The following is a 45,929-nucleotide window of genomic DNA, read 5'->3' on the forward strand; positions in this document are numbered from 1 at the left end:
GTAATATCGATGATGTCATAATCACGGATCGTGGTGCCTGTTTCGTATTCCAAAGGCTCTAGTTCTGACATTACAAATACCCCCTAAGTTGGTTATATCGTTCATTAGCATTTCCAATACGGTAAGTATTCATCAAAAGATTCAAATGAGAATTACTGGCACGTACTTATCACAACGACTACCAACTAAAAAGGTTAAGACAACTATTTATCGGAAGTTTGATCAGCATTTTTTGCATCCGCTGCTCTTTTAGTCCCTTTGCTGACATATGGCTTGGCGTTTTTTGCTTTATTAGCGCTAGTTTGCCAACGGTTCCAGCCTTTCTTACCTGTCCCCCTACCTATTCCACTTTTCGCTTTTGCTTTCGCTTTACTCATCTAACCACTCCATTTTTTAAATAAAATTTATATATGTCGTTGGTTAGTTTAACACGATTTAGCGTGAATACATAATTACACCGTAATTAAAGGTTTTTCTTCAAAAAAGTCGAATAGTAGTATTGCATTATTTTCCCAATTGGAGGGATAGGATTGAATTTTGATAATAAAACTTTATATGTAATCGACAAAAAAGACGGCTTAGGTTTGGAATTTAGTAAATTGGTATCCATGATGAACTATACCAGGCAAACAACCTTAGATGCAGTAAAAGACTTAACCGTAGAAGAACTAGACTTTCTCTTTGATGAAGAAGCTAATTCCATTGGAATGCTATTAGCACACATGGCTTCGGTTGAAAAAACATACCAGATTGTAACGTTTGAAAACCGGGACCTAACAGATGAAGAAGAAAATGCTCTTAATCCTGCATTAGATTTAGGAAAAAATGCTAGAGAGCAGATTAAAGGGAACCCGCTTGAATACTACCTTGAAAAATTAGAACAGGTGAGAAACGAGACGATTGCAACATTTAAAACGTTACCAGGCGAATGGCTATTTGAACAAGCTCCGTTTTGGTGGGATCGTCCTGCTAATAATTACTTTAAGTGGTTTCATGTGTTTGAGGATGAACTGAGTCACAGAGGGCAAATACGCCTGATTAAAAAGATGCTTCGGAAGCGTAAGGAATCAATTAAATAGAAGTACAAAGTAATTTATATTTTAAAAAGGGCAGTGATAGTCCATGTGTTTAATATTATTAGCCTACAACGTTCATCCGCAATATCCATTGATTGTCGCAGCTAATCGAGATGAATTTTATCGGCGTCCTACTGCACCTATTCACTACTGGGAGGACGATCCTACCGTCCTTGCAGGACGTGATTTAGAGAAGATGGGCACGTGGATGGGAGTTACCACTTCAGGAAGATTTGCAGCGTTAACCAATTATCGCAATCAAAAGGAAGTAACCACTGGCAAACAATCACGCGGGGAGTTAGTGGCAGATGCTTTAAAATACGATGGTGACCTGAAGGAGTATATGCAGGGGTTAGCTAAACGTCAACAACAGTATCCAGGTTATAACTTATTAGCTGGTGATGCGAAAGAGCTCTATTATTATTCAAATATTGGGCAGGAGCTTCAAAAGCTGGAGCCTGGCATCTATGGTGTCAGTAATCATTTGTTAAATACGGAATGGCCGAAGGTGGAAAGAGGAAAGGAAGGTCTGTCCCAAATCATCACAGGGGCTCGAGAAAACCTGGTTGAGGAGCTGATGGTGCTTCTTCAACATGCTGATCCTGCCCAAGATGAGCTTCTTCCAAACACAGGCGTATCGTTAGAGTGGGAAAGGTTACTTTCTCCATTGTTTATTCAAAGCGAACACTATGGGACACGGAGTTCAACCGTTTTATTATTTTCGGTAAAAGAAATGGAATATGTGGAGCGGGTATTTTCTGATGGAGAGGTAAGTGAACGGAGCTATAAGGTGGACCTTTAAAAAACTAATCAAACGTTTGATTAAAAGTTGTCTATACAAGATGGCGGGTTTCGAAAAACTAATCAAACGTTTGATTAAAAGTTGCCTATACAAGATGGTGAGTTTAGAAAAACTAATCAAACGTTTGATTAAAAGTTGTCTATACAAGAAGGCGGGATTCGAAAAACTAATCAAACGTTTGATTAAAAGTTGTCTATACAAGAAGGCAGGCTTTCGAAAAACTAATCAAACGTTTGATTAATATTTAGCTCAAAACTCTTTTCTTCCTCCGAAAGGTAAAAAATAAAATAGCGCCAAGAAGGAGTACGAAGAGAACATAGAGACTATATCTAGATAGATAGGTTCCGACATGAATCCAATTCTCTCCTAACGCTTTTCCGAGCGTAATAAAAGTAAAACACCAGGTCATGGCACCCAAATAGGCAAATAAGGCAAACTTTTTATAAGAATAATTATTTATTCCAGCAAGATAGGCCGTCACATGCCTTACACCAGGAATAAAGTAACCGATGATTAGCAGAAAGGGCCCGAACTTCATAAATAATTTCCTTGTCTTGTTCACTCTTTCTTCTGTTATATGTAATTTTGGCCCAAACCTATGTAAGAATGGGAGACCTAATTTAATCCCTAAAAGATAACTTAGAGTAATTCCGCCGAATGCACCGATAAAAGCACATAAAAGGGAGGGGAAATAAGACATTTTCTCCTGAAAAATATTATAGCCGACGTAAGTAAGCAGAACTTCATCCGGTATGGGTAGTCCTACAATTCCACCAATTAAGGCAATAATGATACCAAAATATCCATAATGTTCAATGAGATGATTCAAAGATTGCACTATTACACATCCCTACTAATTGTCTGCCACAAAATATTTACATACTTATTAAAATACACTTTCCTATATTATTTTTCACCAATTATAAAAAATAATGTAAGAAAAGCTTATATGTTAACAATAACTCAATGAAGGAGAAGTAAGAAAAATATGCTAGAAAAATTTCATAGCAAACATTTTACGCTCGAAAAAGTCCGGAACGGAATATATGCGGCCATCGCAAAAGAAGGCGGTGGTGCAGTCGGAAACGCCGGGTTTGTGGATTTAGGGGGTCAGACCCTTGTGTTTGATACCTTTAACACCCAACAAGCAGCGGAAGACTTAAACAAGATGGCTATTCAAGTAACGAAGCGGCCTGTCACATGTGTGATTAATAGTCATTGGCATGGAGACCACATCCGAGGGAACCAGGTCTTCAAGGAAAGTACCATTATTTCGAGTCAAACCACCTATGAAAAAATGAAATACCTTCATCCTGCGAGAATTGATAAACAGAAAAGTGATATCGAGGGTCTTAAAAATTATATCCAGTCACTAAAGCTGAAATTAGGTGAGACATATGATGAAAAGTTACAGCAGCAGATTCATTTTTTAGGCGAAATGGAAGTGTCTTTACCCACATTGGAATTAGTGTTACCTCATCAGACATTTACAGATGAATTCACTTTTACAGGGACTGAAAGAAGCGCTCAATTATTTACATTGGGTGGCGGGCATTCCCACTGTGATGCCGTCCTTTATATTCCAGAGGAAAAAGTAGCATTCATGGGTGATTTGTTATTTGTGAATTCACAGCCCTCCTTGTTTGAGGAGTCAAATCCCGAGAACTGGATTCAGATTTTGAGGAAACTAGAAGAAATGGATATTGAAACAGCCATTCCTGGACATGGAACAGTTGGAACAAAAGGGGATTTTCAAAAGGTTATCGAATATATAGAGAATCGATAGTTATTAAGTTGGAGAAAGTGGAGATGTGAAAGCATGTTGGAATGGCTTAATACGAATCTAAGTATAGAAACGGTCATTTGGTTATTTCCGCTTACATTTTTATTACATGATTTTGAAGAAATCATTTTTGTAGAAGCTTGGTTTCAGAAAAATTATGCAAAGGTAATCAAACGGGTACCTTTAAGGGCAAGAGGCTTATTTGAGGGAATGTCACACACAACGGCAGCTAGATTTTCCATCCCTGTTGTATTGCAACTTGTCATGTATATAATTGCAGCTTATTTGGCAGTGGAGCAGCAATTATTTGGGTTAGTGGTCGGATTTAATGTTCTCTTGTTTCTTCATGTATTCACACATATTGGGCAGTCTCTCTTTTTTCGAACATATGCATTAGGTGTGGGGACGGCCATTTTGATCACCATACCTTACTCACTATATCTATTTTACCGGCTTCTTCAGGATGAGATTATTAATTTTAGGGATATCGTTTTAAATGCTCCTTACGGTTTAATCACGATTTTAATTGTATTAATTGGGCACAGAATAGCTCAGAAATTACTTCCTTCTGTAAAAAGATGAATTTAATAGTTTTATAGGTAGTAGTATCTTCTATGGACAAATTGTTAAGGGGTGGAGAGAGTTGAATTTATACGTAATCCGGCATGGGGAGTCTGAACATAATATCGATCGAACAGTGATGGCGCATACCCATGATTCACAGCATTCGTTGACGGATCTAGGGTTTCATCAAGTTCGAAAAACGGCTGAATTTATGAAAGCCCTACTAAATGAAAAGACAGTGGTATACAGTTCTCCTTACTTACGGACGATTCAAACAGCGCAAGCAGTTCATTATCACTTGCCAGAACAGGTTCCTTTTTTCGAGAATCCTTTAATAAGAGAGTGGGAATTAGGGAATCTTTATGACTTTAACAATCGCCCACCAGAGAAAAAGAAGGAATTCAAAGCAGCAGGCCAATTTTATTTTCGCTATGAAAATGGGGAGTCATTGGCCGATGTGTACTTACGGGCAACGATGTTCATGCACACCGTCATAGAGCGTGTAAAACGGCAGCAACGGTATGAAAATGTGGTTATTGTTACCCATGCAGCCTTTATTCAAATGCTGTTAACCTTCCTGATGAATTGGCCAATAGACGAACTTACTGGCTTTAAGCCCGTAGAAAATGCGTCGGTTATCAAAATAAACGAAACCAATGGCGACTACGAGTATGAAAAGATTTTTGTGCCTTCAGTGAATTAATGGAAAATGGTGCCTGACACCACAAGAGGGCACCTTCAGACAGAAGGGGCCCATCATTTTTATTTAACGGCAAGCACTTCCTCTAAAAGTCCAAGTTGGATCAATCCATGGAGGATGCCATCATTACAATTCGAGGTTGTCACTAAATTCGCAACTGCTTTTGCCTCAGGAACAGCATTCCCCATAGCAACTCCGGTTCCAACAGTAGAGAGCATCTCCAAATCGTTCAATCCATCTCCAAAGGCATAGCTATGCTCAATTTTCATCTCTAATGCCTCAAGCATCTTCTGAATACCAACGGCCTTGGAAGCTCCTTTTGGCAGGATGTCGTACGCATACTCATGCCATTTGACGAAACTAAATTCCGGGAAACGTTCTGCATATATTTGTTCATATTGGGCTTCACAGTATAAATGTCCTTGAAAAATAGACCACCCTTTAAAATACTCTGGGTCCACTTCAGGGTAAGCCATCATCAAAGAATCAAAACTAGACTCAATATACGGATGGTTTCTTTCACTCACCTTGTAATCGAGATGGCTACAGTAGGCTAGGGCATGCCCATTGCTTGCGGTCATAGTGGATAGAGATTGCAGGACTTCAGAATCAATTGGATTGGAGTATATTTCCTGTCCCTCAAACACCACATACTGTCCATTCATCGATACATATGAGTTAATATTTAATTCCTTCAGAATCCAATAAAACATTTTGGGAACCCGCCCAGTAGCAATCGCCGTATGAATTCCTTTTTCCTGAAGCAGACGAATGGCAGTCTTCGTGGACTCTGGAATCACTTTATCTTCATTTAAAATCGTTCCATCAATATCGAAAAATACAATTGGTTTTTGCATAGTAACACCTCCGAGTTTACCACAGCACCAGTCCTAACGCTCGGTTGCCCGATCACGCGGACCAGGTGCTGAAGCCTTTGCAAAAACAGAATATTGTATGAAACGCGTTTCAGGTCAAGAGATTTTAGAAAAATAATTAAACGGTCTCCGTAAAAGGTGTCAGGCACCATTCGTGGACAATTGTCCTTGTGCAATAGACAGATACAAGAATAATTAGACGGTCTTCCGTTCAATTAAGGTAACGGATATTTCTTTATGAAAGACCTTGTTAGTATCATTAATACCTTGTAAAAAGAGTTTTTTACCTATATCCACAAGCGGAATTTCCATCGTGGTGATATTCATCATTTTGGCAATCGGTTGATTGTTGAAGCCGATAATAGCAAGGTCATCAGGGATAGATAACCCTCGGGTTTGGGCACAGGTAACAATTCCTGCTGCAACTTCATCACTGGTCACCAACAGTGCAGACGGTGGTTCCGACATGTCTGCTATCCGCTCAATGACCCGTTCTCCATCCTCAAAATGCAAACAGTGGTCAAAAATAGTAGCGGGATTAAAAGGCAAATCATGTTTGGTGACAAAATCTTTAAATGCCTTTTCTCGATAAAAGCTGTTCCTACCAGATTTACGTCCGATACAATAACCAAGGTTCCGATGCCCTTTGTCATATAAATATTCTAGTGCAGTCATAAAGCTTTTATAGTGGTCTACAAAGGTGGACGAAACGGGCCTCCCTCTCGTATCTTCACATAAAATTATCTGGCCAAAAGTCAGGTAGTCAGAAATCGTCGTCCACCTGGTTTTACGGGAACAAATAATCAGTGCATCTATTTGCTTTTGTTTTAGCATTTGTAAGGCTTCTAATTCTCTTGTTTCATCATAGTTGGTCTGAAAAAGAACTAGTTTGTAGTTGTGTTTCAATGCCTCACTTGCCATTCCCTTCAATAACAACGAAAAATAGGGATGGTCAATATAAGGAACAACGACACCAACAAGAAAGGTTTTCCCCATACTTAAATGGACAGCATTGATATTTTGCTGATAATTCGTTTGTTCGATTGCTTCCAGGACCGCTTTTCGCTTTTCTTCACTTACATAAGGGTGATGATTTAACACGCGAGACACGGTAGTCACAGAAACGCCAGCCATCTTGGCGAGATCCCTAATGTTTGTCATAAGCAACCAACTCCTATTCCTGGTGCTTTTCATCATTTTTGTTATTATAGCTAAGTTTACAGGAAAAGGGGAGGACGGCTCTATTTTCATTGATTTTTAATTGGACAAAAAACCATAAATGGTAGATTATGTTATTGTTAGTATCCATGATAGCTAGATTAAGGGGAATTGGTGGATATGAGATTAGACCACTTTGTTGTACATATTACGAAGGACGATGAAAAATTAGCTGGGTTAAAAGATGAATTGGCCAAAATAGCCATCCCGTTTGAACCGACTAAAGGAAAAGGGACGAAAGGATTTAAGGTGGCCAACATTTGGATTGGGGAACAATATCTTGAAATGCCCTGGATGCTCAATAAGGATGGGGGAGGCTGGAGACCTGAGTGGGTGGATAAATACCATTCTGGAAAAAGAGGAATCTTTGGCTTGTGTTTCATGGTAGATAATGTTGAAGAGATTAAAGCCGAACTAGAGACTCGGGGAGTTCAAGTGAGTGGTCCAGAACGGATTACGTTTACTATGCTCCGCTTTTTCAAAAAAAGCCTACCGTTTCGTACCCTTTATACCACAGAGATCCCAGGTACGGACCTACAGTTTATGTTTCTAGAAATGGATAGCCAGGAAAAATATGAGTTTACCAAAAAATACTTTATGCATCCTAATAGTGAGAAGAACCAAGTACATGCGATTAATCGAGCCGTCGTAGAAATACAGGAAAGCGAAGAGGTCAAAGCCTTTATTTCGAGCGTGTTCCCAGATTGTGTCGAAACAGAAACAGGAAGCTCGCTTATTATGAAAGATACAACACTGGAGTTTCATTTTAAAAAAGAGAAAGAATTGAAGGTTCATTTGTATGCCAAGACAACTAACTCTAATCTTCCATTAGGAACAATAATTGAAGTGGAGAACGTTACCCTACAATTAACACAGTAACAGCAAGGAATAGAGGCTCATTTGAATCCGTTTTTGTAGAGAAATAGCATTAATCGGTAAATCGATTCGCATTATGATTTGTTTTTTTTCCATTTACCGTTATATCCAAATACTCAAATACTAAAAAGGTGATGTATATGAAAAAAGTAACTATTTTTATGATTTGTGTTGTTGGGATTGTTGTAATGATTGTGAGTAGCAAGATTGCCGCAAATTATTTTTCTGTTCATGCAAATATTGACCCTTTCTCAAAGAGTGCTTCGCTACTAACTTTATTATTTATGTGCTTTTGCTTTCTTGGAGTATTTTTAACTGCTGCGATAGTATTAATATGGGAACACTTTTATAAGGTGAAATCGTAAATATAAATGTCAAATGGAATAAAACGCTCAGAGCGATAATTCTCTGAGCGTTTTCGTATGTTAATTGGTATGCGTTTTTTTAAAAACTTATTTATTTGCTTCCTTCATCACTTCTACATAAAACTTAATGGCGTTCATGTAGTTATCGATGCTGACATGTTCGTTTGTGCCATGCATCCGGTTGAGATCTTCAGAAGTAATTTGCACAGGCAAGAAACGATAAGTGTTTTTTGCGATAGGGTCGTATTGTCGTGCATCCGAGCCGGCAAACATGAGATAAGGAGCAACAACAGCATCCTGGTACACATTTCTTGCTGCCTGCTGGATCGACTTAAATTGCCAGCCGTTCACTGATGAAACTTTAGAGGCTTCAGTGCCTGTGATTGTCACATTAATGTCTTCATCGTCAATTGTATCTTCAATGAATTTTTTCACTTTCGATAAGGAATCACCAGGCATTACCCGAAGGTTAATAATGGCAGATGCTTTTTCCGGCAAAGCGTTATATTGTTCGCCCGCTTGAAAAATGGTGGGGGCGATGGTGGTTCGAATTAACGCAGCAGATGCAGGCTGTTGCAATAAGATTTTTTCAATCACCGGTTCAAAAATTCCTTTGTTAGCAAATACATATTTCATTCCAAGGCTCATTTCGGGTGCCACAAATTCAAACATGTCTTCTCCTGGACCCCTCAGGTCCCCTTTAAACTGGGTATCTTCCAATTTACTAATAGCACTGGCGATTCGGCCGATATTGGTGTGATCCTTCGGCTGCGACGAGTGTCCGCCACTGCCTTCAATGGTTAATTCTGCAGTGGCAGAGCCTTTTTCTGAGATGCCGACAACGCCGACTGGCTGCTTTACACCAGGCACCATGTTTTCGACAATCGCCCCACCTTCGTCTAACACATAGTCAAACGTAATTCCTCTCTCTTTTAAGGTGTTTACAATAGCATTGGCTCCTTCATCCCCGCCGATTTCCTCATCAAACCCAAACATGAAATACATGTCGCGGTCCGGCTTGAAGCCCTCTGCTAATAGATAATCGACTGCTTGTAAAATACCAATGACGCCAATCTTGTCATCCAATGTCCCCCGGCCCCAAATCTTTTCGTCGACCACCTTACCGCTAAAAGGGTCCTGCTCCCAATTGGCTTCGGTTCCTGTTAACACGGGGACCACATCATAATGGCTCGTTAATCCGATGGGAAGTTTGCTAGAATCACTGCCCTTCCATTTATAGACCAGGGCATAATCATTGACTCTTTCAAACTCTAGATTTTTATAGACGGTCGGAAAGCTCTCCTGTAAAAAATCAATAAACTTACTAAACTCACTGAAATCAAATTTACTGCGGTCTTGATAGGAAACTGTTTTGAACGTGATGGCTTTTGATAGATGCGCGACTGCTTCATCCTGGTTAATCGCGGTGTCGTCTGGCTTAGGTGAGGGTTGTTTTGATTTTAAAGTTAGTGCATTGAAACCGGTTACAATAATAAATAAAAGTAATAAACCAATAATTATAAGTGAAGCCAGCTTTCTCTTTTTCATAGAAACATCCCCCATCGACTCTAGTTATAATTTCATATTACAGTATTTCTTGGAATAGTATAAATAATTAGAAAAAACTTAAGGGTCAATAGGGACGTTTAATCTCCCGAAACCGTTGGAAAAACAGTTAACCGGTTGATAAGAGAGGTTCATACCTCCCGAAACCAATGGAAAAACAGTGAACCGGTCGATAAGAGAGGTTTATACCTCCCGAAACCAATGGAAAAACAGTGAACCGGTCGATAAGAAAGGTTTATAACCCCCGAAACCAATGGAAAAACAGTGAACCGGTCGATAAGAGAGGTTTATAACTCCCAAAGCCGATGGAAAAAGAGCTAGCCAGTCTGATTTAGAAGGGTTAATAAGCCCATGCTCTATGAATAAATCCATGACTTTTGCCGTATTCAAATATTTTGTTTTAAGATTTAAGATATGTGGATGTATTGTTTTAAAAAAGCTCTGTTAAAGAATAATGTTGATTTTTATACTCTGTTGATTGGAGCGGAAGGTGCGAAGACTCCTGTGGGAGTACGGTTCAGGGGAGACCCCGCAGGCGCAAGCGCCGAGGAGGCTCGCCGAAACGCCCACGGAAAGCGAAGCACCTGGAGCGGAAATCAACAGACAAGTTTAACAGAGCCTTTAAAAAAGTAATAAAAGAGAGGTATCTTTAAAATGTCTATGGATTCATTTGTACTGGCTTTTTCAATGTCGTCATTAGACTATGATATGTTAAAAAATTTAGGGATTTCTATTGTGATTTTGCTGTTGTTTATTCTTTTTAGAAACCTATTTACTAAGTATGTGTTTCAGTTGATTCTAAAGCTGTCTAGAAAAACACCAACTGATTTCTTTACACAAATCTTTTTAAGTTTCGAACGTCCGTTAGGATGGGCATTTATTATTGTAGGTTTGTATGTGTCAATGGATTACTTCCCGTTTGTCGAACAACATAATGCGTTATTTTTAAAATTTTTACGTTCGATGGTCATTGTGTTAATTACTTGGGGATTATTTAATTTGTCCTCTCCTACTTCGGGGATATTAATTAGTGTGAACCAGAAGATTAACAATAAAATTGATTTAATTCTCCTCCCGTTTATTTCAAGAACCATCCGTGTCATCCTGATTGCGATTAGTATCACGATTATTGGTCAGGAATTTAATTATGATGTAAATGGCTTGGTTGCAGGTCTTGGATTAGGGGGTCTGGCCTTTGCCTTAGCTGCAAAGGAAGCGGTAGGCAACCTAATTGGTGGAATCGTCATTGTCACAGAAAAACCTTTTTCAATTGGTGAATGGATTTTAACTCCTAGTGTGGAGGGGACAGTAGAGGATATTAACTTCCGAAGCACGAAGGTGAGAACATTTAGTCAGGCACTCGTTACCGTTCCCAATTCAACCTTGGCAAACGAACCGATTACCAACTGGAGCCGTATGGGCAAACGAAGGATCAATTTCCACTTAGGCATTAACTATAGAACCACTAAAGACCAAATTGTAAGAGTGGTTCAGCGAATCGAAGAGATGTTAAAGAAACATGGGGATATTCATCCAGATACGATTATGGTTGCATTCGATCATTATAATGAGAGTAGTCTCGATATTCTTATCTATTTCTTCACCAATACAATTGTTTGGGCAGAACATGTGAGAATCAAACATGATATCAACTTAGAAATCATGGGAATCCTAGAGGAAGAGGGAGTAGAAGTTGCCTTCCCAAGCCGCACAATCTACGTTACTCCCGAATCAAATGAATTATTGCAAACTGTGGGATCTTTAGAATAAAGGATAGTAGAAAGGGTGTCAGGCACCATGTGAAAATTTCACAATGGTGCCTGACACCCTTTTTATATTTCAATGATAATAGGCAGAATCATTGGTTTTCTCTTCGTTTGTGCAAATAGGTATTGGCCGACGGCTTTCTTTATGTTTTGTTTGATGATATTCCATTGTCGGACATTTTCCTCTTGTAGATCATTGACTGTTTTTCGAACGAGCTGGTTCACTTCCTTCATAAGATCCTCGGAATTTTTTACAAATACGAACCCACGAGTAATCGTATCAGGGCCAGAAATGATTTTTCTCTCGGCCTTACTTAATGTTAAAACAACGACTAGCATTCCATCCTCAGATAGCTGCTTTCGGTCGCGTAATACAATCGCTCCAACATCGCCGACGCTTATGCCGTCTACATACGTATCCCCTGATGGCACCTTTCGAGTCTGGCGTGCCGCTCCATTTTCGATATCGACCACATCGCCATTTTTAATAATAAAGGTATTGTTTTTCTCTACTCCAATCGATTCGGCTAGCAGGCGATGATGATGCAACATGCGATATTCACCGTGGATCGGAATAAAATACGTAGGCTGCATTAAGGTGAGCATCAGCTTCAAGTCTTCCTGATAGCCATGGCCGGACACATGCATGCCAGTGGTGCTGCCAGAGCCATAAATGACTTTCGCCCCAAGTTGAAACAGGTTGTCGATGATTCGTGATACATCCTTTTCATTACCTGGTATCGGAGAGGCAGCTAAAACGACCGTATCCCCAGGGTAAATGGCGACATCCCGGTAGTTTCCGCTAGAAAGTCGGGCGAGTGCAGCCATTGGTTCTCCTTGACTCCCTGTACAAAGTATCGCTACTTTTTCTGGAGCTAATCGGTCGACCTCACGCGGCTCAATCAGCATTCCCTCTGGAACCGTTAAATACCCCCGTTCAATCGCCACATCTACGACATTCACCATGCTCCTGCCGAGTAAGGCAAGCTTGCGGTTTGTCTTGATGGCCGAATCGACCACCTGCTGTACCCGATTCACATTTGAAGCAAACGTAGAAACAATAATTTTGCCTTCTGCCTTCATGAAAGCTTCGTCCATATGACTGCCTACCATTCGTTCGGAAGGAGTTAGTCCGGTCCGCTCAGCATTGGTGCTTTCTGAGATGAGAGCCAGGACACCCTGCCGGCCGATTTCAGCCATTTTATGAATATCCGCATATTGGTTATTAGCAGGTGTCAGGTCGAATTTAAAGTCACCGGTATGTACGACATTTCCTTCAGGTGTATGCAAAACAATTCCGAGACAGTCAGGAATACTGTGGCTCACTTTAAAAAAGGATACTTGGAGTTGCCCGAAATCAAGTTTTGAATCAGCATTAACAGGGATGAGCTTCGTATCCCTCATCAGCCGGTGCTCCTCTAACTTTAATTCGATTAACCCTAAGGTGAAATTGGTGGCATAGATCGGTACATTTAATTTTTTTAAAAAGTAAGGAACGCCGCCGATATGATCCTCGTGCCCATGGGTAACCACCAAGGCGCGAATCTTCTCTCTGTTTTCTTCTAAATAAGTAATATCGGGGATAATTAGGTCAATTCCTAATAGACTCTCATCGGGAAACTTACCACCGCAGTCGATAATGACAATATCATCTGCATATTGAACTACATACATGTTTTTTCCGATTTCATTGATTCCGCCTAAAGCGAAAATGGATAGGGTATTTTCTCTAGTCACTTTCTAATCCTCCCACATTTTAACTAAATAGGAGTAGTATTCCCTCGATAATTTAATTTATGTTGAAAAGAAGTAAACTTAGCATCGGTACATAAATTGCGGACTTTCCCCATTTTTTTGCGTGTGTCATAGATTCATCCTCGATTATAATGAGGATAAATAGGATGATATTGGAAAGTGTGCTGCGTTGAAAGGGGAAGTGGCGATGGGGAAAAATTCGAATTACAGTAGTAGTGATGATGTTCTAAGTGAGGGTTTAAAGTACAAGATTATCGCCGATAACATGACAGATGCGATCGTCATGGTTGATAATAAATCAATTGTCCGATATGTTTCGCCATCCTTCGAACCGTTAATAGGTTATACCATTGAACAATACGAAGGGATGGATGCATTTGATATCATTCATCCAGAAGACAGAGACTATGTTCGATCCAAACATCTTCAGGTGGTTGAAACAAAGAGGCAAGTCAGTTTGGAATATCGCGTAATCCATTCACAGGGATTCACACTCTATGCCGAAACAAAAGTCAAACCCGTACTAGATAGTTTTGGAAATGTAAAGTATGTGGTAGCTGTTGTAAGAGATATAACAGAACGCAAAATGACAGAGCAGTTACTGGAAAATATCCTGGAAAGTGTGAATGCAGCTGTTTGGTCAACAGATAAGGATTTTAGCTTTTTAACCTTTTGTTCGGAAAGTATTGAAAAAATATCAGGCATTCCAAGGCATGAACTCATGCATAAACCGATTCGCATGCATGACCATATCCATCCTGACGATAATCTTATGCTTATGGGGTCAGTAAAAGAAACGTTAGATCAGGGATTACCAGTGAACAAACTCATCCGTTTTATCCATAATGAGAATGAAACGAAATGGGGTCAGTTGATTATTCATCCGTACTTGGATAAGACAGGAGCAGTTGAACGACTTGACAGCATGATGTTAGATATCACGGAGAAAAAACGATCTGAGCTAGTGATTGAGGAGAGCGAACAAAGGTATAAGTCCTTATTTGAGAACAACTTAGATGGTGTATTTTCAATTGACTTACATGCCAACTTTGTCAATGCGAATCATGCCTTTGAGAAAATAACAGGTATTGAAATGGAGCAGTTGCCAGACCGTTGCTTTATCGGTTTAATTCATGATGAAGACCACCTTCCTGTATTCCAAGTTCTTTCTGAAGTCATCCAGAGGAAAGAATCAAGAGATGTGGAGTGTCGTATCGTTCGCTCTAGCATAGGGGAGCGAATTGTTCATATTACCTTCGTGCCGATTTTTCTATTTGGAGAATTAAATGGTGTACATGGAATTGTAAAGGATATTACGGATCGGAAACGGGAGGAGCGGGAACTCCTCTTAAGTGAAGAAAGGTACAAAACGCTCCAACAAAGTATTAATCGTTTTTCTAATGACCTTGCCAATGTCATGAAAGTATCTGAGTTAGAAAGTCGGCTAATCGATGAGGTTAAGAGTGTATTACCCGTGACGGATGCTTCCATTGAAGAAATACCACGGGGTCAGGAACCGAATGACGGGGTACGGAATGATAAGTGGATCAAAATTGGTGAGAAGGAGGAGCTCATATACTTACGGATTCGTTTCAGAAATGCCCTGCTTAAAATGGAAGAGGAGTGGCTGGAGACTGCTGTCCATTATGTCACCATTCTTTACGATAACCTTCAATTCATTGAAGACCTGATGAAGCGCATGGAAAACATGGCTGTTTACAATGAAACACCTAAATGGATGTTACGACTCTTATTCAGACTGTCAGAAAAAGAAAGAGCCGCCCTATCAAGCGACCTTCATGATACCGTTTTGCAGGATCTCATTATTTGGTATCGCAGGCTGGAATCACTTCGCTCCACGTCTTTATTTAATAAGGAGATAAAAGAGGAATTGGTGGAAATTGAGGAAGGTTTACTCGATGCTATCCACCAAATCCGCATTACCTGTAATGAATTGCGGCCGCCATTTCTTCTGAAAATGGGATTAGTAGAATCGTTAAAAAGCCTCTTTTCATACGCAAGAATGTTCTCTAATTACGAGATAGAATTTGATGCTGAAAACATGCAAACCCCTCTGAATGAAGATCAAATTTTAGGGATGTATCGAATCGTGCAAGAACTATTAAATAATGCAACGAAACACTCAAAGGCAATGAAAGTAACGATGAAACTGGCAAGTAATCAAGAACAGGTTTACTTTTCTTATAATGATAATGGGGTTGGAGTAGATTTATCTGGTATGGAAGGCTCATATAAACATATGGGTATTGCCGGTATTGAAAATAGAGTTCTAAGTTTAGAAGGAGAGGTAAAGGTACATTCCGCCATAAAGCAAGGTTTTCAGGTGAACATTACCCTGCCTACTACAACAAAGCAAAAAGGTGATTACTATGGAAATATTGTTGGTTGATGATCATCGATCAGTCGTAGAAGGTACAAAAATGCTGATAGAAGCTGAACCAGATATGAATGTCACGATTGAAACGGACGTATATTGTGTCCCTGACTTAGTTCGGCTGAAGACATTTGATGTGATTCTTTTTGACCTATACATGCCAAACATCAATGGAGCTGATTTGGCAAGGAAGGTGCTCGAGGATGTTCCTGATGCCGTAATTTTAATTTATTCCGGGTTTGATATTGCCCCTCATTTTAATTTGCTGATGGACTCAGGGGTTTCGGGTTTTGTCGCGAAAACGTCAACCCGTGAACAATTGGTTCAGGCGATTCGAAGTGCAGCGAGGAAAGAAGCGATTGTTCCTATGCACCTATTAAAGCAGCTTAGACGTCAGGAAATCGTAGTCCAAGGGGATAAGGCAAATGAAAAGACCACGATTGGAAAAAAAGAAGAAACACTTCTTCGTGAATTGGCAAAAGGGCACAGCAACAAAGAAATCTCTAAGACACTATTAATCAGTCAACGTTCATTAGAATACAGTCTAACGGAACTGTTCCAAAAACTAAACGTGAATTCCCGAGTAGAAGCCATCAAAAAATCCAAAAACCTGGGCATTTTACCAAATGAAGATTTATATTAACTTGAAGATAACCGGTAACCACCGGTTATTTTTTTGCGCAAAAATGAAGTGGAGTGTTCGGTGTCCCCACAATTTTTTGCGTGTTTGACATCATTGTTTGCGCGAAGCGATGGCTTCTCCTGGAATATGATTTTATTAAATCGTTAGAAACGAAAGGATGAAACATGATGAATATTGTGATACTGCAATGGGGGTTATTTTCCTTTATGATTGGGTTGGTATTGTCGCTGCCTTTAGCGGCTGTTCACTATCAAAAGAATCCATTAATGAGAAAAACGTTTACCAATCCTAAGAAACTAAAATCTGCGCACATTGATTACTTTATGCAAGCCTTGAGTGCGGGATTTGTCTATCTCATTGGGATGTGTATGGATATGGATTTTCCGAAGTATATCGCGATCCCGCTTATTTATGGAATCATTATGAACCCGACCATTTTATTATTGGAAGCCACACCCTTTATTCGATCTGGCTGGTCGAGATTTACTTATATGTTTCTTAGAGCAACCAGTCCGCTTTTGCTTTTGTTTGGTTGGTTTGCCATAGCGGTATTGTTTTTACCAACCTATTTAATAATCGTGTTAATTATCGTAATAATTGTTGGTGGCGCAGTGTTATGGTCTCAACAAGTTCAGAAGAAAAATACAGTCAATATGTAGAAACCTTAACCTGAAGAGTTAAGGTTTTTTTCGTTTTTCGAGAGTAATACCAATGAGTGCAAAAGGACATGCGGTGTTACCACAAAATTCTGCGGGGGGTCTCCTAAAGTCTGCGGTTTTGAGCCAATCGAAACTTCGTACAATGAAATCATCCAATACAACAGAAAAAACCTAGTCAGAATAACATTTTCAAAATAAAAATAGCGGAGGGAATCAAGATGAATACAAAGCAAAAAAAGAAGGGTAAGAAGAAGATCGTGATTTGGTCGATTGTAGGATTAATCGTTGCCTCATTGATTTCAGCATTGTTATTTACGCCGAAAGGATTAGGTAACGTTGAAAAAGAAAAAGCACAAACGGGGGACATTGCAACCTATTACAGCTTTTCCGGTGCAGTAGAAGCGAAAAACAGAAAGACAATTACGAGCGAAGAGGCCATTCAAATTAAAGAAATTAAGGTCAAATTAGGCGACCAAGTGAAAAACGGAGATGTCTTGATGGTAACGAAACAGGGGAACAAAATAAAGGCCACTTTAGACGGGGAGATTTCAAAAATTCATGTGGAGAAAAACGCGGAGCTAATGTCTGGAGCGCAGCTTATCGATATCGTTAACTATTCCGTGTTACAAACCACCGTAAAGGTAGACGAATATGACCTGAAATATTTAAAGGTAGGTCAAGAGGTCAATGTAACAATCAATGCACTTGAAAAAGAAATAAAAGGAACGGTTACTGAGATTTCTAAGGAAGCAACCAATGAAAACGGAGTGTCTTATTTTACCGCAACTATTGATCTGGTTAAAGATGAAGCAATCAAAGTGGGAATGAGTACAGAGGCTAAAATATTGAAGCAGCAGGCAAAGGGTGTAGTGACTTTATCCATGACAGCCATTCAGTTTGATAGCAAAAATAAACCTTATGTTTTGATTCCAACAGAAAAAGGGATGACAACCAAAAAATATATTCAACCAGGCATTAACGATGGAACGACGATTGAAATTAAAGACGGTGTGAGTGCTGGTGAAGAGGTCATCATCTCATCTGATAATAAAGAGGTTTCTCATGCAGATATGATGCAGGGAGGAACCAATAATGAGTGAGCAAATTCTCAGCATGAATCAAATAACCAAAACATATGTAATGGGCGAGGAAGAACAAGTCGTCTTAAACCATATCAATTTAACAGTGAATAGAGGAGACTTTGTCGCGATATTAGGACCTTCTGGTTCAGGCAAATCTACACTGATGAACCTGATTGGTTGTCTCGATTCACCGACAAACGGAGATTATTTTTTATCGAATCAAAAGGTTGATGAGCTTGATGAATCTGAGCTGGCAGCGATTCGAAACAAAGAGGTTGGATTTGTGTTTCAACAATTCCAACTCCTGCCTAGACTGAGTGCCATTCAAAATGTGGAACTGCCTCTTGTATATGCGGGGGTGGCTGAAAAGGAACGTAGACGGAGGGCTAGCGAAATGCTCATTAGAGTGGGGCTCGGTGAAAAATTACAAAACCGGCCGAATCAGCTTTCTGGAGGACAACAGCAGAGGGTAGCCATTGCGAGAGCGATGGTAACCGAGCCCACAATATTACTAGCAGATGAACCCACTGGGGCACTAGATCAAAAAACAGGTCAGCAAATTATGGAGCTTTTTCATGAGCTTCATCAAGAAGGAAAAACCATCATTATGATTACTCATGATATGGAGATTGCCAAAAATGCCAGCAGGATTGTTCACATTTTAGACGGCAAACTGAGAGAGGAGCCTGTATATGTTTAAGGAAAATCTTAAGATGTCCTGGATGAACCTCATCCATAATAAAATGCGCTCCTTCCTAACCATGCTAGGAATTGTGATTGGGGTCGCATCCATAATTGCATTGATTACCATAGTTAAAGCTGCAATGAATGGAATGACAAGTGAGTTTTCCTCCTTTGGTGCAGATAAAATATCCGTTCAAGCTATGGGAACACCACTGAAGCAGGGGTTAATTGATAGTGACATTCAAATGCTTGCCGAAATCGAGGATGTTGTTGGTGTTTCTCCCACTCTTTCAGGAAGCACTACGGTGGTTTATAACGGTAATGAAAAAACGGATGTCTCAGTTCAGGGAAAGAATGATGTGTATTTTTCAAAGAATAAGGATCTGGTTGAAACGGGAAGAGGACTAACGATTCTTGATATTGATAGTAAAAATAATGTGTGTTTAATTGGTGCTAATATAGCAGACGAATTGTTTTGGGGAGAAGATCCTGTGGGTAAAAAGCTGCTAATTTCTGGTGTCACTTATACGGTAATAGGAACACTTCAGGAATCTAATAGCTTTTCAGATTCCTCGAACAACGAGGCAGTAATCATACCTTACACCACCTCAATGAGAATTCTTGGTACAGGATATATTTCTAGTGTGGACGTTTATATGGGTAACTCCAATCATTCTGAAAAAATCACGGAAGATATCGAAGGAGTCTTAAAACAGGCGTTCAATTACAAAGATAATAGTTTTACCGTGATGAATATGCAGGATATGCTGGCATCATTTAATAAGATTACAACGATGTTATCTCTTATGCTTGGGGGGATCGCATCCATTTCACTTGTTGTCGGTGGGATTGGAATCATGAACATGATGTTGGTGTCTGTAACCGAAAGAACAACAGAAATTGGGCTAAGGAAGGCTCTCGGAGCAGAACCCAAACGGATTCAGCAGCAGTTTTTACTAGAAGCCGTATTCTTGTCACTCTTTGGTGGAGCAATCGGCTTTTTGTTAGGTGTGTTAATCGCCTTGGGAGTGTGTACATTAATTGGCGCGAATTTCGCACTCTCCACCTATACCGTATTGTTGGCACTAGGCTTCTCTGCAGGCATCGGAATTATTTTTGGTATTGCACCAGCTAGAAAAGCATCGAGATTGAATCCGATAGATGCATTAAGAAGTGTGTAAAAATGCGGGGCCTGTCCCCAAAAATAGGAGTGAGTGGCATGATTAAGTGGGCGTTAGCTGGGATTCTCTATGTGACGGTCGTAATCCTTAGATTTGAGGCATATGATAAATGGTTTGCTGAGGATGAAAATACAGCGGCTCAGACAGAGAACCACAGAATTGGAGAAATGAAAATGGAGGAAGGTCATGATGAATCAGGTGAAAATGGTGACGGCGGCGGCCATGCCCATGAAGCCTCTTCTGGAACCACCCATGATGGCAATGAAGTGAATGCATTTGTACAAAATGATAATAAGAACATAAAGATTTTCTTAAAAGATAAAGCGGGCAACCCGGTTGACGAGCTGGAACTCAATCATGAGAAGGAGCTGCATCTCATTATCGTAGATGAACAGTTGCAGAAATATTACCACATACACCCGGAGAGAACCGGTAAAGGTGAATATACGATTGAAAATAACTTACCAGAAGGGTTTTATAAAGCCTTTATTGATATAAAGCCGAAGAATTTTGCATATCAAGTAGAGCCTCTTTCTTTTATCGTGGGGAATCCAAGCTCTGCAACACACGGCCATGAGCTGATCCCGGATACTACCTTTAGTAAAAAGGTTGATGGAGAAACAGTCACATTAAAGGTTAGTACATTTAAGGCAGGAGAACCTGTAACGCTATCCTTCGATTTAGATCAAACGAATTTGACTCCCTATTTAGGGGCAATGGGGCATGTCGTCATTCTTGACGAATACGGGAAAGAGTTCCTCCATGTTCATCCGTCAAATGAGAAGGAACCAATCTTTGAGACCACCTTTGAAAAACCTGGTATCTACAAGATTTGGGCGGAGTTTAAACAAAATGGAACGGTAAGAGCGTTTCCGTTTGTAATCGAAATAAAAGAATAATCTAACCAATCAATAAGAGGAGAAATTCATGGTCCGGTTAACCACCTATCTTAAAGTCTATCATCCGATGGTCCACATAATCATAGTGGGTACAGTACTTATTAGTCTTTCAAACTCAATGAGTATGATTTACCTACCCATATATTTAATGAAATCTTCACAGATTGATCCGGTCACCGTTGGATTAATTGTTGGTGCAGGGGCTGTGACGGCTACTGCAGGCGGATTCTTCGGGGGAACTCTCTCTGATTTCATAGGGAGAAACCGCTTGCTTCTGTTCAGCCTAATCATGTTAGGTCTAGTGTTTCTAGGATTTTTATATATTAAGAGCTCGCCGTTTTTATTGCTATTAAATATCCTCCGCGGTTTGTTCTCTTCCTTTTTCTTAACGATATCTAAGGCATTGATGGCGGATTTGACGCCTAGAGAAGAGAGAGTGAGAGTTTTCTCCAATCGCTATCTAGCCGGTAATATAGGGTTTTCCATTGGTCCTATTGTTGGAACTTTGTTTGGAATAGCGGGGAATGCATCTGCCTTCCTTTTTACAGCCTTGGTGTATTTAGGGTATTTTCTGCTCATTACCGTATTTATTCGCTTCTATAAAGTCAAGGAAATTGAAGAAGTCTCTGATGAAAAGATAAGCTTGGTCCAGACCTGGAACGTTTTTAGAAAAGATAAGGTATTGTTTCTGTTTATTGTAGGAAGCGTCCTGCTTACAACCGTTCATGGGGAGATGTCTGTCACCCTATCGCAATACTTAGAAATGAATATTACGGAAGGAATTAAGCTGTTCGGTTATTTAATGAGTATAAATGGGATTACAGTGATTACCACCCAAATTTTTATAACGAGGTGGTCAGAGAGATTTGGGCTTTTTCAGCGAATATCCCTTGGGAGCCTATTATTTGGCGTAGGAGAAACCGGCTTTGCCTTTTCAACAGGGTGGACCGGTTTTATCCTATCCATGATCGTGTTCACCTTTGGTGAGATTTTAATCGTTCCGTCTGAATATGCCCAAATTGATGAGATCACTCCATCAGGAATGAGAGGCATGTATTATGGTGCTCAGGGATTCAGTGAAATTGGTAACTTTATTGGCCCATGGCTTGGTGGGGTGTTGCTAGTTTCATATGGAGGAAATACCATGTTTTTTACGTTTGCGGCACTTGCCTTAGCCGCTATCGTTTTCTATGGGTGGGGGCGAAAACTGCATGAAGCTAGTCTACGCAGGGCTTCAGTAATGGGGCAAAGGAGAGCCTAGGAATATATTGTTTTAAAAAAAAGGGAGTGGATTTAATGAAAAACCAATGGAATGTAGGAATTTTATTATTTGATCATGTGGATGTTTTAGACTATTCGGGACCATTTGAGGTGTTTTCGTTAACGACTAATTCAGCTAACGAAGTAACAGAATTGTTAACGAAGGGTATTCCAGTTGAAAGAAAGCCATTTAAGGTTTGGACGATATCTAAAAATGGAGGCACCGTTTCATCGAATAATGGGCTGAAGATTACTCCGGATTTTAGTTTTGAGAATATTAACCAAGATTTAGACATTGTCATCGTTCCAGGTGGGCCATCTCATGCTATACAAACCTGTATTCAAGATCGAGAATTTATGAATTGGATCACCACTTTCGGTCTATCAGAGAGAATCATCGCTTCCATCTGTTCTGGGTCCTTACTGTTAGCAGAGGCCGGACTTCTAGTTGATAAAAAAGCGACCACTCATCCTTTTGCTTATGATTATATGGAAAAAACCTATCGAAATATTGAAGTGGTGCGGGACGTACGGTTCGTAGATAATGGGCAGGTAATTACCTCTGGGGGAGTATCAGCCGGAATCGATATGTCGATCCATCTCGTAGGGAAGCTATTGGGTGAAGAAGCCGCAAGAACAACCGCTGATACGTTGGTATATCCATACGTAATGAATTCGAATTAAGATTTAAACTACTGGGAACAACCAGTAGTTTTTTATTGGTTGGAAAAAAATAGTATTATAGTATCATTAAACAATAACGGTATCCGAGATTACAAAAGGAGTGAAATAGATGATTTACGATGTAGTTGTGATCGGTGCAGGCCAGGCCGGATTATCGATGGGGTATTTTTTAAAACCAACCTCTTTATCTATTATTATATTGGATAAAAATAAAAGCGCAGGTGATGTCTGGCGGAACCGGTATGATTCACTTGTCTTGTTTACTCCACGGTCATTCAGTGCATTGCCCGGCTTGGCTTTAACTGGTGATCCAACAGGTTTTCCGACCAAGAATGAAATAGCCGATTACCTAGAGCGCTATGTACAAACATTTGATTTACCTACTCAATTTTCATGTCATGTGCAAAGGATACATAAAGAGAACGATACATTTATCATTTCGACTACTGACTCCTTTATTAAAACAAAGAAAATAGTCATAGCCACAGGTCCCTTTCACACCCCTAGAATTCCATCATTTGCACAAGAGCTTCCACAACAAGTGGTTCAACTTCATTCTTCTGAATATAAAAATCCAGCACAGCTAACCGAGGGTTCCGTGTTAGTGGTCGGTGGAGGCAATTCCGGCGCACAAATAGCAGTCGAACTATCAAACTATCACGAAACTTATTTATCGGTCGGGCAAAGAATACGATTCCTCCCTTTAAGCATAGCTGGTAAAAGTATCTTTTGGTGGTTTGACAAACTTGGTATTTTACAGGCGAATCGGGATTCCTTTATTGGAAAAAAAGTTCAAAGCCGACCAGATCCGATATTCGGTTTTGAGCTAAAAGAAAAATTAAAAGAAAAGAAAGTAACGCTTAAAGCACGAACCAAGAGCATCCAGCAAAATGAGATTCAATTTGAGGACCTTTCAACGATTAACGTGCAGAATGTTATTTGGGCAACTGGTTTCGTTGCTGATTACTCTTGGATAGATATACCAAACCTTTTAGATAATAGCGGCAAACCCAAACATAAGCGAGGAGTAACAGGAATTGAAGGACTGTACTTCCTTGGATTGCCGTGGCAGCACCGTAGAGGATCAGCTCTTCTTTTAGGGGTAGGACAGGATGCGGAATTTTTATATCAACAGATCAATTTGTAAAAGGAAAAGAGATTGACTCATTATGAGTCAGCCTCTTTCTTTTCCTTTTGTGGAAATCCAATCAATGATGTTGCATGTTGACAGCTTTCATTTGCTTAGCCTGCTTCATTCGTAGCATAGGTAACATGGCTACCGCTCCAATTAGGAATAAGCCTGCTGCGAATAAATAAAGGGTCGTTAATGGAAATTGTGCCTTAAGAACACCGACTAAACTCATATTTAACACCATTCCTCCCATGAAAAGAGGATTTAAGATACCGTTCACCCTACCCACGAAGGATTCCTCTGCATTCGTGAGAATGAGAGTATTACAGGAAATATGAATAAGGGGAGCCATCAGTCCAGCAATAAACTGGGTTAAAAGCGCAACCCATATGATGTTTACCGACCCCATAATCGCAACAGAAGTGGCACTTGTGACAAAGCCGATTAATAGCATAGTTTGTGGCGTAATTTTCTTTGCTAGAGCCATTGCCCCAACGCCCCCTAAAATCATACCGACACCATTAATAGCTGTAAACCATTGCAGGTTCTGGGCCGTTAAGCCAAGATGTTCTGTCACCAAAAAGATACCAAGGGGATTCACTAGTCCCATTCCCATACCGGCAGCTAAGAAGAAACCGCCCATGTAAAGAAAAAGCTTATTAGACATTACATAACGAAAGCCCATTTTCATTTCCTTAGACACATTTGGGGCTGTGGTCACTTCAACCTTTTTATCAGCAGGTAAGAAGGTAAGAACAAGAGCAGAGAGAAGGAAACATGTACCCATGACTGCAATGGCAACGTTGATGCCAAATCGGAAGTAAATCAACGTACCAATCATAGGACCTAGGATCATAAAGATAGCCTGAATCGTCTGGTTCATGGACATCCCCATCTGAATAAGTGATTCTGGAACGTGAAGCTTAAATAGCTTCATACTTGAAGGCTGAGAAAACTGAGACAAAATGGACGAAACAAGGGTTGCGAAGAAAATCGCTTTCCACCCTCCAAATACAAGAGCTAGTAAAACGGCAAACACCGATAAGGCACTCAGTAGGTCGCAAAGAACCATCGTGCGTTTGGGTCTCCATCTATCTGCAAATGTTCCTCCAATAAAGGAGAAAAGAAAAATTGGAGCAAATTCAGCTACTGAAATCATGGAAATGGCAAATGGATCTTTGTTGGTCTGTTCAGTTACAAATAGTAGGATCGCAAAATTACGTACCCAGATTCCCAGTTGTAGGAACAATCCGGATAGTAAAATGGCTTGAACGAAGCGGTTAGAAAATAAAGAACTCATGGTTGGAGCCTGTGCTTGTGTATGGTTATTCATGAATAACAACATCCTTTCATTTGGTATGAAATCATCTTACGACAGGGAAAGGATTGAAAAACCGCAAAGATGCAGCACAGACTCCGCCAAAATCTTGCGGTAAAGCTCGTAAACCATGCGGGGCTAATACCAAAGTTATGCGGTTTGTACGGAAACATCCGACCGTACAATGAAATCATAAAGCTAGTTAACTGTCGGATATAACAAGGTAACTGTCGTATGGCGAATTGCCCTCTAATTTGGCCAATGAAAGGAGTTTTATCGCATGAAAGATTTTAAGTTATTTTTACCCTATGTAAAACAAGTAAGCCGCTATTATCTCATTGGATTTGTGGGGAGTTTATTTCGGTTCCTGATTCCGCTGTTTGTTCCATTGATTTTAAAATACATTTTCGATCAGCTGCTTCAAAATGAATCCTTGTCGCGAGCGGAAATGCTAGAACAGCTTTTGTACATCGCTGCAGGTATGATTTTGGTATTCCTTCTTATCCGTACTCCCATGGAATATGTAAGGCAATTTTGCATTCAAAAAGCCAACAATAACATTATCAAACAGCTTCGCAAGGACGCTTTTCAAAAGGTACATTCATTGGATGCCAAATACTTTGTTGAGAACAAAAGCGGAGAAATAGGCACACGCTTTTTCGATGATATTGAAAAGGTCCGAGGCTTTCTAACCGCAGTTTTCGGAAACATTTGGATTGAAATGATTGTATTGTTGTTTGTCATCGTAGTGATGCTTGCCCTAAATGTGAAGTTAGCGATTCTGTCGGTGGTATTAGTGGGAGTCCAATTTATTCTGGCCCACTTTCTATCAAAAAGGTTTAAACAGTCCACCCGAAACATGATGAAGTATCGATCGGTGATGAGCGGATTTATTTTTGAAAAAATTCAAGGGGCTTTTCTTTCCAAATTGTTCGCAGCAGAAAAGCGAGACAAAGAAGAGCTAAATCAGCATTTACACCATTTTGATAGACTGACAGATAAGCATGCGAAGATAAATGCAGTTATGTTAGCTCTCATCAATGTGCTCAGTGATATGACTCCGTTTATCGTGGCGATTGTGGCGAGTCTTTTTGTCATAGATGGAAGTCTAACAGTTGGTAGCTTAATTGCCTTCTTTGCCTATGTGGATAAAATGAGAAGCCCAGTGGCAGCTTTAGTCAATGCCTACCCGGCCATTACAGAGGGCAGCGTTGCACTTGGCCGGATATTTGATTTCTTCCACACACCATCTACGATTATAGAAAAAGCAAACCCAGTTGAATTAAATCAGTTCACACAATCAATTAAGTTAAATAACGTAACTTTCTCGTATGACGGAAAAAACAACATCATTAAAAATGTGTCGTTGACTCTTGAAAAAGGGAAAACATATGCGTTTGTTGGTGAGAGCGGAGGGGGGAAAAGTACCATCCTTCAGCTGCTTCTGAGAATGTATGATGCTACAAAAGGTGAAGTATTAATCGATGGTGCCAACATTAAGGATTATTCCATCGCAAGTTTGAGAGAACAGATGGGGATTGTCACCCAGGATAACTTTCTTTATAGCACCTCGATTAAAGATAATATAAAAATGGCAAAGCTGGATGCGTCCGATGAAGAGATTTTTGCCGCTGCCAAAAAGGCATTTGCTCATGAGTTTATTTCCGCACTGCCGAATGGCTACGATACAGAAATAGGTGAAAGAGGAGTAAAGCTTTCTGGCGGACAAAAACAGAGAGTGGCTCTAGCTCGTGTATTCTTGAAAAATCCATCCCTCATTATTCTAGATGAAGCCACTAGTGCACTTGATAATGAAAGTGAAAAGCTGGTACAAGAATCCATTAACCAATTCGATCACGACAAAACCATTATTATGATTGCTCATAGACTTTCCACGATTCTAAATGCTGATACGATTTTTGTGATAAAAAATGGGGAAATCATAGAAAGAGGGGACCATCAAAGTTTATTGAAAAGGAATGGTTATTACAAAGAACTCTATTCCAAACAGAACGTAATAGAATGGAAATTAGCCACAGGGTAGTGTGAGGAATACTCTTGACAACATAAAAAATCTTTATTAAGCTTGTCTCAATGAAATAAGCAAAGTTCGTATAACTCCAAAGATATGGTTTGGGGGTCTCTACCAGGAACCAATAATTCCTGATTACGAAGAATGTACATGTAAGTGTATTTTCTTCGTAGTCAGGAATTTTTTTTATATAAAAAAATGACGGGGGTCACATCACATGAATTTTACTACTTTACCTAAAATTGAATTACACTGCCATCTTGATGGAAGCCTTAGAGCGGAAACAATTATTGATATAGCAAAAAGAGAGGGCATTAGCTTGCCTACGATGGATAGGGACGAGATCCAACAAGAGCTCATTGCTCCACTAGATTGTGAATCTCTTGATGAGTATTTGAAGCGTTTTGCTCTTCCGAATTTAGTAATGCAGTCACAGGAGAATTTAAAGAGAATTACCTTTGAACTGTTTGAAGATGCTGCAAGAGAAAATGTGAAATACATGGAGGTTCGTTTTGCTCCATTGCTTCACACGGCTCAGGGGTTATCTGTAGAAGAAATCATCCAAAGCGTGATTGATGGAATGAGAGAGGCTGAACAACAATTCGATATTCATGGCAATATCATTCTATCCTGCATGCGGACGATGTCAGCTGAAAGTGCTTTTGAGGTCGTGGAAAAAGGAAAGCAATTCCTTGGTAAAGGGGTTGTGGCCATTGACTTATGTGCATCGGAAGAGGAAGGGTTCTGTGGGGACTTCGTAGAGCCGATTGCATTAGCAAGAGAGTACGGCTATAGAGTAACGATTCACGCCGGCGAAACGGGTGTAGGAAAAAATGTCCTTGAAGCGGTTGAGCTGTTAGGGGCAGAAAGAATTGGGCACGGTGTATTTATTAAAGACTGTACTGAGGCCTATGATGTAGTGAAGGAAAAACAAGTAGTCCTTGAAATGTGCCCAACAAGCAATGTTCAAACCAAGGCGGTAAACCAATTCAGCGAGCACCCTATCCATGATTTTCATAAGAATGGTATCAAAGTAACGGTTAATACCGACAACAGAACGGTGTCCGATACAACAATGGCGAAGGAATGTACGATTGTCTTTGATGAATTCAACATGAATGAAGAGGATTATAAGAAGATTTATCTCGATAGTGTGGAAGCATGCTTTGCAGACGAAGATACCAAGGTGGAATTGAGGAAATATATCTAAATATAATAGCGAACAGTGTCAGCAGCACTGTTCGCTATTATAAATTGCATTATTTAATCGCCTTACTCACTCTCAACTTCTTGCCTTTGACAGGTGTATTCTCCATCGCCTGAATGACGAGTGAACCTTTTCCGTTAAGAATATCCACATAAGACATCTGATCATGAATGGTGATAATACCGATATCATCAGCCGTAACTCCAGGAATTTTGGCGATGGTCCCAACGAAATCGATAGCGCGAAGCTTCTTCTTTTTGCCGCCATTGAAGTGGAGCTTCGTGATTCCTTGGTTGATTCGAGCGGTCTTATTATTTCTTACCACGCGACGGCCACTGATTTTTTCCTCAAAAGCTGCTTTTCCTTTAGCAACCTCGCCTTGGCTAGGTGCGTCCATTCGAGGTATTTCAAAACCAACATACCGTTCAATGGCTCGAAGGAATTTCTCTTCATACGGAGTCACAAATGTAATGGCTTTTCCTTTCTTGCCAGCACGACCCGTTCTTCCTGTGCGATGGACATAGCTCTCTTTTTCCATAGGAACATCATAGTTGAATACTAGTGAAACATTATCAACATCAATCCCTCGCGCCGCTACATCGGTTGCAACAAGATAACGGAAATTGCCCAGTTTAAATCCATCCATTACGGCAAACCGATCTTGTTGTTCTAGGCCTCCATGGAGTCTTTCACATGAATAATTTGCTTCTTCCAATTCGCTATATACGGTATCTACATGTTCTTTCGTTCTGCAAAAAATAAGACAGCTGTCTGGATTTTCAACAACAGTTACGTCCTTAAGTAGCGAAAGCTTATCTTCATCCTTTACTTCGATTACACGATGTTCAATTGTATCCGTTGTGATTCCTGTAGACTCAATCTCAATATTAACAGGATCCTTCATATACTTATGGCAAAGAGCTTCAACATCTTTTGGCAAGGTAGCGGAAAATACCATTGTTACTCTATCCCGTGGGAGTTCCTTAATAATCGCCTCTACCTCATCAATAAAGCCCATATTCAGCATTTCATCTGCTTCATCAATAATAAGATACTTTATTTCATCAAGTACCAAGGTTTCCCTGTCGATATGGTCCATGACACGGCCAGGTGTACCAACAACAACATGTGTTTTCTGCTTCAATTCTTCTCTTTGTTTGGAAAAAGGCTCTTTTCCATAAACAGCGAGCGCCTTAATTCGTTTAAACCGTCCTATATTTGTAATATCTTCGCGAACCTGAACAGCTAGCTCTCTAGTTGGCGTAAGAATCAAGGCTTGAGGCTTTCTTTCTTCCCAGTCAATCCGTTCACAAATAGGGATAGCAAAGGAGGCTGTCTTGCCACTGCCAGTCTGTGATTTGACGACAAGGTCCTGGTTTTTCAAAGCCTGCGGGATCACTTCACCCTGCACCTCTGTAGGCTCTTCGTATTTTAAAACACCTAGTGCTCTCTTTATTTCTTCACTTAAATTATATTCCTCAAAACTTCTCTCACTCATGTAGTAACCTCTTTTTTTGTATTATCCGACTTATATATAAGATTTCTCTCAAAGATCTATCATATGCAAAAGCTGAATACGGTTATTATACTTGAAAGACAGAGAAAAAACGAACAGTGACTCGTACTGTTCGCCCATTTGAAGCCCTATTATTTTGCAGTAAAAGAAACCATTCCAACATTTACACTGTTGTTTTTCTTTTTTAATAAGTAAAGTGCATAAACAAGAAAGAGCAGGTTTAACAGTACAAATATGGATAACCATCCAAGTGAAAAGTTGGTACTGTGAACGCCGTATTCACCAGTCGCTGCATACTCAACAGCATCTAAAACAAAATGAAATCCGATGGCGGGTAGTAAGCTTTTACTTTGTAAACGCATAGCGGTTAGCGCCATACCAGCGATGAAAGTCCAGGCAAACTGGAAGACACCAAAGATTACATCCCCTCCGACAAGAATATTACCAAGGTGTGCTACTCCAAAAAGAAGTGAAGGAACGATTATGGCGACAGCTTTTCCGAATGGCAACATGGCACGTAAAAGTATACCTCTAAATAGAATTTCTTCGTTTACAGCTACCCCAATGGCGGCGATCATTAATAAAGGAACATGGCTCCATGTAGAGTGAAAACCTAAATGAAGTGCCAAAGTGAACGGAATCGCAAGAGCTGGTAACCATACAAAATAATTATTGGCAGTTGCTTTAATTAATCCGATTTCCTTATCAACCTTTACCCATTTTACCGCTAAAAACGCACAGACCGCATATAATAGCATAACTAACCAACCTAAATCCTTCTGAACAGTAAGTGCTGGATTGAAGACTTGAATACCCTTAACTGTTAGCATCCCAAGAATTCCTCTTCCAAACATAACCACTAAAAATAATACTAATCCATGACGATATAGAAAATTTCTCATTACTAGCTCCCCTTTGTTCTCATTTGTATCTTCATTATGAAATAGAAGAGGTCAGATCCAATAGTGTGCTTTGTCATAACATCATCATGTGCAGTCATATGACTTATGTGACTTTTGAAAAAAGGTAAAAAGGAAGTGCGTGTTGAATTAGTAAAACGATTCATATTTGAAAGCATGAGGGAGAGCTGAATGGTACCATTTCAAAATGAAACCCATTGGGTTTATAAAATTGCTCAACTCACCAGAATTGGTTGGTTTATTTTACATTTATTGATTGTAGTTTTGTTTCTAAACCCTATTCCCCTGGCTTGGTTGAACATGACCTTGCTTTTTGCAGCATTTCTCATTCCTCAATGGACGAATAGCTCAAGGAGAAACTATCCGCTACTTGAATTATTCTTTAGCGGTTTGTTTTTAATCGTAGGTTGTTACTTATTAGGCAAATATTCCTCCTTTTTAGCCATTCCATCCTTATGTGCAGGAATTTATAGTCGTCCTGGTAAAGAGAGATGGCTCCTATGGGCGGGTTTTACGATTGTTCCTTTTCTAGCGATTCTGGCTGTAGGCTTAAATCAATTGGGGATGGGCGTCATTGATGGACTCTTTTTTTTCGGTGTAGGCATTGCCATTTCGAAGGTTCTTGAAGCGGAGAAAAAGACAAAAGTTCTACTAGAAGAAAATAACAGGCAAAATCAACTTTTAGAGGAATATGCCAAACAGATTGAAAGCATTACGTTATTGGAAGAACGGAATCGGCTTGCAAGAGATTTGCATGATACAGTAGGGCACACATTTACATCCGTCATTATGGGGCTTGATGCAGTATCTTTCCTGATGGATGCATCTCCACAAAAAGCAAAGGAACAAGTGGGCAGGCTTAGAGACGTGATGAGGAGATCGCTAGAGGAAACAAGAACGTATATTCATCAAATTTCCCCAAATGATGATAAAGAGGATTTGTCTTCCCAATTGAGGAAGGTAGCCAATGAGTTTGCTTTACACACAAAAACGGAAATTATTTTTAAAAGTAACGGTGCACCAGTAGCTATTTCTTTCCAAGGAGCGATTGCACTAACCCGTTGCCTTCAAGAAGCTTTAACAAATGCAGTCCGCCATGGTCAAGCAAACGAAATCGTTGTCACTCTAAACCAGGAAGTATCACAAGTTATTTTAGTGATTATGGATAATGGGATTGGGATAAAAGAGGAGAAATTTGGTTTTGGCCTTAACGGAATGAAAGAACGTCTGGAATCCCTCCAAGGCAGTTTGACCATAAAGTCGGGTAATCAGGTGGGAACCGTTGTTACTTGCTTTTTTCCTGTAAGAGTTGAGCGAATGAGGGGAGAAAACCTACAAGATGATAAAAGTATTGATTGTGGATGACCAAGAACTCATCCGTGAAAGCCTTTCGATTGTATTAGGCGGTGAAGCAGATTTTGACATAGTGGGAGTAGCAGAACATGGACAGATGGCGATAGAGCTTACAAAAAAACTTTCACCTGATCTTATTCTAATGGACATTCATATGCCTCTAATGGACGGAGTGGAGGCAACACGGCAAATTAAAAGTCAGTTTTCCTCAGTAAAGGTGATTATTTTAACCACATTTCAGGAATTAGAATACGTTAGAGAAGCGTTAGCCACAGGAGCGGAAGGTTATTTACTTAAAGCCATCCATCCAAGAGACCTTGCGGCAGGAATTAGACTTGTTCATCACGGTGGAACTCTCATTACTCAGGAGATTGCCAAACAGCTAATCGCAGACTGGATTACGCCGTCGGAAAGATTGAAAACGGAAAAAAGTAAAAAAGCTAGCTATGGCCTTACAGAAAGAGAAATTGAGGTGCTTAAGGAGCTGTCAAAGGGAGCTGCTAATCGTGAAATCGCTCGAAAACTATTCTTAACAGAAGGAACAGTAAAAAACTATATCTCAAACATTTATTCAAAATTAGAAGTCACAGGACGACATAAAGCCGTCTTTAAGGCGAAAGAAGAAGGAATTATTCATTAAAAATAAATAATAAAAAAAGGTGCCTGACCCCCAGTGCGTTAAAGTGCTGGTGTCAGGCACTTTTTTCATTATTTTCACCTTGTATATGACATTTATCATGGTCTACACATGACACCTGATACTAACATGACTAACAATATTGCACTATACTTTGAAATAACAACACAATTAAAGGAAGGGAATTCAAAAAAATGACCTTACAATCTACAAAAAATTTGCGAAAACAAGTGGCTCCATTTGAAAAATCAACAACTAAAGAGAGTATTTGGCAAATCATTAACACGGTCGTTCCGTTTGTGATTTTATGGTTTTTAGCGTATATCAGCCTTTCTGTTTCTTATTGGCTTGCATTAGTTCCTATTGTTATTGCCGGTGGGTTTCTAACAAGGATTTTCATCATTTTTCACGATTGTACCCATCATTCATTCTTTAAAAGCCGTCGTGCTAACCGTATTGTTGGGACATGTATGGGTGTTTTAACTATTTTCCCTTTTGATCAATGGGGACATGAGCATTCTGTGCATCACGCTACAAGTGGTAACTTAGATAAACGTGGTACAGGCGATATATGGACACTTACGGTAGATGAATATTTGGCAGCACCGTTAAGCCTTCGATTAGCCTACCGTTTTTATCGTAATCCATTGGTAATGCTTGGTTTAGGTCCGATTTACGTTTTCCTTTTAAAAAATAGATTTAACCGAAAAGGTGCGAAAAAGAAGGAACGCAACAATACGTATTTAACGAATGTTTTAATTGTTGCATTGTATGCATTACTTTGCTGGGCTATCGGCTGGCAGTCGTTCCTTTTAGTACAGGGTTCCATTTTCATGATTTCAGGTGCAGCAGGTATTTGGCTGTTTTACGTACAGCACACTTTTGAGGATTCTTATTTTGAAGAAGATAAAGAGTGGGAGTATGTAAAAGCAGCAGTAGAGGGTAGTTCTTTTTATAAGCTTCCTAAAATCATGCAATTTCTGACTGGTAATATTGGTTATCACCATGTGCACCATTTAAGCCCAAGGGTTCCTAACTACAAGCTTGAAGAGGCACATAATAATACAGCTCCACTACAAAACGTACCAACGATCACCCTTGCTACAAGCTTAAAGTCACTCCGATTTCGCTTATGGGATGAGAAAAACAAGAATTTTGTCAGCTTCAAAGAAGTGAAAGCAGTAGCGAAAAAACGTATTTCTGTTCATGCCAAACCCGAAGTATAACAAAAAGCCCCCTCATTGGGGGTTTTCGCATAAATGTAATGAGCCCCAGATAAGGAGAGGACCGAATGATTCGAATTGTCATCGCAGAGGATCAGGAAATGCTGCTAGCAGCCATGGGTTCCCTGCTTAATTTGGAAGAGGATATGGAAGTGGTTGGGCAAGCCCGCAACGGGGAAGAAGCACTTACACTTGTTCGCCAATTGCAGCCGGATGTTTGTTTGATGGATATAGAGATGCCAAAAATGAGCGGTTTGGATGCAGCAGAGGCTATGAAGTCGCATGGATGCAAGGTCATCATTTTAACCACTTTTGCAAGGAATGGGTATCAGGCACGAGCATTAACGGCTGATGTCAGAGGATATTTATTGAAGGACAGCCCGAGCGAAGAGTTAGCATGTTCAATTCGTTGCATTATGAGCGGGAAGAGAGTGTATTCTCCTGAACTTATGGACCCAGATTCGAAAATAGATGTTTTACAGCGGTGGGAGGATGGTCCATTAACAAGCCCACCGAGTGACAAAACAGGGCTGGTCAGAAAATACTTTTCCTCAATTTTGGATAAAATGAAGCAGCCAACTGGATAAAAGATTAAAAGGCATGAACATTTGGTTCATGTCTTTTTCTATTTGTGCAGTTAAAGGGCTGAAAGAACGAGGTCAGCCCGACAGCCAATTGCCTCTAGGTAATACATTTTAAAGCTTTAATCCAGTCCTACTCTTAAATCTTCGTAATAAGATGTGGCTCGCCACTCTTGTTATTCCTTCTAAACTATATAATTCCTCATTAATAAATTTCTCTAAACGCAAAAAGTCCTCAACAAGGACGTGCATATGTAAGGTACTCGGTCCAGTCATTTGGTAGCAGCTTGCGACGCTAGGGTTATTGGCTAATGTTTCGGCCACGCTGACGAGTGATGCTGGTTCACAATCTACCTCGAAGAAAGCAGAAACAGCTTTTCCCACTTTATCAGAATTGATGACCACAGTGAACTTTTCAATAATGCCATTCTCTTGTAATTGGTTTACCCTCTCACGAATCGATACCCTAGATAAATTTAACTCTTTCCCGATATCTACATAGGACATTCTGCCGTTTTCCGCAAGCAATTCGAGTATCCTGCGATCGATTTCATCAATTTTCATACGTCGTCCCCCTACATTCCCTAAGCATTTGTAAATTTATATTAACGTACAATCCTAGTTTTAATCAAATGGATATTGAAAATAGATGGAAAAATTATACTAGAAAAAAATTTTAATATTTTCCGAATATTATATAGATTTTTAAAAATCACTGTATTATAATAAAGCAAAATTACAAAAAGTAATAAAAAATAACGAAACGCTTTCAAAAAGTAGTCAATATGTAATCTTTTTATACTTAAAGATAAATGTTTCGTTATACGAAAGGGGAAAAGAAAAAGATGGCTAACAAGACAAAAGTTTTCGCAGCATTATTTATGAGTCTCTTGTTGCTTCTAACTGGTTGTGGCAATAATAATTCTTCCAGTTCAGGGGCGCAGGATTCACAAAAGGCAAGTGCACCAGTAAAGGATAGTGGGGATAAGACCACATTAACGGTCGGTCTAGATGATGACCCACCACAATTAGACCCGCATTTTTCAACGGCAGCTGTTGATAGACAAGTGTTTCATAGTATCTATGACAAGCTGATTGACGTGGATGAAAAGCTAAACTTCGTTCCACAACTAGCGAAGAAATGGGACATTTCTGAAGATGGAAAAACCTATACCTTCTATTTGCAAGAAAACGTAAAATTCCATGATGGAACACCATTTAACGCAGAAGCAGTTAAATTCAACTTTGAACGCATGTTAGATCCAAATGCTGGGTCACCACGTGCATCTGAATTATCTTCTATTCAAACAATTGAAGTGGTTGATGAAAATACACTTAAAGTACAGCTTAAAGAACCATACAGCCCGTTCTTGGCAGCTTTATCTGACCGTGCTGGGATGATGGTTTCTCCTACTGCAGTAAAAGAAAAAGGAGCGGACTTCGCTAATTCTCCTGTAGGAACAGGGCCATTCAAATTTGTTTCAAGAGTGAAGCAGGACAAGATTGAAGTGGAAAAAAATGCGGATTACTGGGGCGGAGCGCCAAAGTTTGAAAAAATCGTTTATCGTCCATATTCAGATGAAAACGTACGTCTAACCAACTTAACTTCAGGTGAACTGGATATCATTAGCAAGGTTCCGCCAAAAGATGTTGAAAAACTAAAAACGGACTCTAACATCAAGCTTTCAGAAGTCGGAGCACTTGGATTTCAAGGATTATATTTGAATCACAAAAAAGCACCATTTAATAACAAAGCACTTCGTCAGGCATTAGATCTAGTTATCGATCGTGATGCGATTATCAAGGTTGCGCTTCGTAATACAGGCGTACCTTCTGCAGGAGCCATTCCTCCAGATTCATGGGCGTTTGATAAGAGCATCAAACCAACAAAGAAAAATGTAGAAAAAGCGAAGAAAATCATGGCTGATGCCGGTTTCCCTAACGGATTTGAATTTACGCTTCAGCTTTCGCCTAAACCAGTGGAAGAACAAATGTCACAAATGATTCAATCGATGGCAGCAGAAGCAGGAATCAAGGTGAAACTTGAAATCGTCGAGTTTGGAACCATGCTAGATAACATGGATAATTTCAAATTTGATGCGGTTCGTCTAGGATGGAGCGGAAGAACAGATCCCGATGGAAATATCTTCGCACTCTATCATTCTACTGGCTCCATTAACTACGGATATTCTAATCCGAAAATGGACGAGCTGTTACAGCAAGCCCGTGTAGAAACAGATAAAGCTAAGCGTAAAGAGATTTACTCACAAGCTACTAAACTTGGACAAGAAGAAGTACCATACATCTTCCTATATCACGAACTAGATTACAAAGCATATAAAAACAATTTACAAGGCTTTAAGCACATCCCGGATCAAATGATGCGCTTCCATGACGTTTCGTTTAAATAAGCAATAGCTTTGAATCGGCTTGGGGGAAATACTCCAAGCCGATCATATTTCATCACAGCTGAACGCCTTAGAAAGGGAGGGGCATACGTGGCAAAGTTTTTAATTCGAAGATTAGGTCTTATGGTGGTCATTCTTTTTTTAGTAAGTATTATCGTTTTTTCATTAGTCCATGTGACACCAGGTGACCCGGCAAGGATGATTTTAGGGCAAGAAGCAACCCAAGAAGCTCTCCAAGCTTTACGTGAGAAAATGGGATTGAATGATCCTCTTTATATGCAATATATCCATTGGGTATCAAATGTACTTCAAGGAGATCTTGGAAACTCATTGAAAGATAATACACCGGTGCTTAGTGTATTACTTCAAAAACTCCCGGTAACCATTCAGCTTTCTGTTATGTCCTTTTTAATTGCCATGATCATTGCGATTCCGGCAGGTATAATCTCAGCAACGAGAAAGGGAAGCTTCTGGGATTACTTTGGCACGACTTTTGCATTGTCTGGTGTATCTATTCCGCCATTTTTCTTAGGTATTTTACTGATCTTTATTTTTTCAATCTCACTAGGCTGGTTCGCACCTTCTGGATATGTGGAACCATGGGTTGATTTTAAAAAGAGTATGATGTTAATGATTTTACCAGCGCTAGCAGTAGGTGTTCGCTTAAGTGCTGAAATTACAAGGATGCTTCGTTCAAGTATGCTTGAAGTTTTGCAGGCTGATTATATTCGTACGGCCTATGCAAAAGGGGTATTAGAAAAAGGGGTTGTCCTTGGACATGCCTTGAAAAATGCGTTAATTCCTGTTGTAACGGTAAGTGGATTACAATTGGCCACCTTCTTAGGTGGAGCAGTTATAACGGAAACCATCTTTGCTGTTCCAGGACTAGGGCGTCTAGTAATTGATGCGATATTAACAAGAGATTTTCCTGTAGTACAAGGGGCCGTCCTATTTATGGCCATTGCTGTTGTAGTGGTAAACTTCTTGATTGACATCCTTTATTCCGTACTAGATCCAAGAATTAAGCTGACAGGAGGACAATGACGATGGAAGCTAAGTTGGAACAACTAGTAAAAGTGGAAAGTCCAAGAAAACGTAGATTGAAAGAAATGAGTTCTCGTTTTTTTCAAAATAAATTAGCTGTTATTGGCGGAGTGTTTACCCTGCTGCTCATCTTGATGGCTGTGTTTGCTCCATTTGTTGCACCACATAGCCCTAGTGAGCAGGATTATGCGAAATTCCTTCAAAATCCAAGTGCAGCTAATATCATGGGTACAGATGAACTGGGCCGTGATATTTTCAGCCGGATTATTTATGGAGCACGAGTTTCCATCCAAGCTGGTATTATCTCTGTTGGTATAGCACTTTTAATTGGAATTCCTATTGGATTATTTTCAGGTTATTACAGAGGAGTCCTTGATGAATATGTAGTCATGCGTTTCACAGACGCGTTGCTTTCATTCCCCCCATTAGTATTAGCCCTTTCCCTTGCAGCTGTACTTGGTGCGGGATTACAAAACGCGATGATTGCGATTGGAATTATTTTTACACCTAACTTTATTCGTCTTGTAAGGGGAGAAGTATTGAGTCAAAGGGAAAGAGAATATGTCACTGCGGCTAAAGCATCAGGTATTAGCGATGTAAAAATCATGTTCCGTCACATTTTTCCAAACTGCTTACCACCGATTCTTGTTCAAGCGACTTTATCCATTGCTGCAGCTATCATTTCTGAAGCGTCCTTAAGTTATTTAGGATTAGGTACTCAACCGCCAACACCGAGCTGGGGTGCGATGTTATCGATGGGACAAGGGTATCTGAAAGATGCTCCGTGGATTTCATTGTTTCCAGGATTATTTATCTTTCTAACGGTTCTATCAATCAACTTATTTGGTGATGGATTACGTGATGCACTCGATCCGAAGCTGAAGTGAGGGGAATAATATGTCAAATTCATTATTAGAGGTTAAGGATTTAAAAGTCAGCTTTGTTGGCAAGAAGAAAACAACGAATATTGTTGCTGGATTATCATTTACGGTTGAAAAGGGAAAAACCCTGTGTATTGTTGGAGAATCAGGTTGTGGAAAAAGTATGACCTCCCTATCTGTTATGGGATTATTGCCTGAGACAGGACAAATCGAAGGAGAAATCCTGTTAAAGGGTGAAAATTTAGCTGGTAAATCAATGAAACAAATGAGTAAAATTCGCGGCAACCAGGTCTCAATGATTTTCCAAGAACCAATGACCTCGCTAAATCCTGTCCAGACGGTCGGTAAACAAATTGCTGAAACGATCATTATTCACCAGAATTTAAATAAAAAAGAAGCAAAGCTTAAGGCGATCGAAATGTTAAAACTGGTGGGCATTCCATCACCTGAAAAACGGGTCGATGCCTATCCGCATGAATTGAGCGGAGGGATGAGACAGCGTGTGATGATTGCGATTGCGCTAAGTTGTAATCCGGAACTTCTTATTGCGGATGAACCAACCACTGCATTGGATGTAACGATTCAAGCGCAAATATTGGATTTAATGAAGAATTTGCAAAAAGACTTGGATATGGGAATTATTATGATTACTCATGACTTAGCTGTTGTCTCTGAAATGGCTGACACGGTTCTGGTGATGTACGCAGGGAAAGCTGTTGAATACGGAAGTAGGAAAACCGTCTTTAATAATCCACTTCACCCATACACACAAGGTTTAATGAGGTGCATCCCGGATGTCGATGCAGAAGATAATGTGGAAGAGCTTTTTGTCATAAAAGGGTCTGTCCCATCACCGGATGCCATGCCAAAAGGATGCCGATTTGTTGATCGATGTCCGTACGCACAAGAAATTTGTAGAAGCCATGCTCCGGATATTACATCGATAGAGGAACAGCATGCTGTAAGCTGTTGGAAATATACAGATAAATGGAATGAAAAGGAAGGTGAGCTTAATGAGTCTTCAATTAGAGAAATCGCAGCAACAAAATCTTCTTGAGGTTCAAAATTTAACCAAACACTTTCCTGTTGGTGATCAAGGGTTCTTTTCTAAAGAAAAACAGGTTGTCAAAGCATTGGATGGAATCAGCTTTTCTTTAAAAAAAGGAGAAACGTTGGGGATCGTTGGAGAATCAGGCTGTGGTAAATCCACTATGGGACGTGCGATCCTCAGACTCCATGAGCCAAGCTCCGGAACTATTATATATGAAGGAAAAGATATTACTCGTGTAAAGAAGAAGGAAATGAGAGAAAACCGTAAGGATCTGCAAATCGTTTTCCAGGATCCGTATGGCTCGCTGAATCCACGGATGACAGTAGGAACCATGCTTTCTGAAATTGTGGAGACACATAAGATTGTTCCTAAAAAAGATGTTTACGATTATGTTTGCAATTTATTAGTAGAAGTCGGGTTAAACGAGCAATATTATCATCGTTTTCCACATGAATTCTCTGGTGGTCAGCGTCAACGGGTGAGCATTGCCCGTGCGTTATGTACCAATCCAAAGTTAATCGTTTGTGACGAAGCGGTATCTGCGCTTGATGTATCGGTACAATCACAAATTCTAAATTTATTACAACGATTAAAAAAGGAACACCAATTAACCTATTTATTTATTTCGCATGATTTAAGTGTAGTCAAGCATGTCAGCGACCGGGTAGCAGTGATGTACTTGGGGAAAATGGTAGAGCTTGCGGATAAAAAGGAACTGTATGACAATCCGCTTCATCCGTATACAAGAGCCTTGCTATCTGCAATCCCTTCTACAAAAGAAGAGAAGAAAAGGGAAAGAGTTATATTAACTGGGGATGTGCCAAGTCCAATTAATGTTCCAAGCGGCTGTCGGTTCCATACAAGATGTCCATTAGCAACGGATAAATGTCGGGTGGAAGAACCTGCATTTAGTGAAGTAAGCGGGAATCATTTTGTTGCATGTCATTACGCCTAAATTCGGAAGAGAAAGAGGCTGATCCCTTCACTTTGAGGGCGCCTCTTTTTTGTTAAAATCAAGGCTGTGTTAAAGAGCATTGTTGATTTTTACACCCTGTTGATTGGAGCGGAAGGCACGAAGACTCCTGTGGGAGTATGTTTCAGGGGAGACCCCGCAGGCGCTTTTCTCCGAGGAGGCTCGCCGAAACACCCACGAACCGCTTGTGCCTGGAGCGGAAATCAACAGGCAAGTTAAACATAGCTAAAATCAAAAATCGTACAAATCTTTTTGTTATTTTTTTCGAATTGAATATTCCGTTTGTAAGTTTAATAGGATAAAATGATTAACAAAGGAAAGTTAAAGAGCGCCAATCATGAAATGTATGTATAAGGGGAGAACGATTCATGAACTTTGATTACTTGAACTATCCATATCCATCACAAAGAATGACGACAATAGCCAAAAATGGCATGGTTGCAACATCTCAGCCCTTAGCGGCACAAGCAGGTCTAGATATATTAAAAAAGGGCGGGAATGCCATTGATGCGGCGATTGCTACTGCTGCTTGTTTAACCGTAGTTGAACCCACCTCCAATGGAATCGGTGGAGATGCCTTTGCGCTTGTATGGACAAAAGGCGAACTGCATGGACTAAACTCAAGCGGCCCCTCTCCAGAAAGCATCTCAATCGATGCGGTTAAGGAAAAGGGGCACGAAAAGATGCCAACCTTTGGCCTTGTACCCGTAACGGTTCCTGGCGTACCTGCAGCATGGGCGGAGTTATCTCGTCGTTTCGGTAAGCTTCCATTAACGGAAGTATTACAGCCGGCCATTGAGTATGCGGAAAATGGCTACCCGCTAAGCCCGATTTTAGGGAGGTACTGGAATATCGCGTTTAATAGATTCAAAGATTTATTTACTGGCGATGAATATAAAGGTTGGTTTGAAACCTTTGCTCCAGATGGAAAGGCTCCTCAAACAGGGGAAATCTGGAGCTCAAAAGGTCATGCCAACACATTACGCAAGATTGCAGAAAGCAATGCGGAAAGCTTTTATCGCGGAGAATTGGCTGATCAAATCGATGAGTTCTCAAAGAAGCACGGTGGATTCCTTTCGAAAGAGGATTTAGCTGCATACAAGCCTGAGTGGGTACAGCCGATTAAGGTTAATTACAGAGGCTATGATGTGTGGGAGATTCCGCCGAATGGCCAGGGAATCGTTGCTTTAATGGCCCTTAACATGTTGAAAGGCTTAGAGCTGAAGGAAAAGGAATCAGTGGATACGTATCATAAGCAGATTGAAGCGATGAAGCTAGCTTTTGCTGATGCCAAAAAATATGTAACAGACCCAGAAAAAATGTCCGTTACGGCTGAACAGTTATTGTCGGAAGAATTTGCAGAAGCGAGAAGAAGCTTAATTGGGGATGTTGCTCTTACTCCAGAGCCGGGCACACCGCCTAAAGGCGGTACTGTTTACTTGGCAACGGCAGATGGCGAGGGCAATATGGTTTCCTTCATTCAAAGTAACTATATGGGCTTTGGTTCTGGAATAGTTATCCCTGGAACAGGAATCGCGTTGCAAAACCGAGGTGCTGATTTCTCGTTAGATCCATCTCATGAGAATCGTTTGGAGCCTGGAAAAAGGACGTACCATACGATTATCCCTGGATTTTTAACAAAAGATAATGAAGCCGTTGGACCATTTGGTGTGATGGGTGGGTATATGCAGCCTCAAGGCCATGCTCAAGTCATCATGAACACAGTTGACTTCCACCTAAATCCGCAAGCAGCTTTAGACTCGCCAAGATGGCAATGGATGGAGGGGAAGAAAGTTCAAGTTGAACATTCATTCCCAGCACATATTGCCGCGGCCTTAGCAAGGAAAGGTCATGAGATTGAAGTAGCCTTAGATGGTGGAGGATTCGGAAGAGGACAAATCATTTGGAGAGACCCAAGTACCGGTGTGCTTTCAGGCGGAACAGAATCAAGAACGGATGGAACCATTGCGGCCTGGTAAATTAATAAAAGGTGTTGAATAAATAATGAAACAGAGGGATATATCTATCGCTTTTTTCCGTTCCGGAATATTAGGGTACGGAGGGGGACCATCATCGATTCCGCTCGTTCATAAAGAGGTAGTTGGAACCTACAAATGGATGACCGATGATGAATTTGCAGATGTTTTGGCGTTAGCAAATACCCTTCCCGGCCCTATTAACACAAAAATGGCAGGGTATATCGGCTATCGAGTGGGCGGATATGTAGGTATGCTAAATGCCATTTTTTCCTCCATCGTTCCTACTATTATATTAATGATTATCCTGCTAACCTCATTGGCATCGGTCAAGGATCTACCATGGGTAGCAGGCATGACTAAAGCAGTCGTACCAGTTGTAGGTGTAATGATGGCCACATTAACATGGGATTTTTATAAGAAGTCGTATCAAACGCTAGGCCATATTAGTGCAGGTGTAACGGTTGTTGGGAGTTTACTATTATTAGAGGTCTTGCATGTGCATCCTGCCATTTTAATCGTGGCCATATTATTATTTGCCTTAGTGAAGCGTGATAAGGCTGCTAAGGTTGAAAAAAATAGTGAAAGAGAGGTGGGATAATGCTTTATTGGCATATCTTTCTTGCTTTTTTCATTCCAGGAATTGTTGGTTATGGCGGAGGACCTGCTTCGATTCCGCTTGTTGAAAACGAAGTTGTCGATCATTACGGGTGGATGACGGTACCCGAATTTAGTGAGGTATTAGCCTTAGGAAATTCACTGCCCGGTCCCATTGCGACAAAAATGGCCGGCTACATTGGTTATGAGCAGGGTGGAGTTCTAGGTTCAATCGTTGGGATTTTTTCGACTGTTGCTCCTTCGCTTCTATTAATGATTGTTCTATTAGGTCTTCTATACAAATATAAAGATTCTCCTAAGGTGAAGCGGATGACCAATTATATCCGACCAACTATCGCCGTAATGCTAGGTGTGATGGCATTTAGCTTCTTTTCTACTTCTTACTCGGATACAGGTGTGCTTCAAACGGTGATTCTGATAGGGGTAAGCTTTTTTCTCCTTGAAAAATTAAAGGTACACCCAGCTTATGTAATTTTGGCGTCGTTAATATATGGTGGGGTATTCTTATAGAAGGAAAAAACTCAAGCTAATGAGGCTTGAGTTTTTTGTTGTAGTGAAATTCTTGTTGTTAAAGGAAGCAGGGGAGATTCAAAGTGACCGTTAGAGTGAAAAAGAAGTGAGCGTGGAATTATAAAGAGGTCACAATGCCTGTTAGAGGGAAAAAGAGGTGAGGGTATGAATTGTGAAGGGGTAACAATGCCCGTTAGAGAGTAAAAGAGGTGAACATGGGAATTGTAAAGAGGTTACAGTGCCAGTTAGAGAGTAAAAGAGGTGAACATGGGAATTGTAAAGAGGTTACAGTGCCAGTTCGAGGGTAAAAGAGATGAGTATGGGAATTGTGAAGGGTTCACAGTGCCCGATAAAGAGAAAAAGAGTTAAGTATGGGAACTGTGAAGATTTCACAGTTCCTGTAGTAGGAAGTAAGAGGATTGTATGGTCACTGTGAGTGGTTCAAAGTCCCATAAAAGAAGTTACCTTGGAATTCGATATTATTCTGTTGGTAACAGCGATGGGTTTGCGAATAAGTCAATTTAGTCGTTTCGAAACAAATATAAACCAAAACCTAATGTATCCCGGCCCCATTTTAAATAAGTTCTCCGCCATTTTCTAATTCTCTCAAGCATGGCTGCCTTATCTGGATCATCAGGATTTTCATGACAATAATTTTCAATAGAAGAGGAATAAAGCCACTCATAGTCATCCCAGTCATCTTCGTTTGCGACGTAAGACCAAAGAGGAATGAGTCCAAGTTCTTCCGCGGTCATTACATTCCGTGCATGACTTTTCAATTCAGATTCTTCTGCGCCTCCCAATGCCTCTAAGTATTCTTTGCTAGGTGTCTTCTTCCAATAGCCCTCTCCGATTAAAATGTATCCATCTTTTTTAATGAGGCGTTTCATCGTTTTAAGAGTAGGCTCAAGCCCACCCAAAGCGTGAGTGGATCCAATACAAATTCCTAAATCAAATTCACCTGCTTCGTATCTCTGCACAGCCAAGCTAGCATCATCTACCACAAAATTAATGCAGCCTTCAGGAATACGGCTTCCTGCACTAAGTTTTGCTTCCTCGATAGCACCTTCATACAATTCGATTGCAGTTGCGGTAATTTGAAAATCTTCAACCAGACGAATCAGCAGTTCTGATTTCCCTGCACCGATATCAATAACTTTTTTGTTTGGTTCAGGTGACATCATTCGAATCATTTTCATGAGCTTTTTTTCGTTAATAGGGTTACTGAACGCGTGATTGCGATGTGCAATAGCGGAAAATCTATTTCTATCCATCTATTTCTTCCTCCCATGAGAATTGGTTTTTATAAATTTCTTTCATTTTAATCTTCCCCATTAAATTCGACTTCTGAGTTTATATTCTGATTTGGTATTGGAAAATCCTTTTTTGATAAAGGAGGAAAGATGTTGACATTAAGATAATATGATAGTAATATAGTAATTCTTGAAGGAGAACATCTTTAATTTAATTGTTTTTCTTGAGGGTGAAAATAAAGTATTGACGAGATTGATTTTATAGTATAATATTAATCTCTGTTGCTACGAGATAGTAACTTTGTAAAAAAGAAGTTAAAAAAAGTTATTGACTTTCGGTTGATGACTTGGTATGATAATAAAGTCGCTTTTGAGCGATTGAGAATTTGTTCTTTGAAAACTAAACAAACAAAAACGTCAACAAACAAAAATATTTCGTTTCTTTATTGAAACGAAGCCAACG

44 protein-coding genes and 1 riboswitch (1 of these 45 only partly in view) are annotated in these 45,929 nt (G+C 40.1%); of the genes, 32 read left to right on the plus strand and 12 right to left on the minus strand.

Annotated features, from left to right (window positions below; all coding sequences use genetic code 11):
- Together AC3A54_RS18805 and AC3A54_RS18810 are read right to left on the minus strand one after the other, a co-directional pair.
- Positions 1-71: the start of a hypothetical protein gene (locus AC3A54_RS18805; protein ID WP_487655679.1), read on the minus strand. Its footprint begins 163 nt before the window's first position; 71 of the gene's 234 nt are visible here — the first part of the coding sequence; it begins with the start codon at positions 69-71; the stop codon falls past the left edge of the window.
- Positions 72-203: 132 nt separating this feature from the next.
- Positions 204-377, minus strand: coding sequence for a DUF3934 domain-containing protein (locus AC3A54_RS18810; protein WP_308081316.1), 174 nt, complete (start codon positions 375-377; stop codon positions 204-206).
- A gap of 231 nt (positions 378-608) precedes the next feature.
- Between AC3A54_RS18810 and AC3A54_RS18815 the strand changes: the two genes are divergently transcribed.
- The gene (locus AC3A54_RS18815; RefSeq protein ID WP_487655720.1) at positions 609-1,079 is read left to right on the plus strand and encodes a DinB family protein; all 471 of its coding nucleotides are present in this window, start codon (positions 609-611) and stop codon (positions 1,077-1,079) included.
- 43 nt (positions 1,080-1,122) lie between these two features.
- Positions 1,123-1,878 carry an NRDE family protein gene (locus tag AC3A54_RS18820; RefSeq protein WP_487655680.1) on the plus strand — a complete coding sequence of 252 codons (756 nt, stop codon included), beginning with the start codon at positions 1,123-1,125 and terminating at the stop codon, positions 1,876-1,878.
- A 244-nt stretch (positions 1,879-2,122) separates the two neighbouring features.
- Here AC3A54_RS18820 and AC3A54_RS18825 read toward each other — a convergent pair whose 3' ends face one another.
- The gene (locus AC3A54_RS18825) at positions 2,123-2,719 is read right to left on the minus strand and encodes a DedA family protein (RefSeq protein ID WP_487655721.1); all 597 of its coding nucleotides are present in this window, start codon (positions 2,717-2,719) and stop codon (positions 2,123-2,125) included.
- 147 nt (positions 2,720-2,866) lie between these two features.
- Between AC3A54_RS18825 and AC3A54_RS18830 the strand changes: the two genes are divergently transcribed.
- The 3 genes from AC3A54_RS18830 (at position 2,867) to AC3A54_RS18840 (ending at position 4,928) form a co-directional block, all read left to right on the plus strand.
- Complete coding sequence (locus tag AC3A54_RS18830; protein ID WP_487655681.1) at positions 2,867-3,664, plus strand: MBL fold metallo-hydrolase; 798 nt, start codon at positions 2,867-2,869, stop codon at positions 3,662-3,664.
- A gap of 33 nt (positions 3,665-3,697) precedes the next feature.
- Positions 3,698-4,243: an HXXEE domain-containing protein gene (locus AC3A54_RS18835; RefSeq protein WP_487655682.1), complete on the plus strand. Its 546-nt coding sequence runs from the start codon at positions 3,698-3,700 to the stop codon at positions 4,241-4,243.
- A gap of 61 nt (positions 4,244-4,304) precedes the next feature.
- Entirely contained in the window at positions 4,305-4,928 is a 624-nt protein-coding gene (locus tag AC3A54_RS18840; RefSeq protein WP_487655683.1) for a histidine phosphatase family protein, read from the plus strand.
- Between the two features lie 59 nt (positions 4,929-4,987).
- On the opposite strand, the gene AC3A54_RS18845 is transcribed toward AC3A54_RS18840, so the two are convergent.
- The gene (locus AC3A54_RS18845; protein ID WP_487655684.1) at positions 4,988-5,782 is read right to left on the minus strand and encodes a Cof-type HAD-IIB family hydrolase; all 795 of its coding nucleotides are present in this window, start codon (positions 5,780-5,782) and stop codon (positions 4,988-4,990) included.
- 213 nt (positions 5,783-5,995) lie between these two features.
- The gene (locus tag AC3A54_RS18850; protein WP_487655685.1) at positions 5,996-6,961 is read right to left on the minus strand and encodes a LacI family DNA-binding transcriptional regulator; all 966 of its coding nucleotides are present in this window, start codon (positions 6,959-6,961) and stop codon (positions 5,996-5,998) included.
- A 177-nt stretch (positions 6,962-7,138) separates the two neighbouring features.
- Between AC3A54_RS18850 and AC3A54_RS18855 the strand changes: the two genes are divergently transcribed.
- Both AC3A54_RS18855 and AC3A54_RS18860 read left to right on the plus strand, forming a co-directional pair.
- Positions 7,139-7,897 (plus strand): VOC family protein, encoded by a 759-nt coding sequence (locus tag AC3A54_RS18855; RefSeq protein ID WP_487655686.1) that lies wholly within the window; start codon positions 7,139-7,141, stop codon positions 7,895-7,897.
- A 137-nt stretch (positions 7,898-8,034) separates the two neighbouring features.
- On the plus strand, positions 8,035-8,259 hold the full coding sequence (locus tag AC3A54_RS18860; RefSeq protein WP_487655687.1) for a hypothetical protein: 225 nt from the start codon (positions 8,035-8,037) through the stop codon (positions 8,257-8,259).
- An 87-nt stretch (positions 8,260-8,346) separates the two neighbouring features.
- Here AC3A54_RS18860 and AC3A54_RS18865 read toward each other — a convergent pair whose 3' ends face one another.
- On the minus strand, positions 8,347-9,807 hold the full coding sequence (locus AC3A54_RS18865; RefSeq protein ID WP_487655688.1) for a M20 family peptidase: 1,461 nt from the start codon (positions 9,805-9,807) through the stop codon (positions 8,347-8,349).
- Positions 9,808-10,479: 672 nt separating this feature from the next.
- Here AC3A54_RS18865 and AC3A54_RS18870 point away from each other — a divergent pair.
- Positions 10,480-11,595 carry a mechanosensitive ion channel family protein gene (locus tag AC3A54_RS18870; protein WP_487655689.1) on the plus strand — a complete coding sequence of 372 codons (1,116 nt, stop codon included), beginning with the start codon at positions 10,480-10,482 and terminating at the stop codon, positions 11,593-11,595.
- A gap of 62 nt (positions 11,596-11,657) precedes the next feature.
- Here AC3A54_RS18870 and AC3A54_RS18875 read toward each other — a convergent pair whose 3' ends face one another.
- On the minus strand, positions 11,658-13,328 hold the full coding sequence (locus tag AC3A54_RS18875) for a ribonuclease J (protein ID WP_487655690.1): 1,671 nt from the start codon (positions 13,326-13,328) through the stop codon (positions 11,658-11,660).
- 205 nt (positions 13,329-13,533) lie between these two features.
- Between AC3A54_RS18875 and AC3A54_RS18880 the strand changes: the two genes are divergently transcribed.
- The 10 genes from AC3A54_RS18880 (at position 13,534) to AC3A54_RS18925 (ending at position 23,980) form a co-directional block, all read left to right on the plus strand.
- Complete coding sequence (locus AC3A54_RS18880; RefSeq protein ID WP_487655691.1) at positions 13,534-15,756, plus strand: sensor histidine kinase; 2,223 nt, start codon at positions 13,534-13,536, stop codon at positions 15,754-15,756.
- Entirely contained in the window at positions 15,737-16,384 is a 648-nt protein-coding gene (locus AC3A54_RS18885) for a response regulator transcription factor (protein WP_487655692.1), read from the plus strand. The genes AC3A54_RS18880 and AC3A54_RS18885 overlap by 20 nt, the downstream gene beginning before the upstream one ends.
- A gap of 167 nt (positions 16,385-16,551) precedes the next feature.
- Positions 16,552-17,043 (plus strand): hypothetical protein, encoded by a 492-nt coding sequence (locus AC3A54_RS18890; RefSeq protein WP_487655693.1) that lies wholly within the window; start codon positions 16,552-16,554, stop codon positions 17,041-17,043.
- Between the two features lie 218 nt (positions 17,044-17,261).
- A complete protein-coding gene (locus AC3A54_RS18895) occupies positions 17,262-18,143 on the plus strand; it encodes an efflux RND transporter periplasmic adaptor subunit (protein WP_487655694.1) in 882 nt (293 codons plus the stop codon).
- Positions 18,136-18,825, plus strand: a complete 690-nt coding sequence (locus AC3A54_RS18900) for an ABC transporter ATP-binding protein (protein WP_487655695.1) — start codon at positions 18,136-18,138, stop codon at positions 18,823-18,825. Before AC3A54_RS18895 ends, AC3A54_RS18900 begins: the two co-directional genes overlap by 8 nt.
- Positions 18,818-19,990 (plus strand): ABC transporter permease, encoded by a 1,173-nt coding sequence (locus AC3A54_RS18905; protein ID WP_487655696.1) that lies wholly within the window; start codon positions 18,818-18,820, stop codon positions 19,988-19,990. The genes AC3A54_RS18900 and AC3A54_RS18905 overlap by 8 nt, the downstream gene beginning before the upstream one ends.
- Before the next feature lie 38 nt (positions 19,991-20,028).
- Positions 20,029-20,889: a hypothetical protein gene (locus tag AC3A54_RS18910; protein WP_487655697.1), complete on the plus strand. Its 861-nt coding sequence runs from the start codon at positions 20,029-20,031 to the stop codon at positions 20,887-20,889.
- Between the two features lie 28 nt (positions 20,890-20,917).
- Positions 20,918-22,150 (plus strand): MFS transporter, encoded by a 1,233-nt coding sequence (locus tag AC3A54_RS18915; protein ID WP_487655698.1) that lies wholly within the window; start codon positions 20,918-20,920, stop codon positions 22,148-22,150.
- 35 nt (positions 22,151-22,185) lie between these two features.
- Positions 22,186-22,833: a DJ-1/PfpI family protein gene (locus AC3A54_RS18920; protein WP_487655699.1), complete on the plus strand. Its 648-nt coding sequence runs from the start codon at positions 22,186-22,188 to the stop codon at positions 22,831-22,833.
- 109 nt (positions 22,834-22,942) lie between these two features.
- A complete protein-coding gene (locus tag AC3A54_RS18925) occupies positions 22,943-23,980 on the plus strand; it encodes a flavin-containing monooxygenase (RefSeq protein WP_487655700.1) in 1,038 nt (345 codons plus the stop codon).
- Between the two features lie 61 nt (positions 23,981-24,041).
- Here the strand turns inward: AC3A54_RS18925 and AC3A54_RS18930 are convergent, their stop codons facing one another.
- On the minus strand, positions 24,042-25,298 hold the full coding sequence (locus tag AC3A54_RS18930) for an MFS transporter (RefSeq protein ID WP_487655701.1): 1,257 nt from the start codon (positions 25,296-25,298) through the stop codon (positions 24,042-24,044).
- A 265-nt stretch (positions 25,299-25,563) separates the two neighbouring features.
- On the opposite strand from AC3A54_RS18930, the gene AC3A54_RS18935 reads away from it, so the two are divergent.
- A complete protein-coding gene (locus tag AC3A54_RS18935) occupies positions 25,564-27,327 on the plus strand; it encodes an ABC transporter ATP-binding protein (protein WP_487655702.1) in 1,764 nt (587 codons plus the stop codon).
- Positions 27,328-27,373: 46 nt separating this feature from the next.
- A riboswitch (purine riboswitch) is annotated at positions 27,374-27,473 on the plus strand.
- A 59-nt stretch (positions 27,474-27,532) separates the two neighbouring features.
- Positions 27,533-28,525 carry an adenosine deaminase gene (gene add / locus AC3A54_RS18940; RefSeq protein ID WP_487655703.1) on the plus strand — a complete coding sequence of 331 codons (993 nt, stop codon included), beginning with the start codon at positions 27,533-27,535 and terminating at the stop codon, positions 28,523-28,525.
- A gap of 49 nt (positions 28,526-28,574) precedes the next feature.
- Here add and AC3A54_RS18945 read toward each other — a convergent pair whose 3' ends face one another.
- Together AC3A54_RS18945 and AC3A54_RS18950 are read right to left on the minus strand one after the other, a co-directional pair.
- Positions 28,575-30,020, minus strand: coding sequence for a DEAD/DEAH box helicase (locus tag AC3A54_RS18945; protein ID WP_487655704.1), 1,446 nt, complete (start codon positions 30,018-30,020; stop codon positions 28,575-28,577).
- A 149-nt stretch (positions 30,021-30,169) separates the two neighbouring features.
- The gene (locus AC3A54_RS18950) at positions 30,170-30,940 is read right to left on the minus strand and encodes a CPBP family intramembrane glutamic endopeptidase (protein ID WP_487655705.1); all 771 of its coding nucleotides are present in this window, start codon (positions 30,938-30,940) and stop codon (positions 30,170-30,172) included.
- A 189-nt stretch (positions 30,941-31,129) separates the two neighbouring features.
- On the opposite strand from AC3A54_RS18950, the gene AC3A54_RS18955 reads away from it, so the two are divergent.
- From AC3A54_RS18955 to AC3A54_RS18970, 4 genes are all read left to right on the plus strand, one after another.
- Positions 31,130-32,323, plus strand: coding sequence for a sensor histidine kinase (locus AC3A54_RS18955; RefSeq protein ID WP_487655706.1), 1,194 nt, complete (start codon positions 31,130-31,132; stop codon positions 32,321-32,323).
- Positions 32,298-32,951, plus strand: a complete 654-nt coding sequence (locus AC3A54_RS18960) for a response regulator transcription factor (protein ID WP_487655707.1) — start codon at positions 32,298-32,300, stop codon at positions 32,949-32,951. Before AC3A54_RS18955 ends, AC3A54_RS18960 begins: the two co-directional genes overlap by 26 nt.
- Positions 32,952-33,142: 191 nt before the next feature.
- The gene (gene desA, locus AC3A54_RS18965; RefSeq protein ID WP_487655708.1) at positions 33,143-34,174 is read left to right on the plus strand and encodes a Delta(5) desaturase DesA; all 1,032 of its coding nucleotides are present in this window, start codon (positions 33,143-33,145) and stop codon (positions 34,172-34,174) included.
- A gap of 65 nt (positions 34,175-34,239) precedes the next feature.
- Positions 34,240-34,758 (plus strand): response regulator, encoded by a 519-nt coding sequence (locus AC3A54_RS18970; protein WP_335546184.1) that lies wholly within the window; start codon positions 34,240-34,242, stop codon positions 34,756-34,758.
- A gap of 108 nt (positions 34,759-34,866) precedes the next feature.
- Here AC3A54_RS18970 and AC3A54_RS18975 read toward each other — a convergent pair whose 3' ends face one another.
- The gene (locus AC3A54_RS18975; protein WP_335546182.1) at positions 34,867-35,316 is read right to left on the minus strand and encodes an Lrp/AsnC family transcriptional regulator; all 450 of its coding nucleotides are present in this window, start codon (positions 35,314-35,316) and stop codon (positions 34,867-34,869) included.
- 281 nt (positions 35,317-35,597) lie between these two features.
- Between AC3A54_RS18975 and AC3A54_RS18980 the strand changes: the two genes are divergently transcribed.
- From AC3A54_RS18980 to AC3A54_RS19015, 8 genes are all read left to right on the plus strand, one after another.
- On the plus strand, positions 35,598-37,163 hold the full coding sequence (locus AC3A54_RS18980) for an ABC transporter substrate-binding protein (protein ID WP_487655709.1): 1,566 nt from the start codon (positions 35,598-35,600) through the stop codon (positions 37,161-37,163).
- An 87-nt stretch (positions 37,164-37,250) separates the two neighbouring features.
- The gene (nikB, locus tag AC3A54_RS18985) at positions 37,251-38,204 is read left to right on the plus strand and encodes a nickel ABC transporter permease (RefSeq protein ID WP_309856213.1); all 954 of its coding nucleotides are present in this window, start codon (positions 37,251-37,253) and stop codon (positions 38,202-38,204) included.
- A gap of 2 nt (positions 38,205-38,206) precedes the next feature.
- Positions 38,207-39,091, plus strand: a complete 885-nt coding sequence (locus AC3A54_RS18990; RefSeq protein ID WP_335549081.1) for an ABC transporter permease — start codon at positions 38,207-38,209, stop codon at positions 39,089-39,091.
- 10 nt (positions 39,092-39,101) lie between these two features.
- Positions 39,102-40,142, plus strand: a complete 1,041-nt coding sequence (locus AC3A54_RS18995) for an ABC transporter ATP-binding protein (protein WP_487655710.1) — start codon at positions 39,102-39,104, stop codon at positions 40,140-40,142.
- On the plus strand, positions 40,099-41,091 hold the full coding sequence (locus tag AC3A54_RS19000) for an ABC transporter ATP-binding protein (protein ID WP_487655711.1): 993 nt from the start codon (positions 40,099-40,101) through the stop codon (positions 41,089-41,091). The genes AC3A54_RS18995 and AC3A54_RS19000 overlap by 44 nt, the downstream gene beginning before the upstream one ends.
- Positions 41,092-41,477: 386 nt before the next feature.
- Complete coding sequence (ggt, locus tag AC3A54_RS19005; RefSeq protein WP_487655712.1) at positions 41,478-43,088, plus strand: gamma-glutamyltransferase; 1,611 nt, start codon at positions 41,478-41,480, stop codon at positions 43,086-43,088.
- Between the two features lie 25 nt (positions 43,089-43,113).
- A complete protein-coding gene (locus AC3A54_RS19010; RefSeq protein ID WP_487655713.1) occupies positions 43,114-43,686 on the plus strand; it encodes a chromate transporter in 573 nt (190 codons plus the stop codon).
- Positions 43,686-44,213 (plus strand): chromate transporter, encoded by a 528-nt coding sequence (locus tag AC3A54_RS19015; protein WP_487655714.1) that lies wholly within the window; start codon positions 43,686-43,688, stop codon positions 44,211-44,213. The genes AC3A54_RS19010 and AC3A54_RS19015 overlap by 1 nt, the downstream gene beginning before the upstream one ends.
- A 521-nt stretch (positions 44,214-44,734) precedes the next feature.
- On the opposite strand, the gene AC3A54_RS19020 is transcribed toward AC3A54_RS19015, so the two are convergent.
- Positions 44,735-45,487 (minus strand): class I SAM-dependent methyltransferase, encoded by a 753-nt coding sequence (locus AC3A54_RS19020; protein ID WP_487655715.1) that lies wholly within the window; start codon positions 45,485-45,487, stop codon positions 44,735-44,737.
- Positions 45,488-45,929 lie beyond the last annotated feature (442 nt).

This window comes from Neobacillus sp. Soil_C_43 (genome assembly GCF_057656715.1).

Bases quoted from the DNA above. Each gene is read 5' to 3' on its own strand.
- AC3A54_RS18815 (WP_487655720.1), top strand. From the start codon at position 609: ATGATGAACTATACCAGGCAAACAACCTTAGATGCAGTAAAAGACTTA.
- AC3A54_RS18810 (WP_308081316.1), bottom strand. From the start codon at position 377: ATGAGTAAAGCGAAAGCAAAAGCGAAAAGTGGAATAGGTAGGGGGACA.
- AC3A54_RS18995 (WP_487655710.1), top strand. From the start codon at position 39,102: ATGTCAAATTCATTATTAGAGGTTAAGGATTTAAAAGTCAGCTTTGTT.
- AC3A54_RS18975 (WP_335546182.1), bottom strand. From the start codon at position 35,316: ATGAAAATTGATGAAATCGATCGCAGGATACTCGAATTGCTTGCGGAA.
- AC3A54_RS18930 (WP_487655701.1), bottom strand. From the start codon at position 25,298: ATGAATAACCATACACAAGCACAGGCTCCAACCATGAGTTCTTTATTT.
- AC3A54_RS18980 (WP_487655709.1), top strand. From the start codon at position 35,598: ATGGCTAACAAGACAAAAGTTTTCGCAGCATTATTTATGAGTCTCTTG.
- AC3A54_RS18895 (WP_487655694.1), top strand. From the start codon at position 17,262: ATGAATACAAAGCAAAAAAAGAAGGGTAAGAAGAAGATCGTGATTTGG.
- AC3A54_RS18865 (WP_487655688.1), bottom strand. From the start codon at position 9,807: ATGAAAAAGAGAAAGCTGGCTTCACTTATAATTATTGGTTTATTACTT.
- AC3A54_RS18925 (WP_487655700.1), top strand. From the start codon at position 22,943: ATGATTTACGATGTAGTTGTGATCGGTGCAGGCCAGGCCGGATTATCG.
- AC3A54_RS18835 (WP_487655682.1), top strand. From the start codon at position 3,698: ATGTTGGAATGGCTTAATACGAATCTAAGTATAGAAACGGTCATTTGG.
- AC3A54_RS18860 (WP_487655687.1), top strand. From the start codon at position 8,035: ATGAAAAAAGTAACTATTTTTATGATTTGTGTTGTTGGGATTGTTGTA.
- AC3A54_RS18935 (WP_487655702.1), top strand. From the start codon at position 25,564: ATGAAAGATTTTAAGTTATTTTTACCCTATGTAAAACAAGTAAGCCGC.
- AC3A54_RS18945 (WP_487655704.1), bottom strand. From the start codon at position 30,020: ATGAGTGAGAGAAGTTTTGAGGAATATAATTTAAGTGAAGAAATAAAG.
- AC3A54_RS19015 (WP_487655714.1), top strand. From the start codon at position 43,686: ATGCTTTATTGGCATATCTTTCTTGCTTTTTTCATTCCAGGAATTGTT.
- desA (WP_487655708.1), top strand. From the start codon at position 33,143: ATGACCTTACAATCTACAAAAAATTTGCGAAAACAAGTGGCTCCATTT.
- AC3A54_RS18820 (WP_487655680.1), top strand. From the start codon at position 1,123: ATGTGTTTAATATTATTAGCCTACAACGTTCATCCGCAATATCCATTG.
- AC3A54_RS18855 (WP_487655686.1), top strand. From the start codon at position 7,139: ATGAGATTAGACCACTTTGTTGTACATATTACGAAGGACGATGAAAAA.
- AC3A54_RS19000 (WP_487655711.1), top strand. From the start codon at position 40,099: ATGAGTCTTCAATTAGAGAAATCGCAGCAACAAAATCTTCTTGAGGTT.
- AC3A54_RS18900 (WP_487655695.1), top strand. From the start codon at position 18,136: ATGAGTGAGCAAATTCTCAGCATGAATCAAATAACCAAAACATATGTA.
- AC3A54_RS18955 (WP_487655706.1), top strand. From the start codon at position 31,130: ATGGTACCATTTCAAAATGAAACCCATTGGGTTTATAAAATTGCTCAA.
- ggt (WP_487655712.1), top strand. From the start codon at position 41,478: ATGAACTTTGATTACTTGAACTATCCATATCCATCACAAAGAATGACG.
- AC3A54_RS18850 (WP_487655685.1), bottom strand. From the start codon at position 6,961: ATGACAAACATTAGGGATCTCGCCAAGATGGCTGGCGTTTCTGTGACT.
- AC3A54_RS18890 (WP_487655693.1), top strand. From the start codon at position 16,552: ATGAATATTGTGATACTGCAATGGGGGTTATTTTCCTTTATGATTGGG.
- AC3A54_RS18990 (WP_335549081.1), top strand. From the start codon at position 38,207: ATGGAAGCTAAGTTGGAACAACTAGTAAAAGTGGAAAGTCCAAGAAAA.
- AC3A54_RS19010 (WP_487655713.1), top strand. From the start codon at position 43,114: ATGAAACAGAGGGATATATCTATCGCTTTTTTCCGTTCCGGAATATTA.
- AC3A54_RS18885 (WP_487655692.1), top strand. From the start codon at position 15,737: ATGGAAATATTGTTGGTTGATGATCATCGATCAGTCGTAGAAGGTACA.
- AC3A54_RS19020 (WP_487655715.1), bottom strand. From the start codon at position 45,487: ATGGATAGAAATAGATTTTCCGCTATTGCACATCGCAATCACGCGTTC.
- AC3A54_RS18845 (WP_487655684.1), bottom strand. From the start codon at position 5,782: ATGCAAAAACCAATTGTATTTTTCGATATTGATGGAACGATTTTAAAT.
- AC3A54_RS18870 (WP_487655689.1), top strand. From the start codon at position 10,480: ATGTCTATGGATTCATTTGTACTGGCTTTTTCAATGTCGTCATTAGAC.
- AC3A54_RS18830 (WP_487655681.1), top strand. From the start codon at position 2,867: ATGCTAGAAAAATTTCATAGCAAACATTTTACGCTCGAAAAAGTCCGG.
- AC3A54_RS18905 (WP_487655696.1), top strand. From the start codon at position 18,818: ATGTTTAAGGAAAATCTTAAGATGTCCTGGATGAACCTCATCCATAAT.
- AC3A54_RS18960 (WP_487655707.1), top strand. From the start codon at position 32,298: ATGATAAAAGTATTGATTGTGGATGACCAAGAACTCATCCGTGAAAGC.
- AC3A54_RS18950 (WP_487655705.1), bottom strand. From the start codon at position 30,940: ATGAGAAATTTTCTATATCGTCATGGATTAGTATTATTTTTAGTGGTT.
- AC3A54_RS18910 (WP_487655697.1), top strand. From the start codon at position 20,029: ATGATTAAGTGGGCGTTAGCTGGGATTCTCTATGTGACGGTCGTAATC.
- AC3A54_RS18970 (WP_335546184.1), top strand. From the start codon at position 34,240: ATGATTCGAATTGTCATCGCAGAGGATCAGGAAATGCTGCTAGCAGCC.
- AC3A54_RS18880 (WP_487655691.1), top strand. From the start codon at position 13,534: ATGGGGAAAAATTCGAATTACAGTAGTAGTGATGATGTTCTAAGTGAG.
- add (WP_487655703.1), top strand. From the start codon at position 27,533: ATGAATTTTACTACTTTACCTAAAATTGAATTACACTGCCATCTTGAT.
- AC3A54_RS18915 (WP_487655698.1), top strand. From the start codon at position 20,918: ATGGTCCGGTTAACCACCTATCTTAAAGTCTATCATCCGATGGTCCAC.
- AC3A54_RS18920 (WP_487655699.1), top strand. From the start codon at position 22,186: ATGAAAAACCAATGGAATGTAGGAATTTTATTATTTGATCATGTGGAT.